At 52.3% G+C, this 57,671-nt stretch carries 54 protein-coding genes and 2 tRNA genes (1 of these 56 running past the window's edge); 16 read left to right on the forward strand and 40 right to left on the reverse strand.

What is annotated here, in order from left to right; translation table 11 throughout:
• On the forward strand, nucleotides 1–232 hold a 232-nt coding region (locus B5D39_RS13325; protein ID WP_139366770.1), incomplete at its 5' end, for a transposase.
• Nucleotides 233–417: 185 nt separating this feature from the next.
• Here B5D39_RS13325 and B5D39_RS13330 read toward each other — a convergent pair.
• The 4 genes from B5D39_RS13330 to B5D39_RS13345 form a co-directional block, all read right to left on the reverse strand.
• A complete protein-coding gene (locus B5D39_RS13330) occupies nucleotides 418–957 on the reverse strand; it encodes a ComEA family DNA-binding protein (protein WP_161947509.1) in 540 nt (179 codons plus the stop codon).
• Nucleotides 958–979: 22 nt separating this feature from the next.
• Entirely contained in the window at nucleotides 980–2,554 is a 1,575-nt protein-coding gene (gene cimA / locus B5D39_RS13335; RefSeq protein ID WP_078790955.1) for a citramalate synthase, read from the reverse strand.
• Between the two features lie 96 nt (nucleotides 2,555–2,650).
• Nucleotides 2,651–3,838 (reverse strand): HD-GYP domain-containing protein, encoded by a 1,188-nt coding sequence (locus B5D39_RS13340; protein ID WP_078790956.1) that lies wholly within the window; start codon nucleotides 3,836–3,838, stop codon nucleotides 2,651–2,653.
• Nucleotides 3,835–6,078 carry a HEAT repeat domain-containing protein gene (locus tag B5D39_RS13345; RefSeq protein ID WP_078790957.1) on the reverse strand — a complete coding sequence of 748 codons (2,244 nt, stop codon included), beginning with the start codon at nucleotides 6,076–6,078 and terminating at the stop codon, nucleotides 3,835–3,837. Before B5D39_RS13345 ends, B5D39_RS13340 begins: the two co-directional genes overlap by 4 nt.
• An 86-nt stretch (nucleotides 6,079–6,164) precedes the next feature.
• Between B5D39_RS13345 and malQ the strand changes: the two genes are divergently transcribed.
• On the forward strand, nucleotides 6,165–7,646 hold the full coding sequence (gene malQ / locus B5D39_RS13350) for a 4-alpha-glucanotransferase (RefSeq protein ID WP_078790958.1): 1,482 nt from the start codon (nucleotides 6,165–6,167) through the stop codon (nucleotides 7,644–7,646).
• Nucleotides 7,647–7,652: 6 nt separating this feature from the next.
• Here the strand turns inward: malQ and B5D39_RS13355 are convergent, their stop codons facing one another.
• From B5D39_RS13355 to B5D39_RS13375, 5 genes are all read right to left on the reverse strand, one after another.
• Nucleotides 7,653–9,590, reverse strand: a complete 1,938-nt coding sequence (locus B5D39_RS13355; RefSeq protein WP_078790959.1) for a transglutaminase TgpA family protein — start codon at nucleotides 9,588–9,590, stop codon at nucleotides 7,653–7,655.
• Entirely contained in the window at nucleotides 9,577–10,338 is a 762-nt protein-coding gene (locus B5D39_RS13360; protein ID WP_078790960.1) for a DUF58 domain-containing protein, read from the reverse strand. The genes B5D39_RS13355 and B5D39_RS13360 overlap by 14 nt, the downstream gene beginning before the upstream one ends.
• A 101-nt stretch (nucleotides 10,339–10,439) precedes the next feature.
• Complete coding sequence (locus B5D39_RS13365) at nucleotides 10,440–11,381, reverse strand: AAA family ATPase (protein ID WP_078791001.1); 942 nt, start codon at nucleotides 11,379–11,381, stop codon at nucleotides 10,440–10,442.
• Nucleotides 11,382–11,490: 109 nt separating this feature from the next.
• Nucleotides 11,491–11,567 (reverse strand) — tRNA-Pro (locus B5D39_RS13370).
• 109 nt (nucleotides 11,568–11,676) lie between these two features.
• A complete protein-coding gene (locus B5D39_RS13375; protein ID WP_078790961.1) occupies nucleotides 11,677–12,798 on the reverse strand; it encodes a GAF and HD-GYP domain-containing protein in 1,122 nt (373 codons plus the stop codon).
• A 102-nt stretch (nucleotides 12,799–12,900) separates the two neighbouring features.
• Between B5D39_RS13375 and mazG the strand changes: the two genes are divergently transcribed.
• Complete coding sequence (gene mazG, locus B5D39_RS13380; protein ID WP_078790962.1) at nucleotides 12,901–13,692, forward strand: nucleoside triphosphate pyrophosphohydrolase; 792 nt, start codon at nucleotides 12,901–12,903, stop codon at nucleotides 13,690–13,692.
• Nucleotides 13,693–13,986: 294 nt separating this feature from the next.
• On the opposite strand, the gene B5D39_RS13385 is transcribed toward mazG, so the two are convergent.
• From B5D39_RS13385 to B5D39_RS13425, 9 genes are all read right to left on the reverse strand, one after another.
• On the reverse strand, nucleotides 13,987–14,493 hold the full coding sequence (locus B5D39_RS13385; RefSeq protein WP_078790963.1) for a methylated-DNA--[protein]-cysteine S-methyltransferase: 507 nt from the start codon (nucleotides 14,491–14,493) through the stop codon (nucleotides 13,987–13,989).
• A gap of 6 nt (nucleotides 14,494–14,499) precedes the next feature.
• A complete protein-coding gene (murJ, locus tag B5D39_RS13390) occupies nucleotides 14,500–16,065 on the reverse strand; it encodes a murein biosynthesis integral membrane protein MurJ (protein WP_078790964.1) in 1,566 nt (521 codons plus the stop codon).
• A gap of 26 nt (nucleotides 16,066–16,091) precedes the next feature.
• Nucleotides 16,092–16,616, reverse strand: a complete 525-nt coding sequence (locus B5D39_RS13395; protein WP_139366771.1) for an outer membrane protein assembly factor BamD — start codon at nucleotides 16,614–16,616, stop codon at nucleotides 16,092–16,094.
• Entirely contained in the window at nucleotides 16,597–17,925 is a 1,329-nt protein-coding gene (locus B5D39_RS13400; RefSeq protein ID WP_244161416.1) for a GGDEF domain-containing protein, read from the reverse strand. Before B5D39_RS13400 ends, B5D39_RS13395 begins: the two co-directional genes overlap by 20 nt.
• Before the next feature lie 12 nt (nucleotides 17,926–17,937).
• On the reverse strand, nucleotides 17,938–19,260 hold the full coding sequence (locus B5D39_RS13405; RefSeq protein ID WP_078790966.1) for a DNA recombination protein RmuC: 1,323 nt from the start codon (nucleotides 19,258–19,260) through the stop codon (nucleotides 17,938–17,940).
• Nucleotides 19,261–19,360: 100 nt separating this feature from the next.
• A complete protein-coding gene (locus B5D39_RS13410; RefSeq protein ID WP_078790967.1) occupies nucleotides 19,361–19,819 on the reverse strand; it encodes a HyaD/HybD family hydrogenase maturation endopeptidase in 459 nt (152 codons plus the stop codon).
• A gap of 51 nt (nucleotides 19,820–19,870) precedes the next feature.
• Nucleotides 19,871–20,581 (reverse strand): Ni/Fe-hydrogenase, b-type cytochrome subunit, encoded by a 711-nt coding sequence (gene cybH / locus B5D39_RS13415; protein WP_078790968.1) that lies wholly within the window; start codon nucleotides 20,579–20,581, stop codon nucleotides 19,871–19,873.
• 159 nt (nucleotides 20,582–20,740) lie between these two features.
• Nucleotides 20,741–22,441, reverse strand: coding sequence for a nickel-dependent hydrogenase large subunit (locus B5D39_RS13420; protein WP_078790969.1), 1,701 nt, complete (start codon nucleotides 22,439–22,441; stop codon nucleotides 20,741–20,743).
• Between the two features lie 3 nt (nucleotides 22,442–22,444).
• Entirely contained in the window at nucleotides 22,445–23,569 is a 1,125-nt protein-coding gene (locus B5D39_RS13425) for a hydrogenase small subunit (protein ID WP_139366772.1), read from the reverse strand.
• 257 nt (nucleotides 23,570–23,826) lie between these two features.
• Between B5D39_RS13425 and B5D39_RS17040 the strand changes: the two genes are divergently transcribed.
• The 11 genes from B5D39_RS17040 (at nucleotide 23,827) to B5D39_RS13470 (ending at nucleotide 32,099) form a co-directional block, all read left to right on the forward strand.
• Complete coding sequence (locus B5D39_RS17040) at nucleotides 23,827–24,159, forward strand: hypothetical protein (RefSeq protein ID WP_078790970.1); 333 nt, start codon at nucleotides 23,827–23,829, stop codon at nucleotides 24,157–24,159.
• Between the two features lie 89 nt (nucleotides 24,160–24,248).
• Entirely contained in the window at nucleotides 24,249–24,659 is a 411-nt protein-coding gene (locus B5D39_RS13435; RefSeq protein WP_078790971.1) for a rhodanese-like domain-containing protein, read from the forward strand.
• 138 nt (nucleotides 24,660–24,797) lie between these two features.
• Nucleotides 24,798–25,415, forward strand: coding sequence for a rhodanese-like domain-containing protein (locus B5D39_RS13440; protein WP_279627312.1), 618 nt, complete (start codon nucleotides 24,798–24,800; stop codon nucleotides 25,413–25,415).
• Nucleotides 25,416–25,909: 494 nt separating this feature from the next.
• Nucleotides 25,910–26,227 carry a hypothetical protein gene (locus tag B5D39_RS13445; RefSeq protein ID WP_078790973.1) on the forward strand — a complete coding sequence of 106 codons (318 nt, stop codon included), beginning with the start codon at nucleotides 25,910–25,912 and terminating at the stop codon, nucleotides 26,225–26,227.
• A gap of 40 nt (nucleotides 26,228–26,267) precedes the next feature.
• Entirely contained in the window at nucleotides 26,268–26,420 is a 153-nt protein-coding gene (locus tag B5D39_RS17140) for a hypothetical protein (RefSeq protein ID WP_167370396.1), read from the forward strand.
• Between the two features lie 32 nt (nucleotides 26,421–26,452).
• Complete coding sequence (locus B5D39_RS17145; protein ID WP_012470116.1) at nucleotides 26,453–26,599, forward strand: hypothetical protein; 147 nt, start codon at nucleotides 26,453–26,455, stop codon at nucleotides 26,597–26,599.
• A gap of 264 nt (nucleotides 26,600–26,863) precedes the next feature.
• Nucleotides 26,864–27,409 (forward strand): hypothetical protein, encoded by a 546-nt coding sequence (locus B5D39_RS13450; RefSeq protein ID WP_139366773.1) that lies wholly within the window; start codon nucleotides 26,864–26,866, stop codon nucleotides 27,407–27,409.
• 27 nt (nucleotides 27,410–27,436) lie between these two features.
• Nucleotides 27,437–29,284, forward strand: coding sequence for a cytochrome c3 family protein (locus B5D39_RS13455; protein ID WP_078790975.1), 1,848 nt, complete (start codon nucleotides 27,437–27,439; stop codon nucleotides 29,282–29,284).
• Nucleotides 29,285–29,345: 61 nt separating this feature from the next.
• Nucleotides 29,346–29,600, forward strand: a complete 255-nt coding sequence (locus B5D39_RS13460; RefSeq protein ID WP_078790976.1) for a hypothetical protein — start codon at nucleotides 29,346–29,348, stop codon at nucleotides 29,598–29,600.
• Nucleotides 29,601–29,636: 36 nt separating this feature from the next.
• Nucleotides 29,637–31,310, forward strand: a complete 1,674-nt coding sequence (locus tag B5D39_RS13465; RefSeq protein WP_078790977.1) for a sigma-54 interaction domain-containing protein — start codon at nucleotides 29,637–29,639, stop codon at nucleotides 31,308–31,310.
• 15 nt (nucleotides 31,311–31,325) lie between these two features.
• The gene (locus B5D39_RS13470; protein ID WP_078790978.1) at nucleotides 31,326–32,099 is read left to right on the forward strand and encodes a tetratricopeptide repeat protein; all 774 of its coding nucleotides are present in this window, start codon (nucleotides 31,326–31,328) and stop codon (nucleotides 32,097–32,099) included.
• 5 nt (nucleotides 32,100–32,104) lie between these two features.
• Here B5D39_RS13470 and B5D39_RS13475 read toward each other — a convergent pair whose 3' ends face one another.
• The gene (locus tag B5D39_RS13475; RefSeq protein WP_078790979.1) at nucleotides 32,105–32,374 is read right to left on the reverse strand and encodes a hypothetical protein; all 270 of its coding nucleotides are present in this window, start codon (nucleotides 32,372–32,374) and stop codon (nucleotides 32,105–32,107) included.
• A gap of 232 nt (nucleotides 32,375–32,606) precedes the next feature.
• Nucleotides 32,607–34,880 (reverse strand): polyphosphate kinase 1, encoded by a 2,274-nt coding sequence (gene ppk1 / locus B5D39_RS13480; RefSeq protein ID WP_139366774.1) that lies wholly within the window; start codon nucleotides 34,878–34,880, stop codon nucleotides 32,607–32,609.
• A gap of 122 nt (nucleotides 34,881–35,002) precedes the next feature.
• Here ppk1 and B5D39_RS13485 point away from each other — a divergent pair, with 122 nt between their 5' ends.
• Nucleotides 35,003–37,000 (forward strand): ATP-dependent helicase, encoded by a 1,998-nt coding sequence (locus B5D39_RS13485; RefSeq protein WP_078791004.1) that lies wholly within the window; start codon nucleotides 35,003–35,005, stop codon nucleotides 36,998–37,000.
• A 192-nt stretch (nucleotides 37,001–37,192) separates the two neighbouring features.
• On the opposite strand, the gene B5D39_RS13490 is transcribed toward B5D39_RS13485, so the two are convergent.
• The 13 genes from B5D39_RS13490 to rimP all read right to left on the reverse strand — a co-directional run bounded on the left by B5D39_RS13490 (nucleotide 37,193) and on the right by rimP (nucleotide 51,882).
• Nucleotides 37,193–37,269, reverse strand: a tRNA-Arg gene (locus tag B5D39_RS13490).
• Between the two features lie 66 nt (nucleotides 37,270–37,335).
• Nucleotides 37,336–38,490, reverse strand: a complete 1,155-nt coding sequence (gene nspC, locus B5D39_RS13495; RefSeq protein WP_078790980.1) for a carboxynorspermidine decarboxylase — start codon at nucleotides 38,488–38,490, stop codon at nucleotides 37,336–37,338.
• A gap of 137 nt (nucleotides 38,491–38,627) precedes the next feature.
• Nucleotides 38,628–39,824, reverse strand: coding sequence for a saccharopine dehydrogenase family protein (locus B5D39_RS13500; protein WP_078790981.1), 1,197 nt, complete (start codon nucleotides 39,822–39,824; stop codon nucleotides 38,628–38,630).
• Nucleotides 39,825–39,827: 3 nt separating this feature from the next.
• Nucleotides 39,828–41,735, reverse strand: coding sequence for an arginine decarboxylase (gene speA / locus B5D39_RS13505; protein WP_078790982.1), 1,908 nt, complete (start codon nucleotides 41,733–41,735; stop codon nucleotides 39,828–39,830).
• A 108-nt stretch (nucleotides 41,736–41,843) separates the two neighbouring features.
• Complete coding sequence (gene pnp, locus B5D39_RS13510) at nucleotides 41,844–43,955, reverse strand: polyribonucleotide nucleotidyltransferase (protein ID WP_078790983.1); 2,112 nt, start codon at nucleotides 43,953–43,955, stop codon at nucleotides 41,844–41,846.
• A gap of 180 nt (nucleotides 43,956–44,135) precedes the next feature.
• Complete coding sequence (gene rpsO, locus B5D39_RS13515; RefSeq protein WP_012469731.1) at nucleotides 44,136–44,402, reverse strand: 30S ribosomal protein S15; 267 nt, start codon at nucleotides 44,400–44,402, stop codon at nucleotides 44,136–44,138.
• 107 nt (nucleotides 44,403–44,509) lie between these two features.
• The gene (gene truB, locus B5D39_RS13520; RefSeq protein ID WP_078790984.1) at nucleotides 44,510–45,388 is read right to left on the reverse strand and encodes a tRNA pseudouridine(55) synthase TruB; all 879 of its coding nucleotides are present in this window, start codon (nucleotides 45,386–45,388) and stop codon (nucleotides 44,510–44,512) included.
• Nucleotides 45,382–46,347, reverse strand: coding sequence for a DHH family phosphoesterase (locus B5D39_RS13525; RefSeq protein WP_078790985.1), 966 nt, complete (start codon nucleotides 46,345–46,347; stop codon nucleotides 45,382–45,384). The genes truB and B5D39_RS13525 overlap by 7 nt, the downstream gene beginning before the upstream one ends.
• Nucleotides 46,319–46,690: a ribosome-binding factor A gene (locus B5D39_RS13530; protein WP_078790986.1), complete on the reverse strand. Its 372-nt coding sequence runs from the start codon at nucleotides 46,688–46,690 to the stop codon at nucleotides 46,319–46,321. Before B5D39_RS13530 ends, B5D39_RS13525 begins: the two co-directional genes overlap by 29 nt.
• Before the next feature lie 26 nt (nucleotides 46,691–46,716).
• Nucleotides 46,717–49,563, reverse strand: a complete 2,847-nt coding sequence (infB, locus tag B5D39_RS13535) for a translation initiation factor IF-2 (RefSeq protein WP_078790987.1) — start codon at nucleotides 49,561–49,563, stop codon at nucleotides 46,717–46,719.
• The gene (locus B5D39_RS13540; protein ID WP_078790988.1) at nucleotides 49,560–50,171 is read right to left on the reverse strand and encodes a DUF448 domain-containing protein; all 612 of its coding nucleotides are present in this window, start codon (nucleotides 50,169–50,171) and stop codon (nucleotides 49,560–49,562) included. Before B5D39_RS13540 ends, infB begins: the two co-directional genes overlap by 4 nt.
• 3 nt (nucleotides 50,172–50,174) lie before the next feature.
• Nucleotides 50,175–51,335: a transcription termination factor NusA gene (nusA, locus tag B5D39_RS13545; protein WP_078790989.1), complete on the reverse strand. Its 1,161-nt coding sequence runs from the start codon at nucleotides 51,333–51,335 to the stop codon at nucleotides 50,175–50,177.
• A gap of 67 nt (nucleotides 51,336–51,402) precedes the next feature.
• Complete coding sequence (gene rimP, locus B5D39_RS13550; protein ID WP_078790990.1) at nucleotides 51,403–51,882, reverse strand: ribosome maturation factor RimP; 480 nt, start codon at nucleotides 51,880–51,882, stop codon at nucleotides 51,403–51,405.
• A 200-nt stretch (nucleotides 51,883–52,082) separates the two neighbouring features.
• Between rimP and B5D39_RS13555 the strand changes: the two genes are divergently transcribed.
• The gene (locus B5D39_RS13555) at nucleotides 52,083–52,385 is read left to right on the forward strand and encodes an ArsR/SmtB family transcription factor (RefSeq protein WP_078790991.1); all 303 of its coding nucleotides are present in this window, start codon (nucleotides 52,083–52,085) and stop codon (nucleotides 52,383–52,385) included.
• Here B5D39_RS13555 and bioC read toward each other — a convergent pair.
• The 7 genes from bioC to rfbB form a co-directional block, all read right to left on the reverse strand.
• Nucleotides 52,364–53,179, reverse strand: coding sequence for a malonyl-ACP O-methyltransferase BioC (gene bioC / locus B5D39_RS13560; protein ID WP_078790992.1), 816 nt, complete (start codon nucleotides 53,177–53,179; stop codon nucleotides 52,364–52,366). The genes B5D39_RS13555 and bioC overlap by 22 nt on opposite strands.
• Entirely contained in the window at nucleotides 53,166–53,978 is an 813-nt protein-coding gene (locus B5D39_RS13565; RefSeq protein ID WP_078790993.1) for an alpha/beta fold hydrolase, read from the reverse strand. The genes bioC and B5D39_RS13565 overlap by 14 nt, the downstream gene beginning before the upstream one ends.
• Complete coding sequence (bioF, locus tag B5D39_RS13570) at nucleotides 53,978–55,153, reverse strand: 8-amino-7-oxononanoate synthase (protein ID WP_078790994.1); 1,176 nt, start codon at nucleotides 55,151–55,153, stop codon at nucleotides 53,978–53,980. Before bioF ends, B5D39_RS13565 begins: the two co-directional genes overlap by 1 nt.
• An 81-nt stretch (nucleotides 55,154–55,234) precedes the next feature.
• Nucleotides 55,235–56,311: a mannose-1-phosphate guanylyltransferase gene (locus tag B5D39_RS13575; RefSeq protein WP_078790995.1), complete on the reverse strand. Its 1,077-nt coding sequence runs from the start codon at nucleotides 56,309–56,311 to the stop codon at nucleotides 55,235–55,237.
• A 9-nt stretch (nucleotides 56,312–56,320) separates the two neighbouring features.
• Nucleotides 56,321–56,674 (reverse strand): cupin domain-containing protein, encoded by a 354-nt coding sequence (locus tag B5D39_RS13580; RefSeq protein ID WP_078790996.1) that lies wholly within the window; start codon nucleotides 56,672–56,674, stop codon nucleotides 56,321–56,323.
• Nucleotides 56,675–56,676: 2 nt separating this feature from the next.
• Nucleotides 56,677–57,510, reverse strand: coding sequence for a dTDP-4-dehydrorhamnose reductase (gene rfbD / locus B5D39_RS13585; RefSeq protein WP_078790997.1), 834 nt, complete (start codon nucleotides 57,508–57,510; stop codon nucleotides 56,677–56,679).
• A protein-coding gene (rfbB, locus tag B5D39_RS13590; protein ID WP_078790998.1) for a dTDP-glucose 4,6-dehydratase crosses the window boundary here: on the reverse strand, nucleotides 57,507–57,671 show its 3' end. It continues 915 nt past the right edge of the window; only the last 165 of its 1,080 coding nucleotides appear in the window; its start codon lies off the right edge, out of view — the gene reads right to left on this strand; its stop codon occupies nucleotides 57,507–57,509. The genes rfbD and rfbB overlap by 4 nt, the downstream gene beginning before the upstream one ends.

The raw sequence follows: 57,671 nt of genomic DNA on the forward strand, positions 1-57,671 counted from the left end.
CATCCCGATGAAGAAGATTGCCAAGATGCTGCGCTCGCATCGGGAGCTGTTACTCAACTGGTTTCGGACCAAAGGGCAGGTTGCCTTGGGGGCCGTAGAAGGATTCAACAACAAGGCTAAAGTGACGTCACGTAAAGCATACGGTTTCAGAAACTTTGAAGTGATGAAAATCGCCTTGTATCATACACTTGGCAACCTGCCAGAACCTGAGGCTACCCACAGATTCTGCTGAAGAGCCATATTTTTCTGCAAACATACGGCCCTGGCAACGCGGACATCTCATGGCATACCCTCCTTCAATGAAAAGGTGACAGTTCAAGTGCGGTCAAGTGAGAGCTATCTATTCACCTTGCGTGCCAACAGGAGTACATACGTCCTTTTCATATCGACACAAAATTAATTTATTAAACATTTAAGCTATTTAAAATAACTCGAAAGTTGTTTAAGCTTTTTTTCGCCTATCCCTTCCACCTGCAGAAGCTCGTTCACACTCCCAAAATAGCCATTTTTTTGACGGAATTCTGTAATCCGACGGGCCAAAGTTGGTCCTATTCCAGGAAGCAGCTCAAGGTCAGCTTCAGTTACCAGATTTAAATCAAGCGGCAGGCCAAGAGTCAGGAGCTGACTGGATTTCATGGTGCCATACTGTATTATAGCCCTGTTATCAGGGCCTTTACAAAAAAGGTGAAGCGTCTTTCCTGTCTGTACGGGGGCTGATAACAGCTCAGACTGCTTTGCAAGATCTCCAGAGCACAAAGGACTAGCCATATATATGACGCCATTCGTCAAATTAGTGTCGACAGCCATATAAACGCCAGGATGGGCAACATCTCCAGATATTTGAATGACCCCGCGTGAGGCTGGAGGAACAGAAAGGGCCGTCAATCCTGCTGGCTTAGCAGGTTGACGGCCCTTTACAATCAGAATAAGCGTTACTGCCAATGCGACAGTAACCATAACAATCCGCTGAGACAGCAAGCTACTGGACCAACTCCTCATGGTGCAGCTTAAAGTCTATACCATCGATCAAGGCTTGGTATGAGGCATCAATAATGTTATCAGACACCCCGACCGTGCCCCAGCGACTTGTTTTATCACCCAGTTCAATCAGAACCCGGATAGCCGAAGCAGTACCCTGACCGGCAGGCAATACCCGCACCTTGTAATCATGCAGCTTAACCTCTTTCAGCTTGGGATAAAACTTTTCCAAGGCCTTGCGCAGCGCGTTATCCAGGGCATTAACCGGGCCATGGCCTTCAGCTGCCGTGTGCTCGATCGTGCCCCCCACCTTGATCATAACCGTTGCTTCAGAGGTTGGTTTCTGATCGTCAGTGCGCTTCTCATCAATCACCCTGAACCCCATGACCTGGAAAAATTTCTTGTGGGTGCCCAGTGCCTTTTTCATCATCAACTCAAAGGAAGCCTCTGCACCTTCAAACTGGAAGCCACGATTTTCCATCTCTTTGATCTCTTCAAGAATATCCTGGGTAACCGGATCCTTGCTATCGAGATTGATCTGAAACTCTTCAGCCTTTGCCAGGATATTGGACTTGCCGGACAGATCAGACACCAGCACACGGGTGCTGTTACCAACCAGCTCAGGACGGATATGCTCATAGGTTTCAGGATGGCGCTGGATAGCGCTGACATGCACCCCACCTTTATGGGCAAAGGCAGATTTACCAACATAGGCCAGGTGTTTGTCTGGAGAAAGGTTAGCCAGTTCAAAGATATAGTTTGAAACTTCACGCAGATGACGCAGTTGGTCATCACTGATACAATCCTTTTTCAGCTTCAACTTGATGGCAGGGATAATGGAACAGAGGTTGGCATTACCACAACGCTCGCCAAAGCCGTTAATGGTCCCCTGTACCTGAACAATCCCCTGATTAACCGCAACAATGGTGTTTGCAACAGCACACTCACCATCATTATGGGTATGAATCCCCAGCGGTATGGTGATCTGTTTTTTAAGCTCACCAATGATTTCAGCCACCTCATAGGGCATGGTGCCACCATTGGTATCACAGAGAATGATGCAGTCCACCTTGGCATCCTGGGCTGCCAGCAGGGTCTTGATGGCATACTCGGGGTTGGCCTTGTATCCGTCAAAGAAATGCTCGGCATCATAAAACACCTCTCCCACGTTCTGCTTTAAGAACACCAGAGAGTCATTGATCAGCTCCAGGTTTTCTTCCAGTGATATGCGCAAGGCTTCACGCACATGGAAGTCCCAGGTCTTACCGAAGATAGTGATGACATCCGGCTCAGCTGCAATCAAGGTCTTGATGTTATGATCTTTGTCAGGAGTAGTCTTTGCGCGGCGGGTTGAACCAAAGGCGGCAATCTTGGCCTGCTGCAGCTTTTCTTTCTTGATATCCTTAAAGAACGCAACATCCTTGGGATTACTGCCAGGCCAGCCACCTTCAATATAATGAATTCCCAACTCATCCAATTTATGGGCAATTCGGATTTTATCCTCAACCAGAAACGAAATATCCTCAGCCTGCGTTCCATCACGCAGCGTTGTATCGTACAGTTTAACCAGGCTCATCAGTCTGCCTCCCCTTTCATTGAATCCTGCTTTATAACGATGTTAGAAGAAAATCAGTAACCCATAGCCAACACAGTGTCAAGCCTCTTCTAACCTCTAAATTTTCTTGATGCGCTTGAGGATTAACAACATATTTTTGACCAGCAGTGGATTAAATTCTGTTCCTGAGCCCTGTAACAGTGCAGTGGCAATTAGCTCGGGAGAACGAGGTTCCTGATACGGTCTACGGGTACGCATGGCATCAAAACAGTCCGCAATAGCCGTCATTTGACTGACCACATTCTGCTGCCAGCCAACCGGCACCACCGGATAGCCTGACTGGTCATAGCGCAGGTGATGTTCGAAGGCGACAATGGCTGCCAGGCGCGGTACACCGGCAGCTTCCATCAAATACCGTGACCCGAGTACCGGATGAGCTTTCATCTGTTCCAACTCGTCATCACACAATTTTTCCGGTTTAGTAAGGATCTCTTCCGGTATAAACATCTTCCCAATATCATGCAACATGGCGGCAATACCAATATCATTAAGCATTTGTCCAGAAATTCCCAGAGACATTGCCTGCGCCAAAGTTAAAATGCAGACATTGGCAGCATGGGTAAAGGTATACTCATCCTGTTCTCTCAGGGCAGCCAGTATCAGCAGCGCATCCCCTTCACGGCGGAACGCCTCAACCAGTTCAGTCACCGTTTCGGCAATCCCGCTCGGTTTCAGACGTTCTTTACGCTTGATAGCCTCATAAACATCACTGAGTCGTGCCAGCTCTATAGCAGGTATCTCGCCAAGACTGGTGGTTCGTGCAGCAGTACCAGTACCACCACCTGCTGTTCCAGAAGAACCACCACCGGCATTTGAAGCTCCTTCAGCGCCAGTTTGTCCCTGTCCAGGCATTTCAACTCTGCCAAGTCTGATATGCTCACTGGAGCCGATCTCTGTCCGTTCAGACTGGCGCGCCAGCTGTGCAATCAGCTGATCGACTTCAGTCCTTGAAGCCCCGGCCAGAAAACGCAGATGACCGATACCCTGTTCGTGCATGATCTGGACAAAGCGATCAAGCACAAGTGAGAATGGCTGCGGTTCACCATCAATAACCAGCTCACCCTCAATCTCAAGTAATGCAATATCAGGCCGTTCTGAAAGAGCGCTGGCAAGACTCGTGTGGGCAGCTTGAGCCAATCGATGCACCTGCGGATGATTGGCTGTATACAGAGCAGCACCGGCAATTGCTGAAAGCAGATGCCTGATAAACTCATTGATATCATGCAGTGCATTTACGTTGCTCATACGGCCTTGCTCCGCACAACCCGTAACGATTCTGCTGCCTGACGCGCCACATCGTCGCTGCCATCGGAAAGCCGCTCCAAAAGTGGCAAAACCGTCTGTGCCGGATAGCGTTCAAGGGAACGGATGATATCGACCTTAAGCCTGTTTAACGCCTTAAACGCCAACAAACTTCGGCTGGCAAGCACTTTCACCAGTTCCGGTAGTATTTCTGGTCTGCCGATTTCACCCAATGCCTGCACCGCAGCTGCCTTCAGCTCACATTCCACGGCTGTATAGCCGCCACTTGCCACCAGCGCCATCAGCTTGCGAGCCATATCCGGTGGACTGTTATGATCAGCCAGGCTGATGGCAATCAGCTGAGTTTCCCGATCAGTTGATTCAAGATCACGTAACATCTGACGCTGGGCAATCGGATCACTAGCCTGCAATAATGTTTTTAACGCCTCGATACGTACCTTTGGGTTGGCGTGCCGCAAAAAAGGCCGTAGCTGTTCAGCTTCCTGCGTAGGGCCAAGAGTACGCAGCATAATAATAATGTTGCGCAGAACGTACCAGCGCTGGTCAGATAATCTGGCAAGCAGATACGGACGGGCTGCCTCACCAAAGGTCTGAACTCGATCTATCATAAACCGGCGCAACGACATATTCTCTTCTTCTGCCATCCGATCCAGCAGAGGCTCTATAAAGGCACGCCCCAGCACCTGAATGAGCAACGTTACTTGATCGTATTTAGGCTTACCCCAGATGGTAAGACCACTTAAAATTTCATCAAGAAACTCTCGACGGCAGAAGGCATCACGCATGACCATTCGGAGAGGTTGCGGCAAGCGAGGATCAGCTGCCTGGCTGAGAATCTTCAACACCTGGCCGTAATCTCCCAGCTCCAAAAAGTGACCGCACAGATCCGACAGATTTTTAATCAGTTCCTGAGCTGCTTCGCCGGTGGGGTCTGCTATCACCAACTGCAGGATGATCTCGCTTCCCCGGCTGTCAATCGCCTGCGGATTCAAACTGGCAAGCAGTTTGGCAACATCACCTGCATCAAGTTGTTCAAATTTGCCAGAGTTTAGTACATCAAGCAGCCCCTGCATGTACTCATCCGGCATATAGACTTCATGCTGATGTTCCTGCAGCAGGGTATGCATCCTGTTATGCATTTCATCATCAGAGGTAGTCCTGTCATAGGTATCAATCATATGGGGCAGCAGACGTCTAAGTATCTCCTGCAACAGTTGAGGCGCTTCAGCATACTCCTCTGCTGAAGCATAGGTTTCCTGCAATACAGCAGATCCCAAATAGCGAAACAGATCAGCGGCCGTTGATTCATCGCCAGCTGATGTTTCACAGAAACCATGCAGGATCTGACGTCGCAAAAGAGGATCAAGGGCAACAATAAAGGCTGCCAGATCCGCCTTGATTGCTGACGCCTGCACAACATCCAGCTCAGACCATCCGGCAACGCCTGAATCACCATCACCGATTCCTGAACCGGAACCGATGCTACCGACATGCCCACCACTGCCGGCTGAAGCTGAAACAACCTGCTGTATGAGTGTTGAAACAGCTTTCAGGGTCGTGCCGGAAAGCCCCCCTCCCGATCCACTACGTCGGGCAAAATGGGCATTCAAGCTGGCTGCAAGCTGCTCTGGGCTGGTATCACCACCTGCAACCCCCACCTCTCCCTTGGTCAGCAGTAGCGCAAACTGCTCCCAAAGCGAGCCCTGAGTCTGACCATCATCCTTATCGTTGCCAAGCTGTTCTTCCTCTGTGCCACTAAACCGGTCATAACGGATGGCGCGCACTTCCAGCGCTGTAATGCCAGCCTCCTGCCAGAGCTTTTCTATTCCTCCCTGCGCAAAGATTTCTTCACGCTTCAGTGCCAGAAGCTTGAGCAAGGCCAAGAGCTCTTCACGGGTTGGCGGATGGGATACCAGCAAGGCTCCTACGCCACGTTCAAAAAAAGCAGCAGCCACACTTCTGCAAAGCTGGTTGTTTTTTTCAACGTACTCGTCTCCCAACAGCAAACCTTCGCGGGTAATACCGAGCTGGACACCACCACCATCACCGCAAAGCGACTGAAATGATACGAGAAGTTTCTGAATGGAAGATTCAACTAAAGGGTGGCCGGACGGATAGGCGTTCCAGTTGCGACGGGCGATATTGAGATCGCCAGCAACGGCAGCTACTGCCTTTGCCCGGAGAAGGGGGGCGGCAAGATCAGTAATAACAGATTCGAGCACGGAACTCCCTGCAGTTGGAATGGTTTGACTATAGCGTACAAATTAGGTAATTCAAGCAGAAACTATCTGTCTTAATGAGGTGAATGATGACAGCCAAAAGACGAGCAGGCGTATTGCTACATCCAACATCACTCCCCGGAACAGATGGCATAGGCTCTTTTGGCACTGAGCTACTCAGATTTCTTGATTTCCTTGCCCAGTCACAATTCTCTTTATGGCAGGTTCTGCCTCTGACACCGCCAGCAGCAGGAAATTCACCCTACTCTGCCTACTCTGCCTTTGCCGGCAACCACCTGTTAATTGATCTGCAGCAACTGGTTGATGAAGGTGACCTGTTACCACAGGCAATCCAGAACAATTTCCCCCAAGAGCACGTTGATTTTGATCAGGTTACTCCCTGGAAGGAAGCACTGCTGCACAAGGCTGCCGAAAACTTCTTTAACCAGGGCCAAACGCCGCGTCTGCAGGAGTTCTGGCATTTTTGCGATACTACCTACTGGCTGCATGATTATGCCCTGTTTAAAGCGCTGAAACAACACTACCACAACAAACCCTGGCACCGTTGGCCCAACGAACTGGCTTTTCGTAAACCTGCGGCTCTTGAGCAGGCTTCAGTAAAACTTGGCCCGGAAATCGGCGTACAAAAATATCTGCAATGGCAGTTTTATCGGCAGTGGCATCAGGTTAGAGGTGCTGCAAAAGAACGGGGCATAGCCATCATCGGTGATCTGCCGATCTTTGTTGCCCATGATTCAGCGGATGTCTGGTGTAATCAGGACCTGTTTCTTTTGGATGACAAGGGCAAGCCAACCGTTGTTGCCGGTGTTCCACCGGATTATTTCAGTGCAACCGGCCAGTTATGGGGTAATCCACTCTATGATTGGGAGGCAATGGCTCAGCAGGGCTATGTCTGGTGGATCGCCCGCTTCCGTCAGATGTTTGATCTGTTTGATCAGGTGCGGATCGACCATTTCCGTGGTTTTGAGGCTGCCTGGCATGTACCGGCAACCGCCAAAACTGCTGCCCACGGCAGGTGGGTGCCTGGTCCGGGAGCCGTTTTTTTTGATGCAGTAAAGGCATCGCTTGGCACGCTGTCATTTATTGCTGAAGACCTGGGGGTTATCACACCAGAGGTTGAGGCACTTCGGGACCGTTATAACCTGCCCGGCATGAAGATTCTGCAGTTTGCCTTTGATTCAGATGCTGCCAACCCGTACCTGCCCCACCATCACCTGCCAAACAGCGTGGTCTACACCGGCACACATGACAATGACACCACCAAGGGCTGGTTTAATGCACTGCCTGCCAAGACCATTAATCGCATGTACGATTATCTTGGACTGCCCGGTACAGAACCGGTCCAGGACCTGATCAGAACCGCGCTGATGTCAGTGGCGCAAACAGCCATCATACCATTGCAGGACCTGTTGGAGCTGCCGACTGAGGCACGCATGAACCAGCCAGGAGTTGCACTGGGCAACTGGAGCTGGCGTTATCAAACAGAGCAGTTAACACCCAAATTGGCTGATCAGTATGCAGGGGTAGTCAAACTCTACGGTCGGAATTAGCAGGAACTAACGGCTGATAACAGCAGTGTCATCTGACGCAGACAACTCATCCAGCAGCTTGCGCAACTGCCTGATCTCATCCTGGCCAAGCGGTTTATCCTGATAGATGGCGGCAGCATAGATGGCAACAAACTGCTTCACCTGTTCATCATTGGTTGCTGCTGCCAACTCAAACAGACCTTTGTTCTCAGTTGCAAGTCCTGGCCCGTATTTTGTTTTCAGCACCTGCCTGAAACGTTTGAGCAGCCGATATTCCTGATTATGGCGGAACCGCTGCAGACGCAGTTTAAACAAGACCAACAGCACAATTACGCCAGAAAAAACAATCAACAATCCTTTCCAGCGCGCCTTGATCATCTGCTCCAGAGCCTGCAACTTGTTGCCTGCACTGCGCAGCTGGCTGACCTGACTTTCAAAATCATAGGTCACAATGCTGCGGTTCCAGCGGTAATCAAGGGCATCAACCAGCAACCTCAATCGTGCAGCCAGGCTTCGTTTCTGATCTGTGTTCCAGACAGCACCGGCATTTGTTGCAAAGCGGCTTGGATCAGTCCGGACCCAGCCTTTGCCTGCAATGTATGCCTCAACCCAGACATGGGCCATATCCTGACTGACCAGGTAATAGCCACCCACCTCGTTATATTCGCCGCCAAGATAGCCGCCAACAAGCCGCGCTGGAACACCTGAGGCACGCAGCAAAAGGGCAAATGATGAGGCAAAAAACTCGCAATGCCCCTGTTTTGAAACAAACAAAAACTGATGGATCGCATCCCTGCCTGTGGGAAGCCCTATCCGACTGTAGCGATAGCCGCCATTCAGAAAATGCTGTTCAACCAGCTCAAGCCGCTTTTGATCAGTAGCTCCTGTCCTTTTAATCCCCTCAGCCAGTTGACGGATCAATGGTGAGGTCCCTTCTGGCACCTTCAGATAAAAATTCCGGTTGATCGCTTTTGAAGTACGCAACAAGCCATCAGCGCCTGACCTGACAACATACCCCATCCGTCTGCCAAGGCCCCGTTGATAGTCAAAAACCAGATCCGGCGACATCCGCACAAACGGCAGGCGTATCTCTGCTGGTGCATCAAAACCGATCAGGATTTTGGATGACGATGGTTCAGGATAGATCGTCTGAATAACCGGCCTTCCAGCAGGAACACTGGTTTCACTGGGCACCGTAGCAGTACGGGTCCATCTGCTACCATGGATTGTATTAAAAACCGTTCCACGCCAGTAGGGAGGTGTTAACTGTTGCGCCATCTCTGCCCTGAAAACCAGAACCCGTGCTTCTGCTACGCTGGAGACCGTTCCTGGCTCAACTTTGTCACTCATACCGGTAGAACCGGCAACAGTGGGATTGAGGAATGTCCAGAGCGGAAAGGCGGTTCTTGGCAGGATCGGAAACAGCAGGGCCATGGTAGGCACAGTCAGCAGGGTTATCAACAGCGCCGTCAAAACTACCCTATTCACTTCCTTGCGGGTGAAGCTCATGGCACTGTCCTGGGCATGAAAGGTCAACACCACCAGAGAAACAGGCACAAGCAAAAGTAACAGGGCCAGCCAGACCAGAAATAGCGGATTCAGCTCAAAAAGTGATCTGGAGGCAAGACAGAAAAGTGCCAGCAGGTTGATCTGCATCAGATTCCGGATGCTTTTCTCACCACACAGCCTCGCAGCAAGCATGATCACCAGCACACTCACCACCGGCTGAATCGGGTTGCGGTTGCTGTACTGCAGGGCATACCAGATAAAAACCGGTACAAGGGTCAGGTTAAACTGCCAGTTTTTAAGGTGCCAACGCCCCTTAAACTCTTGCAGAATACCGATTATCAGCCCTGCAGCAAACACCAGGCGTGGAAAGGTCTCAAGCCAGGCAAAGATCGGGATACCCCCGGCAAGGGCGATCAGAAAGCAGAGGATTGCGGCGAGACGGCTACTGCTGACCATACAGAGCCAATTCTGTCAGTAGACGGGTGCCATGCTGACGGCCAGTGGCAGGCTGTATGATCTGTCCATCAAGATCCAGCCCCACCGGCTGCTCCATGACCCGATGTTTGATAAGCCAGGCAGCATATGACAGCTTTTCCTCAACCCCTGTTCCAGGAAGACGGTCAAACCTGATCACCAGAGGAGGTACTGATTGATTGCCGAACTCTTTAACCAGCAGATCATCGCCACGGGCTGATAACTTCCAGTGAATCGAGCGTAACGGTTCTGCACCGGAATACTCCCTGATCCGTTCCAGCTCACCATCCTGCCCCCGACCATGGTGAACTGTGGTGCCTGACTGCCGGGAATCCTCAGACGCCATGGCAGAAGCGATCGGAACAAGACGGGGATAGACGATACAAGGGGTGTCAAGCTGGAAACTCCAGTAGCGGGTGAAAAAGTTTACCGGAAAAGGAGAACTGACCCTGATCTGTCCGACAGGATGTCTGCCACGTTCAGGAAAGGTGAGAGTAAGGGTGGTTTCCAGGTTCTGTCCGCCTCCAATCAGCGGGATCAGGACCGTGCCATAGTCAGATGCTGCAAGCTGCAACAGGAAAGAGGGAATATGCTTTTTTTCATTGCACAGCAGCACCTTGAAGCGGGCCGGAGTTCCGGCAAACAGCTCTTCAGGAGGCAGCAGCACCGGAATAATCCCCTTGATATTGGTCATACCAGCATAGCCGGTAACGGTCATAAACCCCAGCATACCTGCCACCACCAGAAACAGCAGGTTATTGCCGGTGTTTACCGCAGAAAAGCCAAGCAGGATGGTAATGACAATATACAGGGCTCCAGCCTTGCTGATCCTTAAACCAAAGGAAGTGGTATGCTGCTGATGATCTCCCGTAGCAGTTCTCCTCTGTTAGTAGCCTGCCCTGCCCGTGTCACCAATCGGTGGGCACAGACCGCGCTGGCAATCCCTTTTACATCATCAGGCGCAACATAGCTGCGACCTGCCAGAAATGCCGCTGCACGGGCTGCCTGGGCCAGACTTATGGCCGCCCTGGTGGAAAGCCCGATCTGGACCAACGGATGGGTACGGGTGGCCTTGACCAGGGCATGGATATACCCGACAACTTTGTCAGACAGATAGATCTCCTGTGAGACAGCCCGGCGGGCAGCCAGAATCTCGTTGACTGACACCAACGGTGTAATGCCGGCGATCTGTTCCCTGATCCCGCCGCTTGAGATAATCGAACGTTCCAGCGCCTCAGGCGGATAGCCGATGCCAGTGCAGATCAGAAAACGGTCAAGCTGCGATTCCGGCAGTAGAAAGGTGCCGCTCTGGTCAGAAGGGTTCTGGGTGGCAAAGACCATAAATGGGTCAGGCAGCTGATGGGTGGTGCCTTCAACCGTTACCCGGCGTTCCTCCATCGCCTCCAGCATAGCGCTCTGGGTACGGGGCATAGCCCGGTTGATCTCATCCAGCAACACAATATTGTTAAAAATCGGGCCAGGAATAAAGCTGAAATGCCCATCCCCCCGATTAAATACCGACAACCCGGTAATGTCAGTGGGCAGCAGATCACTGGTACATTGCACCCTGCCAAAGGATAGGCCGGTGGCCCCGGCAAGGGCGAGGGCAATGGTTGTCTTTCCCAGGCCAGGCAGATCCTCAATCAGGATATGGCCACCGGAAAGCATGGCGATCACCGCCAGACGAACCACCTCGTCTTTTCCCTGAAGATGATCGGTACACAACGTATCAACCAGCAGAGAAATTGGCTTAACAGCATGAGAAATATCCACAGCAACCTCAATTTTCTGAACGGATCCCAATGTATAACCAGCAGGGTGCTACAGTGTACCTCAAACAAAAACAGGGACTCAACCAATTTGGCTAAGTCCCTGTTTTTTATGGTCGGTGCGAAAGGATTCGAACCTTCGACCCCTAGACCCCCAGTCTAGTGCGCTACCAGGCTGCGCTACGCACCGAAATCATAGTTTGATTTCGTATGTACATCCAACCAGACTCTTCAAAAGCGTGCGAAGAGTTTTTCTATCTAGCACAAGAGCCTAGCAGCCGTCAATCTATTATCAGTTGCTACTCATCAATCACAGGCGATTGCAACTCTCCTTCAAGCCATGCTTGTTTAAAGATCTCAACCAGCTGCGGGTCAAACTGTTGTCCAGCACAGCGCTCAAGCTCAGCAAAAGCAGCCTCAAAACCAAGTGCCTTGCGGTAGGGACGATCTGAGGTCATGGCATCAAAGGCATCAGCCACGGCAATGATTCTGGCGTGCAACGGGATATCCTCTGCTTGTCGCTTATGGGGATATCCATTCCCATCGTACTGTTCATGGTGGTACAAAACACCCGGCACCACCCGTGTTAACTGGGGCAAATGCTCAATAATATCAACTCCTGCTTCAGGGTGGCGACACATCTCACGAAACTCTTCTTCATTTAAGCGCCCTGGTTTACGCAAGACCTGATCAGAGACACCTATTTTACCGATGTCATGCATAATGGCAGCCAACCGCAAAGTGTCGATTTCATCCTGTGGCAAGCCAAGATGGCTGGCAATCAGAACTGAATATTCATGTACCCGCCGGGTATGACCGCCGGTGTAGGGGTCTCGCTGTTCCAACGCCTCTGCCAGGGCGGTGGTAACCCCCAGCAACGTCAGGCGCATTTCCTGATACATGGAGGCATTTTCAATGGCAATGGCCACCTGATCAGCCAGCGCCTGCACCAGCTCAAGATCATCATCAGTAAATTCACCGGTCAGCTTATTTAAGACCTGTAGCACGCCCCACACTTTTTCCTTGGTTGCCACCGGTGCCACAATCATATTTCTGGTTTCATAGCCGGTAAAACGATCAACATCTGCTGCAAAACGATGATCCGACTTCACATCATCCACAATCACCGCACCGCCTTTACGGGCAACCCAACCGGCAATCCCCTCCCCTGGCCTTAACCGGACCTCTTTCAGACACTGCCCCTTCACACCGCTTGCTGCCTCAAAATACAGTTCACCGGTTTCACCATCCAACAACAGTAAACTTGCAGCATCAGCACCCACACAGCGCGGTACCGCCTCAACAGCCAGACGCCGAACTTCAGCAGGGTCAAGTGAGGAGTTAACCAAAGAAGCAAGCTCCATGAGCGAGCGCAGGGAGGTAACGGTTAATGATTCTGGTTTTTGACTGATTGGAGCCATGGACCTGTACCTTTTAAAATCAACCATGATAGTGTACGTATTCATTTCTACCATTATCACCCAACCTGTCAAGCTGAGAACAGGGAACAGGAGCTTATACAAATGACTACAGACTCAGAGCATTTCCAGCAGATCATGACCATTATGCGGCGCCTACGCGCCCCGGGCGGATGTCCGTGGGATGCGGAACAAACCCATGAAAGCCTGAAGCGCTACCTGCTGGAGGAATCCTATGAGGTATTGGAGGCGATTGACAACGGGTCTGATGAGCTGTTGAAGGAAGAACTGGGAGACCTGTTGCTGCAACCGGTCTTCCATGCTGCCATTGCAGAAGAGCGTGGTGCCTTTACCATGGACGACGTATTGGCAACCCTGGCTGACAAGCTGATCCGGCGACACCCACACGTCTTTGGTGATCAGGAGATTAAAGACAGTGAAGCCCAGATCGCAAACTGGGAAAAGATCAAAAAAGAGGAAAAAGGTGATGAGCGCCGCTCAGCCCTGTCCGGTATCCCCCCGCATCTGCCAGCGCTTATGAAGGCCCATAAAATATCTGAAAAGGCATCCAGGGTTGGTTTTGACTGGGAACATGTGGATCAGGTGATGGCCAAGGTCATTGAAGAACTGCACGAATTTGAAGAGGCCATGGAACAGGGACGTCAGGACCGTATGGAAGCCGAGCTTGGCGACCTGTTGTTTGCCATTGTCAACCTGGGACGCTTCCTTTCGCTGGACCCGGAAGAAGCGCTTCGCAAGACCATTGCACGCTTCCAGAACCGGTTCAGCCATATTGAAGATCGCCTGCATGCCACCGGACGGCACCTTCAGGATGCAAGCCTGGATGAGATGGAAGCGTTATGGATTGAGGCAAAAACAAGGGAGAATGCACAGTAAACTACTGGTGATAACCGACCGTATGGAAGGATTTCAGCAGCTTGAATCCTTATCCGAATCCTTATCAACACAATCTGTGGATAAACTGTGGATAGTGCTGTTGATGACACATAAAAGTAATATTCTTACAAGCGATTTTTGCCAAATGCCTATTTTTTGATCATTATGTTTACAATGTATTTTCAATAACTTAACTTATTTTGCGAGTCAGACTGTCGATATCTCAACGTTTTTTGGTGTCAAGAGAAATAAAACATTTTTTTCTAAAAAATTGCTGTTTATAACTGTCAAAAATCAGACTTTTTTGAATGCCCTAAAATCAGCACCTTCCAGAGTTAATAAGTTTTCTTTCATCAAAATTCCACCTGCCCCGCTGAATCCGGTCAAGGCTCCATTTGATGCCAACACCCGATGGCAGGGAATAATGATCGGTATTGGATTGGCACCCAAGGCACCACCAACTGCGCGGGCTGCTTTGGGTGATCCTGCCTTTTTTGCAAGCTCTCCATAGGTGGTATAACTGCCGTAGGGAATCTGCATGGTCAATTGCAGCACTTGCTGTCTAAATGACGTAAGCAGTGAAATATCAACAGGCAGATCAAACTGTTGCAAACAGCCCTGAAAGTACTGCTCCAACTGATTAGCCGCCTTTCTGGCAAGTTCAGACTCACCGGAGGCTATCTTGTCAATGTCAGACAGATCATCACCCGGCAACCAGACACGGCAAACGCCCCGTTCAGTTACAGCCACTGCACCAGGTCCCAGATTTGTAACATAGCGCACAACACAGCAGACAGGCATGACAAGCTACCTCCGCAGCTTTTTTTTCACCAACCCCAGAAATTCGCTGGCCTCTTCTGAACGAAACAGCCGGCTGAATAGACCGTATGTCAGCAATGCAGACAGCACCACACCGCTTAATCCAGCCGCTTTAAGCAGCTTCTGGCCAGGTAGGGACCAGTTTATGAGACCTGCCATCCACCAGGCAACCAGTCCCATTGGCAGTGAGGCGGCGGTTGCTGACAGGGCAGTACGCAGCATCCTTCTACCTCCCAGCAAGCCGGTCTTGCGACGCAGCAGCCAGAACAGAAGCAGCATATTACCCAAAGCAGACAAAGAGGAAGCCAGGGCCAGACCACCATGCTTAAGCGGCCCCATCAGCCAGAGACTGAAACCAAGATTCAACACAAAAGAGATAAAGGCGGTAATAACTGGCGTTTTGGTATCTTTCAGGGCATAGAAAGCAGGAGCCAGTACCCGCACCAGAGCGACACAGGAAAGTCCAACCGAGTAATAGACCAACGCCCGCGCCGATTGTTGCGCCATGGTGTAGTCAAATTTTCCTCCCATGAACAACAGGGTCATGAGCGGTTCTGCACAGACCATAAGCCCAACCAGGGCCGGGATGGTCACAAACAGGGTCAGCCGCACCCCGTAATTGAGAGAATCCTTCATTGCCTCAAGATTACCCTCGGCTGCCTGACGGCTCATGGCAGGCAAAACCGCTTGGGCAACCGATACGGTGAAGACCCCCTGGGGAAATTCAAACAGGCGCTGGGCATAGTACAGGTAGGAGACAGATCCCTGCGGCAACAGGGATGCCAAGATATTTCCAACTGTAATATTAAGATAATAGACCCCAACCCCTAAGGTAGCAGGTACCATCAGCAGGGCTATCTTCCTGACTTTTGGGTCGTTAAATTCAAATTGTGGGCGGATTGGAAACCCTTTGCTCCAGAGCACCGGCAGTTGCAACAGCAACTGGATCAGTCCGCCGATCAACACCCCCACTGCCAGGGCGGTAATCGGGTACTGGAAAAAGGGACGCAGCAGCAAGGCTGCCAAAATCATGGCGATATTCAGGAATACAGTGGAAATGGCCGGGGTAAAAAAATGGCGCACCGTATTAAGAATCCCCATACAGAGCGCCACCAGCGAGATAAAGAAAAGGTAGGGAAACATGACCCGGTTCAAGAGCACGGTCAGCTCAAACTTGCCCGGTACCGCCATAAAACCAGGAAACATCAGCTTGATAATCAAAGGAGAAAACAGGATTCCCAACAGCGTAATCAATGAAACCACGATGGTCAGCAGGGTGAAGCAGAGATTTGCCAGTTCCCGTGCCCTCTCCTCCCCCTCCTGCACCAATGTCTCGGAAAAAGTCGGCACAAAGGCAGCAGTCAACGCACCCTCAGCAAAAAATCTCCGCAGCATATTGGGGATCTGATAGGCAGCAAAAAAGGCGTCGGTTGCCATACCTGCGCCAAACAGCCGTGCCACCACCATATCCCGCACCATCCCCATAATGCGGGACAATATGGTAGCACTGCCCAATACACCGGCAGCCTTGAGGATGCCTTTCTTTTCAGACATATCGTGTTATTCCTCTCAAAAACAACTTAACGCCTGTTCTTCAGATCCAGCTCAAGGTCAAGTTTTTTTAACTTTTCAATATTCAAACGGAGTTCCTTGTTTTCCCGGCTGAGATAAAGATTAAGCTCCCGCACTGTCCTGGTTTCACGCTGTTTCTCAAATAGTTTTTGGGTTGACGAAAGATAACGGGTTAATGCTGCTGACTGGTGGGTCCAGATGCTGTCAGGATATTCTTTTGCCAACCTGGCCAACAGACTGTAGCCCTCCTGCCCCCCCTTTTCACCCCCGTCACGCAACTTCAGCAAGGCAAGCCTGAAAAGCGCATCATCCGTCACCCCCGCAAGGCCGGGAGCCACAACGACCTGTTCCAACAGCTCCCGCGCCCCCTGTTCATTACCCTGACGCAGAAACTGCAGGGCAGTGGCAAACTGCCGCTCAAGGGAGGGCACAGGGGCGTCCGCATCGCTATGGTGACGGTTAAACAGCATACAACCACTACAAAGCTGCAAGACACAGAGTGCCAGCAACCACCTATTCAAGAACAGTCTCATCACCTGCTCCCCTTCTGACAATGCAGTAGTTACTGCCCGTCTCCTTTTTGACCTGATCCTTCAGTTGGGCAGCAGCTGTAGCAATCTCGGCAGCACTGCCACAACTGCCGGGAGTGCAGACCAGCGCAGAGATTGAAATAGAAATCAAGGGAAAGACCCGCTGCACGCCGTAGCGATCAATCCCTTCAATGGCACCCTTAAGCCGGTCTTCTGCCGAATAAAAATCAGGTATCAGTGCATCAATGGCATGAATGATGGCTTGGCACGCAGCATCAGCCTTGCCGTCAGAGATGATGACCACAAAATCATCGCCGCCGATATGTCCCACAAATGCCTGGGGCTCTTGCAGTCCATGCACGGCATCGTAGATCACCCTGCCCGCTTCTCTGATCAGATCACTGGCCTTGATATACCCATAGCGGTCATTGTACGATTTGAAATTATCCAGATCCAGATAGCAGACTGCAAAAGGTGTCGTACCAGCCAGGCGCTGATGTATGGCCCGTTCAATGGCAATATTACCCGGCAAGCGGGTCAATGGGCTGGCATCCAGGCTGATCTGTTCCAGTTCCTTCAACCGCAGTGCCATACGACTGAAATCCTTGGCTAGCGTACCGATTTCATCCCCCGGCGGGATCTCCGGGTCGTAATCAAACTCTCCTTCAGCAATGCGATGGGTAGCCTTCTGCAGCTTGCCGATTGATCGTGCAAAGGAGTAAATCAGCAAGACAGCAATCAGCGATGAAAGTACCACACCGAATGATGCGAGAAAAATCGAACGGCTGACGGTCTTGGTTTCCTGTTCATCAGTTGTTTTAAGCTTGTACACCAGGCTTTCCTGTTGCTCGTCCCGGATCTCGGCAATGATTTTCTCAATACGCTCTGCCGATTGTTTCATCGCAGGGACAACCGCAGAATTACCTGCAAAGATTTTCTGGCTGGCCTGATGATAGGCCCGGTAGGAGCTCTCCAGCTCCCTCAGCTTGTTTCCCTGATAAATCTGTTTAAATGAAAACAACGTACTATTGAACTGCTGGACATTCCTATCAAAGACATCCCTGAAAACCTGTTCATTGAGAATCAGATATTTGCCCAGTGCGCGTTCCTGGGCCAGAATTGCATCACGCAATCCTATGGTCATAGTGACCGCTTTCAGATCTTTACGGGCAAATTCCTCCTCCACGCGATGCATGGCATCAAGACCTGCCAAGGCATAGACAAGAGCAGCTGTCAGACAAACACCACTGACAGCAAAACTCAAAATCATTTTTTGAACCAAGGTCAAACGGAAGCGAAAGGACAGCATCATGTTGTAGCTCCTTTAGCTTTCATCAAGCACAGCATCAACACCCAATAACGACTGCGCCTCACTACTTGGCAACGCCTGCACATTCTTCAACTTACGCTCCATCTGGCGGGTACGGGTAGCAGCTGCCTCGATATGGTTGCCCGCCTCCTGCAGCTTTTTGCTGGTCTTGTCCAGCATCTCGCCAAACTTGCCAAATTCTGTCCGTACTGCACCCAGCAGGTTCCAGACCTCGGCAGAACGTTTTTCAATGGCCAGGGTACGGAACCCCATCTGCAGAGAGTTGAGCAGGGCTGCCAGGGTGGTGGGGCCAGCCACCAGTACCTTTAAATCGCGCTGCAGTGCATCAGCAAGTGCTGGACGACGCAGTACCTCGGCATACAGCCCTTCCGTGGGCAGAAACATGATCCCGAAATCAGTGGTCTGGGGCGGATCAAGGTATTTGTCACGGATGTCTGTTGCAGCCAGACGGATAGCTCGCTCCAGCAGTTTGCCCGCCTCTTCTGCAGCAACAACATCAGCCCGTTCCTGGGCCTCAACCAGCCGCAGGTAATCTTCCTGAGGAAATTTGGCATCCAAGGGCAGGTGGACAATACTCCCCTCAGTGCCATCACGACCTGGCAGGCGCAGGGCAAATTCAACCCGTTGGCCACTGCCTTTGCGGGTCTCCACATTGGCAGCGTATTGGCCCGGAGCCAGCACCTGTTCCAACAAAGCCCCCAGCTGTACCTCACCAAAGGTGCCACGGGTCTTGACATTGGTCAGCACCCGCTTCAGATCCCCTACCCCGTTGGCCAGGGTCTGCATCTCACCCAATCCTTTTTGAACCTGCTCAAGGCGATCACTGACCAGTTTAAACGATTCACCCAACCTTTTTTCAAGGGTATCATGCAGCTTTTCATCAACCGTAACCCGCATCTGTTCCAGCTGCTTGGCGTTATCCTCTTGAATGGCCTGCAGCCTGTTCTGCAGGGTTTCCCGCAGCTTTTCCATCCGGCTGTCATTGGTATCGGTCAGATTCTTTAGCTGATCAGCAAAGATATCCAGCTGACCCTTCTGCAGGCCGGCCAGCTCGCTCATCCGCTTCAAAAGGCCGTCCCCCAGGGTCTGCACTGCACCAATACTTTCCTCCCGTCCCTGCCGCCCCAGAGTCTGGGCCTCTTCCCGTCCCCTGGCCAGCTCTTCACGCAAGGTACGCTCATTGCGTTCAAGCATCCGCTCAAGGGAGGCAAGACGTGGTTCAAGGCTTTGCCCCCCCAGCCGGGAGACCTTGATCAACAGAATAATGGTGATAACCAGGAGTAAAACAATCAGGGCAGGTAACAACAGTTCAGGCATGGCAGCTGGTTCCTTATGGTTCTTTGATAGTCATAAGGTTATACCAGAGCAGACAGATGGGTAACAAGCGGAAACCAGTATAGTTCTGACAGGAACTGTCTCAGTTGCCAGCTAATTCGGCCTGGACCATGGCAAGCAAGGTTGGTATGGCCCCGGCAACCAGCGGGGTCAGCTCGGTATCCATTTCAAGGCATGCGGGCTGTACGCCGATCAGCACAATCTCTTCCGGCAACTGCCCCATCAGGCGAGCCACCGCAAGCAGATCCTTCATCCCCATCTGATGGGGTGACAACTTGGTCTCAAGGGCCATGGGAACATCATCACCTGCCAGACGCACACAGGTTCCAGCAGATTTGCCAATATTAACCGCATCAACAATAATCAGACGCTGTATCCCTTCCAAAAATGGCAACAGATCCAGCCCCAGGGTACCGCCATCCAGTAATGTTACACCATCCGGCAGACAGTCACCCTGCTGCAACTGCTCAATCACCTTGGGGCCGATACCATCATCCGACATGATGGTATTGCCAAGTCCCAGTACTAATGTTGTTGTCATGGGCTACCTTTCAAAGAAAACGGGGTGGTTGCCCACCCCGTTCCAACCGTATTATTTCTTTTTCTTCCAGGGAAAGAAATCCCAGTGTCTGCTCTTGCAGACCGCATAGGGGCTGGTGGTAAACTTGTAGCCGCTAAACATACTGGAGATTTCCCCACCCTTTTCTTTAATATCCATCAGCCAGGCACTATAGACATGATTGATCACAAAGCCAAAGATCAGCCACATGGCCAAATGGTGATAGAGGTGCATCTGCTGGGTGGTAAAGATAACATAGACCGGTTTCAGCAGGCTGTGCATGGTGCCACCCGGCGCATGCTCGGCATACATGGCAAAGCCGGTCAGGATCATGAACCAGTAGACCAGAAACAGCACAAAATAGGCGGTGGCAGCCATGGGGTTGTGCCCGGTGGTCTCAGGAGGATGCTTGCTACGGAAGGTGTAATAGTCAAACACCTCCTTCATCTCTTTCCGGCCAGCTGCCCCCATGAACGGAAAGTATTCCCGCCAACCAGCATAACAGTTGCCCCGGAAGGTCCAGATCATCCGGGTAATGACGCTGACAGCAAAGGCATAGGCAAACACAAAATGGATAAATCTGATCCAGCCCATCAGATAGGCATCGGTTGAACTGCCGATAAAGACCGGATTACCAATCAGGATGCCGGTGGCAGCCAGCACCACAATGGAAAGCACATTGACCCAGTGGCACCAGCGGACCGGCAGTTCCCAGATATACTGTTTAAACTTCTTCTCACTCATGGCAGCCCCCTTTCCTAGGAGGTTGTTGAAAACGTTATGAGGAAGCACGGCTACAAGGCGCACGGAGCGCAGCGACTGAGACATAACGTTATAGTTAGGCGAAGGAGCGAGCACCGCGCAACGCAGTAGACGGGCTCCGCAGTAGTTTTTAACAGCCTCCTAGGAGACCTTAACCCGCACCAGCTCGTTGCCGGTGGCATCAGTAACATGCACGGCGCAGGCCAGGCAGGGGTCAAAGGAGTGGATAGTGCGCAGGATCTCCAACGGCTGATCAGGCTTGGCAACCGGTGTACCCACCAGGGCAGATTCATAGGGGCCGCGCTGTCCCTTGGCATCACGGGGCGAGGCGTTCCAGGTGGATGGCACCACGGCCTGATAATTGTAGATCTTCTGATCCTTGATCTTGATCCAATGCCCCAGAGCACCACGGGGGGCCTCATGCCAGCCATAACCGCTGGCCTCGGCAGGCCATGTCTTGGGATCCCACATCTCATTGGCGTGAATGCGATAGTCGCCCTTGCCGATATTGGCAATCAGGGCGTCCAGCCAGACCGGTGTCTGGCGGGCGATCAGCAGGGCATCAATCCCTCGGGCGGCAGTGCGGCCCAGTGTTGAAAACAGGGCTGCCGGACCAACACCAAGCTTACCCAGCACCATATCAACGGCTGCCTTGCTTTCTTTATGACCAGCCACATAGGCCACCAAAATCCGGGCCAGCGGACCGACCTCCATGGGTGCCTCATCATAGCGGGGTGCCTTGACCCAGGAATATTTTTTATCCGTATCCAGAAACTCATAGGGCGGTTTGGGGCCGGTGTACTTGGCCTCTGATTCACCTTTCCAGGGATGCAACCCCTTGCCCTGTCCATCCTGATATTCATACCAGGAGTGATCAACATACTCGGTCACCTTCTGCTGATCCAGGGGCAGCACCTTGGAGATATCCTTGTTCATGATCGCACCGGGCGGAAACCAGAGATTACCACTAATTGGATCAGGGAACTCGCCATAGGAAAGGAAGTTGCCCACCCCGCCACCAATGGCAGCCCAATCCTTGTAGAACGAGGCAATGGCCAGCAGATCAGGGATGTAGACCTTTTCCACAAAATCCTGGGCCTTGGCCAAAAGGCGTTTGATGGTAATCAGCTTGTCAGCATTCAGGGCGTTTTGGGAATCAGGATCAACCGGGATCGACATCCCCCCCACCAGGAAGGTCTGGGGATGGGGGTTTTTACTGCCCAGAATGGCGTGGATCTTGATAACTTCCTTCTGCCATTCCAGGGCCTCAAGATAATGGGCCGTTGCCATCAGGTTGGCCTCAGGCGGCAGCTTGTAGGCGGGATGTCCCCAATAGGCGTTGCTGAACGGGCCTAAGCGTCCGGTGCCCACAAAGGCCTTCAGCTTCTCCTGCACAGCCTTGAAGTGGGTGGCCGAGTTGTTGGGCCAATCAGAGATGGAGGCAGCCAGACTGGCGGTCTTGACCGGATCAGCCTTAAGGGCCGAGGTGATATCCACCCAATCCAGGGCATGCAGATGGTAGAAGTGGATCACGTGATCCTGCACCCCCTGGATACCGATGATGATATTGCGGATCAATTGAGCATTGGGAGGGATCTTGATTTTGAGCGCATCCTCAACCGCCCGGATTGAGGCGATGGAGTGGACGGTGGTGCAGACCCCGCAAAAACGCTGGGTCCAGTACCAGGCATCACGTGGATCGCGGCCTTTCAGGATCTTTTCAATACCGCGAAACATGGTGCTGGAGCTCCAGGCATCCTTGATTTTGCCGTCTGCGATCTCGGCCTCAATCCGCAGATGCCCCTCAATTCTGGTAATCGGATCAACGACTATCTTGGCCATATCCTATTCCCCCCCTTCCTTGGTCTCTTCGTCAGCAGCCGGCTCCTTATCCTTGCGCAGGGCATTCATGGCACCATGAATGGCAAAGGCGCCACCCACACCAGCAGCAAAGGCAAGCCCGATCTTGTCGGCATTCTGTTCAATGCCAAAGCCCGGCACGTTGGGCAGACGACGATAGAGCGGCGAGGTATCCCAGAACTGGGGTTCGGAACAACCGACACAACCATGGCCGGCAGCTACCGGCCAGCTGACTTTCTCGTTAAAACGCTGGGTTGGACAGTTATGGAAGGTTGCCGGGCCTTTACAGCCCATTTTGTAGAGGCAGTGCCCTTTACGGTGGGCATCATCGCCCCAATGCTCAACATACTGGCCAGCATCAAAGTGGGGACGACGTTCACAGTTGTCATGAATCCGCTTGCCATAGGCAAACAGGGGACGGCCATGGCTATCAAGGGCAGGAAGTTTGCCAAAGGTAAGGAAGTGGACCACTACTGCGGTCAGGTTGTCGGCATTGCAGGGGCAGCCGGGCAGGTTGATCACGGTTGCGCCGGGCACCGCCTCTTTAACCCCAACCGCACCAGTGGGGTTGGGGGCAGCAGCAGCAATGCCGCCGTAGCTGGCACAGGTACCCACCGCAATGGTGGCAGCAGCAGAACCGCAGACCTGTTTGGCCCGGGCTAAATGGGACTTGCCGCCAACACAGCCATAGGCCCCACCTTCTTTCATCGGGATGGAACCCTCAACCACGCAGAGGTACTTGCCCTGGAACTCCTTGACCGTCTTTTCAAGGTTGGCCTCAGCCTGATGACCAGCAGCAGCCATGATGGTTTCGTGGTAATCAACCGAAAGGATATCCAGCACCAACTCACCCACGGTTGGGTTGGCAGAACGAAGCAGCGCCTCTGTATCACCTGCACAATCCTGGAATTCAAGCCAGACCAGAGGTGGTCGTTGAACTTTGTCCAAAGCCTGGGCTACCTTGGGTGCCATGGTGGCGGGTAATGCCATGGCAGCGGTGACAGTAGAACAGAATTTCAGGAAATCACGCCGCGAGACTCCCCGTTCTTCAAGCATCCTGGCAACTGAGAAACCTTCCTGTTTCTTTCCCGCACAATCATCTCTGTCCATAGACACCTCCTCTGGCGGTAGCTGCACAACAAACACCTGTTATCGATACTCCTCACTTAAAGCGTCAACGGTTAATACAAACAATGTTATTATAGCGCCGAAAAAGTTTTTAGCAAGCGTCAAGGGAATATTTGTAAAGGGGATATTGAGACCAAGCGCAGCAAACCACAACAGACTCACCATCGCATTCAAATATACAAATATTTATTTTTCTGCATAAAATTGACCTTTTACAAAGGTCGATGTATACACACCCCATGATTTTCCTGAGACAGCATATTTTTCTGATCATGCTCGTTACTGTAGTACTGCTTTTCAGTATGACAGCCAGTCATTGTGCCTGGATTGCCCAGGTGCTGGATACCCCCTCTTCGTCCTCCCTACTTTTCAGTCAGAACGAGCTTGCCGAAGACAGCCAGGAAGGCACGCACACGTCCACCCCTTCATTTCTCCCCTCAGATGCCCTCGTTACCAATTTAACGGCATCTCGTCCTGTACTGCTTTCTGTGCAACGAGCACCAGACGACCAAGCCTTTCACCTCCCCCAGATCTACTTTGACATCTTTGTCCCGCCTCAAAAACTCAGTTAAACACGTAAGCCGCATAGCCACAGAAATGTCATTTTCCTGATTATTCCTTGCTGTTTCAGACAGCAGGACACTACCGAAAGGAGCTATTCATGAGTATCCGCACCAGACTTGCAGCTAGTTTTGCCACTCTCTTTGCTGTCGCCATGCTGGCCGGTTGTGAAACCGGACCAGAAGTTAAAAGCGAAGCAGCAGCACCTCAAACTGTAGCAGCAACCCCGAAACAGGAAGTAAAAAAACCGGCAGGCCCGGTCATGCCCAAAGGGGTTACCGTCATCAGTACTGAAGCCCTAAAGGCACTTGTAGACAAAGGATCAGAAGCAGGCAACTACTTATTGTTTGACAGCCGACCGGCTGGACGCTTCAACGCTGCAACCATCCCGACATCACAGCACCTGACAGATGCTGAAATGGAGAAACTTGATAAGGAAGGCAAGGTTGCATCACGCCTAGGAGCTGACAAGAACAAACTGGCCATCTTCTGGTGCGGAGGCCCCACCTGACCGTTCTCCATCAAAGCTGCCGGTCTGGCAGCAAAAAATGGCTACACCAATGTTAAAGTATATTCAGGTGGCGACCCTGCCTGGGCAAAAGCAGAGCTGCCTTTTGTATCTTCTCCCAAGTTTGTAAAAGAAGGCAATATCCTCTTGCTTGACCTGCGTGCTGCCGACAAGTTTGCCGCTGGCCACATACCTCGTGCCATGAGCCTGCCTGTTACCAGCCTTGAAAAGTATCAGGAAGCCAATTGGCCCTCCTTTAAAGGGGCTGCAATTGTCTTCTACAGCGACAATCAGGCCGATATAGACAAGGCTCTGGAGCTGATGCGTGATTATGGTCTGTCCAAGGCAACCTACTTCCCCGGTGGCCTGGCCAGATGGCAAAAACTGGGCACCCCTGTTGAGGCAGGCCCCAAACCGGCACCGGCAAACCTGACCTTTGTGCGGAAGCTTGAAGCACAGGATATTACCATTCCTGATTTTATCAAGGCTTTGGACAATGCGAATATTGTAATTTTGGATGTCCGCAATGACGCCGAAAGAAAGACAGGTCAATTCAAAGGAGCCATCCATATCCCCTCTGATCAGATTGGGTCACGCTACAAGGAAGTGCCTAAGGACAAGCTGGTTATCGTCCATTGTGCAACCGGTATTCGAGCCGGAATCGCCTACGAAACTCTCAAGGCAAAAGGTTTTACCAACCTTAAAGTGCTGAATGCAAATGTTGCCTTTACCGGTGATAAGTACAAAATTACTGAATAAATTCTGTCTATATCGATCCAAACAAACAGGGGCGGAATTATCCGTCCCTGTTTGTTTCAGTTGCAATCATTTTGCTTTATCTGCAACACTCCCCACTCGTGATCAGCAAACCACATTTCACACCTTTACAACAACACAACCATCTATTATCAAATAGTTATATTTAAAATCCAATACTTTCAGCTTGGCTTTTAGCTATTAAAACAACTCAGCTGATGTTGCACACGCAAATGCAACATCAGTTCTTTTGCGCAACACCAGAATAAAGCTGCAAATAAAGCAAGTTACACATAATCAGGCACTATCAATGTTGCAAATGCAACACCATATATACAACGTTATTTACAACTTCAGCAACCCAGCCATTTGAAATCAATCAAATAATATCGGTTACTTAAGACACAAATAACTTTAATTACCGGCACTTGGCACAATACTTGGATTAAGAAAGATGCAACAAACTGTTGTTGCACATGAATGAAACGAGGCACGCCATGACCACCGGAAAGATCGCCATACCCTACTACGGAACCCTGAGCCACCCCAACAGCGGGTTTGAACGGGTTTTCTTTATCCTTGAGCATGATGAGCATAGCCAAACCAAACACAATCAGGTCAGCATGGGCATCTGGGATGCAACACAGACACCGCTACTGCCAGCATGGCTCCACCAGAATGGCATCAAACAAGTTGTCTGCAGTTCTGCTCCAGACCGTTCGCTGATGGAAACCATGTTAAAAGCTGGCATTAGAGTGTTTGGCGAAAGTAGCGAAAAGGCCCGTAAAATACTTAAAAGCCTTTGCCTTATTTAAAAATATCGACGCTATTCACATTGTGTGAGAGGAGACGACCATGAAAGCAAAAAGTAATTTTTCAACTCTGGTAGCAGAAACCACCGCAAAGGGTAGTTTAGCTCTCTTTGCAGGTATTGGCGTATTTTTGGCTGGTTTCATTACCTGGTCTGCAGCCGGAGCTGTCAGCGCACTAATCGACCTTTTCAGTTAATTTCATATACCACACCCCTAAAGGAGGAAGCCATGAAGGCAAAACAGAATTTTTCAGATTTAGATGATCGTAAGTACATTGGCAGAGTGCTGGCAGTAGCAGGTGTATTCTTTACCGGTGCAGCTACAGCTGTAGCCTGGCCAGGCCTGAGCCATATTGCTCATAAACTGATTGGCTAACCGTTCATGAACATGGGCAGGATGTATTCCTGCCCATTTTTGTGCTCTGACGCCAACTACCCCATGCAGATGAACCAAACATTGCAACATGCCGAAATTCGTAGTACTCTGCAGTGCCCTACCTGCTCGACCAGCCGCCTGTATCAGCTGGCAGATGGCAGGTTCAAGTGTTCACTCTGCAGAAAAATTTTCAGTGCAACAGCCAATCGTCAAAACCGTTTGGCGCCAATCGTACGGGAAGGTCTTGCAACAGCTTTCTGGAACATGGATGGTACTGCTGACACTGCCAATGCCCTGGATCTGAATATAAAAACCGTCCAGAAATATTTTGGATTGTTGCGTGAACATTTGGCTAAATTATCACGTCAGACCATACTGCAACAGTTTGAAAGTGATACCCTGCCAGCATCCTGGTTTCAGTCATTTCCGCAGCAACAAAGCTGCGGCCAAACTGCTAACCCGATTGCAGCAATTGTAAAATCTGGAGATGCAATCAACTTTTTGTTCGCAGCACCAGTGTCATCACAACCTAGATTTCAGGAAACTGCGATCCTGGGCTGGCTCTTTGCGCAGGATGATGAAAGCCTGCAGCGACTTAATCTGGATCGGATGCATTGCCAATCCAGAGACAGCGACAGTATTACCCTTGCTACACCATTCTGGAGATTCATTAAACAAGGGCTGATCCATTATCAAGGTGGATTCAGACATCATTTTTTTCAGTATTTGCGAGAAATGGAGTTCCGTTACAACGACCGTCAAAAACAGCGCGGACCGGATATCTGTCTGCACGTTCTAGCTGCCGAGTAACACATTTTATTTTCAGGAGAGAGCACCATGCGCCGAACACCAGTAACACTCGTTGTACTCGTTTTTTCAATGCTGTTCATGCTGCCAGGCATGCTCCACGCTGCAGTGGACAAAATGGCCTACGACCCGGAGAACTGTCTTGGTTGCCACGGCGGCAAGATCAGTCTCGACAGTTTTGCAGCCTCCCCCCACGGTAAAAACGGCTGTACCAGCTGTCACTTACAAAGTGCCGACCTGAAAAAGCACATGACCGGCAACACAAAACTGGACAAGGTCAACTGCTCCCGTTGCCACGGTAATGAGGCAAAAGAGTTTGAAAAGAGCGTCCATGCCAAAAACGGCCTGACCTGCGTATCCTGCCACTCTGACATCCACGGATTTAGTTCCAAAAAGGGTGATAAGAAGGCAGCTACCCTGGCCTGTATCAAGTGCCACGACAAACAGAAGGCACACCTGAACTCAGTCCATGGTGTATCCCTGATGAAAGGCAACCCCGATGCGCCGGGTTGTGCTGATTGTCACGGTCTGCACGGCATCAAAAAAGTTCAGCCTGCAACTACGGTTGAAGGACGTATGTTCCATGTTGATGCCTGTATCAAGTGTCATAGTGATGAAAAAATGATGCACCGTAACCATGTCAACGGGCATGCTGTTGAAACCTATCTGGATAGCTACCACGGCAAAGGCTATCGTCTGGGTATGCTGCAGAAGGCTGCTGGCTGTTCTGACTGCCACACGGCACACAACGTCTTGAAAAAAGACAATCCTGCATCTTCAGTACACCCCAATAATGCCGCAAAATCCTGCGCCCAGTGTCACACCAAGGCAACCGCACTGTTTGCCAAATTCTATTCACACGGCAGCCACCACGACCGTGAAAACTATCCCCTGATGTACTGGACCTTCAAGGCCATGGTTGGTCTGCTGGTGGGTACCTTTGCGGTATTCTGGGTTCACACCCTGCTCTGGATGTTCCGTGGTTTTGTTGAAAACCGTGAAAAGCAGAAGGCCCTGATTGAAGGCCATGTACACCACATTGATGAGCCGCACAAACTGTACTACCGCTTCAAGAAGCGTCACATCTTCCTGCACTTCACCGTTATCGTCAGCTTCCTGGGGCTCTCCCTGACCGGTCTGCCACTTAAGTTCAGTGATCAGGCCTGGGCACAGACCATGATGTCCTTCTTTGGCGGCGTTGAGTACGCTGGTCTGATCCACCGCGGTTGTGCCGTACTGACCTTCTACTACTTCATGGGCGCACTCTGGATGAGTATTGACTTCCTGCTGCTCCGTAAGGATGTAAAAGGGAATATCCTGCAGCGGATGTTCGGACCAGACTCCCTGATGCCTAACTTCCGCGACATCAGCGACGTCATCGGTATGGTCAAATGGTTCCTGTTCAAAGGTCCCAAGCCAACCTTTGAGCGCTGGACATACTGGGAAAAATTCGACTTTATCGCAGTCTTCTGGGGTATGTTTGCCATCGGCGGTTCCGGCCTGATGCTTTGGTTCCCCGAGTTCTTCGGCCAATTCCTGCCCGGCTGGGCCTTTAACCTGGCAACCATCGTCCACTCTGACGAGGCATTGCTGGCAACCGGCTTCATCTTCACGGTTCACTTCTTCAACACCCATGGTCGCCCGGAGAAGTTCCCGATGGACTTTGTTATCTTCAACGGTCAGATGGCTAAAGAAGAGTTCATTGAAGAGCGTGGAGACCAGTGGAAGCGTTATGAAGAGCAAGGCATCCTGGAGCATTTTGAAGTTGAGAAGCCCAGTGGTGTAGTTTATGACTTCATCTTCAAAACCTTCGGCTTTATCGCAGTATTCACCGGCCTTGCCCTTGTGGTGGCCATGATGTGGGCCTTCCTGGCCTGATAACCAGATCAGGGGGCAGCGCTTTTGCTGCCCCCTGACTCTCTAAGAGGAGTTAAAACGTATGAAAAAGGATCTATCTCTGATACTTTCCATACTTGCCTTTATCATGTATATCGTTGGTGGACTGAGTATTTTTAGTGGTCTTTTTATGGTGCTGGTACTTAAATCCAAAGACCTGTTCGGTCTGGGCACCGCAGGAACCCTTGGCTATCTGTTCCTTTGCGTTGGTGGCTGCCTATCTGTAGCTGGCGTCCTGACCCTTCGTATCATTCGTAACCGTACCAATCAGAAACTGTATCAGGCAGCTACCTGCTGAATGTAAGCTTAGTTCCCGGAGGGAACCTTCACTACCATGGCTGACAAAGAAAATTGCGAACAACTTAAATATTTCAGTCATATTATGGACTCTGTGGCAGATGGCGTCTTCACGGTTGACCGTGATATGCACGTGATTGCCTTTAACCGTGCTGCAGAACTGATGACCGGTATTAAGAGAGTAGATGCGGTTGGGCGTCCCTGTCATGAGATATTCCGTACTTCGGTCTGCGACAACGGTTGCCCGGTACGGGAGGCCATGAAAAAAGGAAAGCCGGTTACCAACCGCGAAGTAACCATTAAAAATGCTGAAGATCAGTTGATTCCAGTTTCTGTCAGCGCCTCAATTCTGTACGATGACGAAGGCAATCCTATTGGCGGGGTTGAAACCCTGCGTAGTATGAAGCGTATCTACGCGATTATGGACAGCGTTGCCGATGGCCTGTTTACTGTTGATGAAGGGATGCACATCACCCACTTTAACAAGGCAGCAGAAGAAATTACCGGGGTTTCCGCCCTGGAGGCGATCGGCAGACCCTGCTATGAAATCTTTAAATCAGAAGCCTGCACCGGTGCCTGCCCAATGGTTGAAGCAATTGCCACCGGACAATCTATCCAACGTGAAGTAGAAATAAGTGATCGCAAAGGCCGTAAAAAACTGATCTCCGTCAGTGCATCAACTCTCTATGATGCAGCCGGAAATGTTATGGGCGGTGTTGAAACCGTCCGCGACCTGACCCCCATTACGGCAATTAAAGAAGAAATTCGCGAAAAGTACTCGTTCCGCAGCCTGGTGAGCCGTAATCCTGCCATGCGTCGTTTGTTTGATGTCATGGAAGATATCGCTGCCAGCAACGCAACGGTCTTTCTGAATGGCGAAAGTGGAACCGGTAAAGAGCTGTTTGCCAGGGCCATCCACGACTTGAGTCCCCGCCGTGAAGGTCCGATGGTGATTGTCAACTGCGGTGCCCTGCCGGAAACCCTGCTTGAGTCAGAGATATTCGGTGTCCGCAAAGGCGCCTTTACCGGTGCTACCGAGAACCGTCCCGGACGGCTTGAGCTGTGTAACGGCGGCACATTCTTTCTGGACGAAATCGGCGACCTGCCGCTTCCCTTACAGGTAAAACTGCTGCGTGTTTTGGAAAACCATGAGTTCCAACCTCTGGGTGCCCGCTCACCCATCAAGGCCGATGTCCGCTTTATCACCGCAACCCACCGTAATCTTGAAGAGATGGTGGCGGAAGGAACGTTCCGTCAGGACCTCTACTTCAGAATCAACATTGTCACCCTCAACATCCCCCCCCTGCGTGACCGTCGTGAGGATATCCCCCTGCTGGTGGATATGGCCCTGCAACGGTTCAATCTTACCTACAACAAAAAGGTTCGCTCGGTATCTCCTGAAGTTTTAAAACTGCTGCTTACCCACTCCTTTCCCGGCAATGTCAGAGAACTCTTGAATCTGATCGAACAGTCAGTCATACTCTGCCGCGGAACAGAGATCACTCCGGATCATCTGCCAACCAATTTTCTGGGTCAAACCCATGAACAGGCGCAAAACACGCGCCGTTCCGGCAAGATCCCAACCGCCGCAGACCTGAACGCACTGTTAAGCCGTTACAGTGGCAATCGGGCTGAAGTTGCACGGGAATTAAACATCGACCGTACAACCCTCTGGCGTTGGATGAAAAGGCTTGGTGTGAAGGAGGCTTAAAAGGGGGTACGCTGATTGACACGCGCAGACCTGCAGCAACAAGCACACACCATTGATACCCTGTTTGACCTTGGACGGATTGATGAAGGAAAGGCAGCAATCCAGGAAGCCCTGGAGGCTTCCAAGGATGATCCGGCCTACCATCACTATTTCCAGGCAGAGGCCGCTGGCTACCTGGAACACAACGGTAAGGAACAGGGCCGTCTGTTCACTGAAGCACTCAATCTGGCACCTGATGACCTGTTTCTGATGCGGGTGGTTGGGGTCTGGCAACTGATGAATGGCAAGGTCTGGTCAGCAGTCCGTACCTTTGACCGTGTACTGGCGATTGAGCCGAATGATGGCGATACCCTGCGTTGCATGGGGATTGCCCATTCCCGTCTTGATCGTGATCGTAAAGCCATAAAATTCTACGAGCAAGCCTTGTCAGTCAGCAAAACAGACAGTGATGCAATGCGCCAGATCGGTGTTTCTCTTTCAAAACTGGGGGAGGACAAAGAATCACTGGACTGGTTCCGCAAGGCGCTGGCGCTGAACGAACAGGATTACGATTCTATGCGGCAACTGGGGATCTCACTGGCTATGCTGGCTGATTACGAAGGGGCCCTGCAGTGGTTACGCCTTGCTCAGACCGTGAACCCGCAGGATTATGAGACACGGCTGAACATGGCATTGGTGTTGAAGAAAATGCGGGGAGAAGAAACCTGGCTTGAGCGGGTTTCAATCAAACTCGGACGCTGGATGAGCCGCGTATGGGGTAAGCTACTGGATCGGTTTAACCTACGCTAACGGTTTCAGGCAGTCTCACAGCCGATTGACAGAGCCTCATCTGCAGCTTCATCTTGCTTGGCTCCGGTTCCATGCACCGCATCAAGACGTTGCAGGGCAATCTTCAGTGCCTCTTTCATGGCAAGCCGCGCATCCTGCTCCTGACCTGCGTCAAAAAGGACATCAGACTGTTTGAGCAGCGCATCACCACCGGCGAATGACATCACATTGGCTACATCAGTGTGACCAATGGAAACGATTCCGGTTATTGCGCTGTAATTTGTTTTTGCTTTCATTATATGCCTCCTGCAACATAGCAGATTGTTTTATGACTAAGACACAGCACAAAGCGTGCCATACAATTTAATTGTTTTATTTCATCATGTTACACATCAAACAAGACGCACCACAAATGATGCAGTTGCAACACATCATTACCACACATTCAAACTACGTGTGTAATATCAACAAATTGGGCGTTGCATAAACATGCAACGCCCAATTCAGCTAACGCAACTGTCTCAACAATCAATTACTTAACAACTTGGTTACACGCCGCTTTAAACGCTGTGCTTCCCGCGCTGACTGACTGGCCTGAGCGATCAGAAGCTGATGCAACCCGCTCTGCTCCTGTCCATTGGCCGGTTTACGCTGCAGATAGCTGCCATCCGGCTGCATATCCCAGGCATAGCGCTGGTCAGTTGCATGAGCATCCAATAACTCCCGCAACTGCTGTTGCAATGCTGGTGACTCAACCGGAACCAGAATCTCGACCCGCGATTCAAGGTTCCGCTTCATGGCATCAGCAGAACCGATAAAATACTCTTCCTGGCCATTGTTCCTGAAATAGTAGAGACGACTGTGCTCTAAAAACCGACCAACAATACTGACTACTTTGGCCGTATCAGAAAGCCCCGGCACCCCTGGCCTGAACCGGCATGAATCCCGCACATACAGATCCACCCGGACACCGGCCTGACAGGCCCGATACAGACTTTTCACAATATCCCCATCATCAAGGGCGTTCATCTTAAACTGAATCAGCCCCCCGCCCTTTTCCTTATGCACAGCGATCTCCCGCTCAATCTTTTCAAGCAGCGACCGTTTCAACAGCTTGGGAGCTGGCAGCAATTTTTTATAGGTCCGCTTGGGAGAAAAACCTGTGGTCAGATAGTTAAACAGCTCGGTCAGGTCCTGACCTATGGCATCATCACTGGTGAACAGACCAAGGTCACTATAGAGACGAGCCGTGTCGGTGTGGTAGTTGCCGGTGCCGATATGCACATAGCGCCGGATGCCGTTGTAATCTCGCCGCACCACCAGAATCACCTTGCAGTGGGTCTTGAGCCCAACTACGCCATAGGTAACATGGATACCGGCCTCCTCCATCCGCTCGGCAATCCTTAAGTTGGCCGCCTCATCAAAACGGGCCTTCAGCTCCACCACCACCGCCACCTGCTTGCCATTTTCTGCTGCACGCACCAATGACTCAATCAACCGTCCCTCCTTTGAGGTACGATAGAGGGTCATCTTGATGGCACAGACCTTGGGATCATCGGCAGCCTCGTTAATAAACCGCTCAACGGAACTGGCAAAGGACTGGTACGGGTGTTTCACTAAAAAATCACCGCTGTTACGGATAATATGGAAGATGTTGCGGGATGACATCAACTGGGGATGATCTTCAGGGTGGTGTGGCGGATCATGGAGCTTGGGGTAGTTCAGACGGGCAATCTCAAACAGATCACGCATCCCCAGCATCTCTGACACTTCAAACACATCACTGGCCTCATCAAGGTCCAGCTCTGCTGCCAGACGGCCTTTATGCACCGGGTCCATGCCAGACACCACTTCAAGCCGTACAATCGGGGCAAAGCGACGTTCCTGCAGCTCTGATTCGATCATAGCCACCAGGTCATCCGCCTTTTCTTCATCCTTCTCGGTATTGGCATTGCGGGTTACCCGGAAAAACTCGCAGGAAACCACCTTCATGCCTGGAAACAACATATCCAGATTTGCTGCCATCACCTCTTCAAGCGGCACAAACCGATCACCTTTTCCCACCCGCATAAAACGGGCTACACCGGAACCAAGCGGCACCTTGACCCGCGCCAGCGAAACATCTTTTTCACGAAGATAACGGACCGTTACCAGCAGGTTCAGCGAAAGATTGGAGACAAAGGGAAAAGGATGGGCCGGATCAATGGATTGAGGGGTCAGGAGCGGATAGATGTCACGGGCATACAGTTCACGCAACCCCTTTTGTTCGCGACTGGTAAGATCTTTCCACCCCACCACCTCAATACCCTTATCATCCAGCAGTTTCATCAACTGCCTGAACAGGGCGGCCTTATCAGTCACCAGGGTACGCACATGGGTGTGACATTCCTGCAACTGCTGGCGGGGAGTACGTCCGTCAATGGTCAGCTCCTGCACACCTGCTGCAAGCTGCTGTTTCAGACCGCCAATCCGCTTCATAAAAAATTCATCCAGATTGGCGCCGACTATGGCCAAAAATTTAATCCGTTCCAAAAGAGGTGTTCGGGTATCAGACGCCTCGCTCATTACTCGCCGGTTAAAGGCCAGCCAGGTCAGCTCACGGTTTAGATACCATTGGCTATCATCCAGATCAAAGTCTGGAGTTTCCGGCAACTTCTGCAGTTCCTTTTCTGCCTGTGGTACTGTTTTTATTGTTCGACGTCGTGATGAGACAGCCTTTTTAACTGGAGCTGCTTCAGCACCCTGTTGCACTTGATCCATCTTTTTCCCCTTATGTTTATCAAGCTTGCGAGCAGCAGTCACATGCCACCTCCAGATTGTTATACGCTGATTTGATTCTACACTACTGTTACAATCATGCAACAAACAGCGGTTGTTTTGAAGCGGTTGATCAGGCCGGTCATCTGTGGTACACCACCTATCCCATGTCACAACTCAACCCAGAACAATTTATAGCCGTCCACCATACCGAAGGCCCCCTGCTGGTGCTGGCTGGAGCCGGATCAGGCAAGACCCAGGTCATTACCAGCCGGATTGTCCACCTGCTGGCAAAACTTAAAATTCCTGCAGACCAGATCCTTGCTGTCACCTTTACCAACAAGGCAGCCAAAGAGATGCAGGAACGGGTCAAACGGGCAGCAGGCTCCAAGGCTGAAGGAATTCTGATCAGCACCTTTCACTCGCTGGGGGTGCGCATCCTGCGCCGTGATATCCGCAGACTGGGCTACAAACCAAACTTCACCATCTATAGTGATAGTGATCAAGCCGGCGTGGTACGCCAGGCCTTATCCGACCTGAACATCGACACCAAACAGTTTCAGCCGGATATGGTGCGCTGGCAGATCTCTTCTGCCAAGAACCGACTGATTGCCCCTGAACAATACCCAAAACTGTCAACCAACCCGCTTGAGCAGGTTACAGCAGCGGTCTATCCCCGCTATCAGCACCTGCTGCGGGCCTACAATGCCATTGATTTTGACGACATCATCATGCTGACGGTACGGATGCTGGAGGAACTGCCTGAGGTCCGCCAACACTGGCAAGATCGCTTCCGTTACATCATGGTGGATGAATATCAGGACACCAATGCCGGTCAGTACAAGCTGATTTCATTGCTGGCACAGGGGCATGGCAATCTCTGTGTGGTGGGTGACGATGATCAGGCTATCTATGGCTGGCGCGGGGCAGATATCGCCAACATCCTCAACTTTTCTTCAGAGCGCACCAGTTGCAAGGTGGTCAAACTGGAGCAGAACTACCGCTCAACCGGTACCATCCTGAATGCAGCAAACACCGTCATCAAGAACAACAGCAAACGCAGTGACAAGGCGCTCTGGACCGCCTCAGGCACGGGTGAACTGATCAGCCTGCTGGTGGCTGACACCGATGACGAAGAGGCCCGTCAGGTGGTGGAGCAGCTCCAGCTGGCCCAATACCGTAACAAGCGCCCTTGGAAAGACTTTGCCATCCTCTACCGTTCCAATGCCCAGAGCCGGGCCTTTGAAGAGGCTCTACGGATGGAAGAGGTCCCGTATGTACTGGTTGGTGGTCAGAAGTTCTTTGAACGGAAAGAAGTCAAAGACTCCCTCTCCTACCTGGCCGTGCTGGCCAACCCCCGGGACGAGGCGGCCCTGGTCAGGACCATCAACTTTCCCAGACGGGGAATCGGCGGTACCAGCCTGCTACGCCTGCAACAATGGTCCCTGGAGCACAACCTGTCATTGTACGACACCCTGGGCATGGCTGATCAGATTGAAGGGCTCAGTGAGGCAACCCGTAAGGCGGTCAACGGCTTTCATAGCATGATCAGACAGGAACTTGCTGACTTTACCAGCAGTAACATGGCGCCCCAGGCAACAGCCCTATTCAAACGGTTGGGGATCAATCAGGAGCTGTACCGGACCATTGACAACCCGGTGCAGGCCCGTAAGCGGATCGAGAACATTGAACAGGTAATTAATGCCCTGGCCAGTTTTGAGGAACGAAACCCGACTGCAGGGCTGGCTGATTTTCTGGAACGGATCGCACTGTTGGAAGATAACCGGCGGGAGGCCGGTGATGACCAGCCACAGGATGCCGTCACCTTAATGTCGTTGCATGCCAGCAAAGGTTTGGAATTTCCACAGGTCTTTCTGGTTGGCCTGGAGGAAGGGCTGCTGCCCCACCACCGTTCCATTGATGAAGACCCTGAGGTGGCAGAAGAACGGCGGCTCTGTTACGTGGGGATCACCCGCGCCAGAGAGCGCCTGACGATCTCACGTTGCCTGAAGCGCCGCAAATATGGAACCTGGGAAGAACGCCAGCCCAGCAGGTTTCTAGCTGAAATTCCACCAGAACTGTTTGAGGGTGGTGATGCAGAACACAAAGAAGCAGAACCGGTTGATATGGGAATGGATTTTTTTGCAAGGATGCAGAACATGTAGCAATCTTCCATCTTTCCCTCCATTTGATTCCACTACATTTTTAAGGATATTACCACCAGAGAAATGAAATATAAGGCAGCACATAACAAAAAACCGGGAACCCATGACAGAGAACTGGTTTTTTATTACACCACCAACTACACCACAAAACAAAAAGGACTTAACCCATAAAGGCCAAGCCCCTGTTTTTATTGGCGTCCCCTGCAGGATTCGAACCTGCGACCTACGGCTTAGAAGGCCGTTGCTCTATCCAGCTGAGCTAAGGAGACGTAAAAGGTAGTTGTGTACTATACCCCACCGGAGATGGGTTTCGCAAGTAGCAGAGCAGATATTTTTTAGGAGAGTTTTGATTTAAAGTCAGGATAGCCAAAACTGCGCACCACCTGCAGCTGGCCGGTGTCCGGTTCAAAGGTGCAAATATGGGGGTGTTGAATACCGTTAAAGGTGGTTGTTTTGACCATCGTGTAGTGGGACATATCTTCAAACACCAGACGATCACCCGGCTTAAGCGGTTGTTCAAAGGACCAGTCACCGATCACATCACCAGCCAGACAGGAAGGGCCGCCCAGACGGTAGGTGTAGGGTTTCTCACCAGCATTGAATCCGCCGGTGATATCAGGTCGATAGGGCATTTCCAGGGTATCCGGCATATGACAGGTGGCTGAGACATCCAGAATAGCGATAGCCATCTGGTTATGCACCAGATCCAGCACTTCACTGACCAGAACACCGGTGCCGATGGCAATCGCCTCACCCGGCTCCAGATAGACCTCAAGTTTATACTTTTCTTTAAAATACGTTATCAGCTCCACCAGGCCGTCAATATCATAGCCTTCGCGGGTGATATGATGCCCACCACCCAGGTTCAACCACTTCATCCCCTGCAGATACTTGCCAAACTTTTCCTCAAATACCTTGGCAGTCCGTTCCAGTGGCTCAAACAACTGCTCACAGAGGGTATGGAAGTGCAGCCCCTCGACTCCAGCCAGAGAGCGTCCTTCAAATTCAGCAACCGGAATACCCAGCCTGGATGTGGGGGCACAGGGATCATAGATGGCAGTGTGCCCTTCAGAATGTTCCGGGTTGACCCGCAGACCAATAGAGACCCTGCCCTGCTCTTTTTCCCATAAGGGCCTGAAGCGCTCCAGCTGGTTGAAGGAGTTGAAAACCAGGTGGTTGGAGATACCCAGCAGCTCCACCACGTCGCTTTCCTTGAAGGCAGCAGCAAAGCTGTGTACTTCACGACCAAACTCTTCCCGCCCCAGCCGTGCTTCCCAGGGTGAACTGGCACAAACGCCCTGCAGGGTCTTGCTGATCAGCGGGAAGGTGCTCCACATGGAGAACGCCTTCAGCGCCATCAGGATCTTGGCGCCGCTGCGTTGCTGCACCTGATCAAGAATGGCCAAATTGTGGCGCAACCTGCCCAGGTCAACCACATAGGCGGGTGAAGGGGCCAGCTGAGCTATTTTTTCACAATCAATACCGGTCATAAATTAATCCGTTCAAGAAACGTCAGGTCTGCGATGATGACTGAGACGGCACCAAAGAGGCGATGAAGGCGTACAGAAAAGTACGCCAAAGAAGCCTCTGTAGGGGCTGAATCAGCCAGGGCGCAGAGATGGCGTTTCTACAGTTCCGGCCACTCGCCGCCATCTACCACGACTGTTGGCAATCCCATTGGCCCCAGCACCTCCAGGAACAGCTCTGGATCAAACTGTTCCATGTTCCAGACACCTGCTGCATGCCATTGCTTGGTCAGCATCATGATCGCCCCTACCACGGCAGGTACGCCGGTGGTGTAGCTGATGGCCTGGGACTGGACCTCTTTGTAGCAGGCCTCATGGTCGCAGATGTTGTAGATATAGACCTGCTTGCGCTTACCATCCTTCAGGCCACGTGCAATCACACCGATGCAGGTCTTGCCCTTGGTCAGCGGCCCCAATGAGCCCGGATCAGGCAGCAGTGCTTTCAGGAACTGGATCGGTACAATCTTCTGACCGTTAAACTCCACCTCATCAATGCGGGTCATGCCCACGTTCTGCAGCACCTCAAGGTGCTTGAGGTAGTTGTCGGAAAAGGTCATCCAGAACTGGGCCTTCTTGATGGTGGGGATATGCTTGACGATTGACTCCATCTCCTCATGGTAGAGGCGGTAGCAGTTCATCGGCCCGATCCCCTCGGGGAAGTCAAAGACCCGCTTTGTGGAGAGCGCCGGGCTTTCCACAAACTGGCCGTTTTCCCAGTGGCGGCAGGTGGCGGTTACTTCGCGGATATTGATCTCAGGATTGAAGTTGGTGGCAAAAGGCTGGCCATGGCTGCCTGCGTTGGCATCGATGATATCCAGCTCTTCAATCACATCCAGATACTTCTTGACTGCCAGGGCGGTGTAGACGTTAGTCACGCCTGGATCAAAACCAGAACCCAACAGCGCCATCAGACCAGCCTGCTTGAAGCGATCCTGATAGGCCCATTGCCAGGAATACTCAAACTTTGCCGTATCCAGCGGTTCATAGTTAGCGGTATCCAGATAATCCACCCCGGTCTCAAGGCAGGCATCCATGATAGTCAGATCCTGATACGGCAGGGCCACGTTGATCACCAGTTTGGGTTGCACCTGCTTGATCAGGGCCACCAGTTCAGGCACGTTATCAGCATCCACCTGGGCGGTCTTGATACTGCCCCCCAGTTGGGCGGCAATGGCATCGCACTTGGCTTTGGTACGGGAGGCAAGCGTGATCTCGGTAAAAACATCACGACGCTGGGCACATTTATGGGTCACAACCTGGCCAACACCACCAGCGCCGATAATAAGGACGTTGCTCATAGTTTATTCTCCTAGGTAGGTGTATCCCAACAGGGTTCTATCCAACAGTTCAATAAAGTGACTGCTCTCTTCAATTGAGACCTTCTTGATGGCAACCTGTTTTTCAAGGTTGTCCCGCACATGTTTCAGGATCTCTGGGCCTTTGTACTGAACGTACTTGAGGGTTTCCCAGGTGGCATCGCCGTTGATGACCGTATCAATCATGTAGCCGGTCTTTTTGTTAAAGGTGATATGCACGGCATTGGTGTCACCAAACAGGTTGTGCAGGTCGCCCAGGATCTCTTGATAGGCACCGATCAGGAAGAAGCCGATGTAGTAATCTTCATCCTTGCGTAGCTTATGCATCGGCAGGAACTTGCTGCGTCCGTTTTCCCCCACAAAGCTGGTGATCTCACCGTCTGAATCACAGGTGATATCGGCAATGGAGGCCATTACATCCGGCTTTTGTCCCAGACGCTGCAGCGGCATGATCGGGAAGAGCTGATCAATGGCCCAGGAGTCAGGAATGGACTGGAACAGTGAGAAGTTGGCAAAGTAGGTCTGGCGCAGGGCAAGCTGGAAGTTCTGCAGCTCCTCAGGGATCGGCTTGATCTTCTCCACAATGCTGTTAATCTTCTTGATGATCTTGGAATAGAGCCACTCAGCAATGGCCCGGTCCTGCAGGGTCAGATAGCCCAGATTGAACAGGCTGACCGCCTCATTGATCAGCTGCAGGGTGTCGTGGTAATCCTCCCGCAACGAATAACGGTCAATGCTCTTGTAGATATCCAGCAGTTTTTTAACCGTGGGGGCTGGCTTTTCCATCTCCTCAAGAATCTGCTCGTAATCCGGCATCAGGTTCTGGGTGTTGGTATTCAGGACGTTGGTAATCATTACTGAATAATGGGCAACCGTGGCCCGACCGGATTCTGAGATGATGTTGGGGCAGTCCACCCCGGCCTCGTCACAGATGTTCTTGATCTGGTAGATCACGTCATTGGCGTACTCTTCCACCGTGTAGTTGACGCTGGAGAAGTAGCTTGATTTGGAGCCATCATAATCAACCCCCAGACCGCCGCCGATATCCAGATACTGGATATTGACCCCCAGCTTGCGCATCTCGGAATAGATCCGGGCTGCCTCAATCAGGGCGGTCTTGATCTTGTCGATCTTAGTGACCTGGCTGCCGATATGGGAGTGCAGCAGGTTGACACAATCCAGCAGATCTGCCTCCTGCAGCATCTTGATGGCTGCCATGATCTCTGACATCCGCAGGCCGAACTTGGCATCTTCGCCACCGCTGGTGGCCCATTTGCCGGTCCCCTTGGAGGAGAGCTTAACCCGGATACCCAAGGTTGGCCTGATGCCGGTCTTCTTGGCAAGTTCAATGATCTTTTCCAGCTCAAACAGCTTCTCCACCACGATGGTGATGTTGTAGCCGACCCTGGTGGCAAACAGCACGGTCTCGATATACTCGGCATCCTTGTAGCCGTTGCAGATGATCGGCAGGCCATTACCGGTGGAGATGGCGATACCAGCCACCAGTTCCGGCTTTGAACCGACCTCAAGACCGATGTTGTAGCGCTTGCCGTAGCTGGCAATCGCCTCTACCACCTGGCGCTGCTGGTTTACCTTGATCGGGTAGAAGGTCTGATATTTGGCAGGATAGTCGTTTTCCGCAATGGCATTACGGAAGACTCTGTTGATGGAGGCGATCCGCCCCTGCAGCACATCCATGAAACGGAGCAGGATCGGCGGCTTGATCTTGCGCTTGATCAGGTCATCAACCAGGGCGCGCAGATCAATGGCGTTCTTTGAATTTGAGGAAGGGTGAACGCAGACATTGCCCTTTTTGTTGATTGAAAACAGGTCTGCCCCCCAGTTATCCAGGTTGTATACCTTGGCAGACTCATTGATTGACCAGCGCTCCATAGACAACCCTCCTCAATCGGGACTTATGCAGGATTTGAGTGTGTACCGTCAACAAAAAAGGGGGCGGGACCGCAGCCCCGTCCCCTTTGTAACTTACCTGTAACAGGATTAGTCTTTTTCTTCCAGCGACTGGCCAAGGGCGGCCTTGCGCGAAAGCTTGATCTTACCCTGTTTATCCACGCCAATACACTTGACCAGCACCTTGTCACCTTCGTTCAGGATATCGGTCACGTTTTTAACACGGGTCTCGTCCAGCTCAGAGATATGTACCAGACCATCAGTACCGGGCAGGACTTCAACAAAAGCACCAAACTCCATGATCTTCTTGACGGTACCCATGTACAGCTTGCCTTCTTCAACCTCATCAGTCAGGCCACGGATCATCTGGATTGCTGCATCACAGGCTGCCTTGTCGGAGCTGGCGATGTTGATCTTACCGCTGTTGTCGGAATCAATGTCAATCATGACGCCAGTTGCCTCGGTAATGCTGCGGATGGTCTTGCCGCCGGAACCGATAACGTCGCGGATACGGTCAGGCTTGATGAAGATAGTGGTGATCCGTGGTGCAAAGGAAGACATCTCTTCGCGAGGAGCTGTCAGACACTGGGCCATTTTACCCAGGATATGCAGACGGCCTTCCTTGGCCTGCTTCAGGGCCTGCTGCATGATCTCTTTGCTGACGCCACCGATCTTGATATCCATCTGCAGCGCGGTTACGCCATCTGCGGAACCGGCAACCTTGAAGTCCATATCCCCCAGGTGATCTTCATCACCCAGAATGTCAGTCAGAATGGCAACTTTATCGCCTTCCTTGATCAGGCCCATGGCAATACCAGCCACTGGTGCCTTGACCGGCACGCCGGCATCCATCAGGGAGAGACAGCCACCGCAGACCGTAGCCATGGAGGAGGAACCGTTACTTTCCAGGGTCTCTGCCACGATCCGAATGGTGTACGGGAAGTCATCATGGTTGGGCAGGATAGCGGAGATAGCCCGCTCTGCCAGCATACCGTGACCGATCTCACGACGGCCCGGAGCCAGACGGAAGCTGGTTTCACCAACCGAGAAGGGAGGAAAGTTATAGTGCAGCATGAATTTCTTGCGGTATTCGCCGTAGAGGGAATCCATACGTTGCTCATCCTGTGAAGTACCCAGCGTGGCTGCAGCCAGCACCTGGGTCTCACCACGGGTAAACAGGGTGGAACCATGTGCGCGGGGCAGCAGACCTGCCTCAATGGCGATCGGACGAACGGTAGTGGTGTTACGGCCATCAATACGGATGCCGGTTTCCAGTACATCGTTACGCATACGATCATATTCGATATCGCCGATAAAGCCTTTGATCTCTTTTCCACGGCCTTCATACTCATCAGCCAGGGCAGCAACGACCTCTTCCTTGATCAGCGCCACAGCAGCATAACGCTCCTGCTTGGCCTTGATCTTGAATGCCTGGGCAATACGGTCAAAAGCCAACTCCTTCACCTTTGCCTTCAACTCTTCATCAACAACCAGGGGAGCTACTTCACGCTTTGCAGTAGCAACCTGCTTGGCCAGTTCTTCCTGAGCAGCAAGAATTCCCTGCACAGCGTCCTTGGCAAAGAAAACTGCCTCTAACAGATCTTCTTCAGAAACAAAGTCAGCCTCACCCTCAACCATGAAGATGGCGTCCTTACCGGCAGCAACCACGATCTCCAGGTCACTCAGCTTCAGCTGCTCTGCACTGGGGTTAGCGATCAGTTTGCCATCAACACGGCCTACTTTAACGCCGGCAATCGGGCCTTCAAACGGGATATCAGAGATCATCAGGGCTGCGGATGCACCGATCATGGACAGAATTGCAGGATCATGGTCTTCTTCAGCTGAAATAACAGTTGCCATGACCTGGGTATCACACAGGTAGGATTCAGGGAACAGGGGGCGGATCGGACGGTCAATCAGACGGCAGATCAGGGTCTCGTCTTCTGAAGGGCGGCCTTCACGCTTGAAGAAACTGCCGGGAATCTTGCCGCCGGCATAGGTTTTCTCGGTGTAGTTAACGGTCAGGGGAAAGAAATCCTGGCCCGGCTTTGCTTCTTTGGTACCCACCACGGTAACCAGTACCATGGTATCACCACTTTGAATCACCACCGCACCGCTGGCCTGTTTGGCCATCTTGCCGGTGGAGATTTTTACGTTCATGTTTCCTACCTGAGCCTCTACGCACTTTTCGTTGAATGTCATGTTTTCTCCTCACATGAATGTGCGCTGGGGCCGTCGATGGAAACTCCCTGAAACCAGAGCTTTTCTATCCACGCCCCCAACACGGTTGACAAAAAATAAAAGGGCCTTAACAGCCCTTTTGCGAAACAATAAAAAGAGGCAGGCAGATCTCTCGGCTACGCCGGGATACCTGCCCGCTTCCTACCTACGGATGCCGAGTTGCTCGATCACTTTCTTGTAACGATCAAGATCACGGGACTTGAGATAGTCAAGCATGCGACGACGCTGGCCAACCAGCTTCAGCAGACCACGACGGCTGTGGTGATCCTTCTTGTGGATCTTGAAGTGATCAGTCAAATACACAATGCGTGCGGTCAGGATTGCAATCTGGACCTCTGGGGATCCGGTATCGCCTTCATGCTTCTTAAAGTTGTTAATGATTTCCTGCTTTTTTTCTGTAGCCAGCACCTGTGGGCTCCTCCTGTACAGCATGGGGATGTATGTGTCGAAACACTTTAAACACTAAAAGGGATATATCTCTATCACACCTTACCTGAACCTGTAAAGCATTTCCATCAGTTGAAGACCCTTTTCAGGCTGATAGCCTTCTCAGGGGTCTGTTCTGCAACCGCTATCACCTGCTGGCCATACATCAGACTGAACAGTCCCGGTTGCATCTCAAGCAGTCTGTCCCGGGGCGGAATGCCGTTTTTAAGCTTCAGAAAATCAGCTTCAGTCAGTTGCACCTGCCCCAGGTGGGAAAGAGCTGTCGGCAGATTCAGGCCATACTGTTGCGCGACACCTTCTTCAGCATAGTTGGCAAGCTGTTCCAGCGTCAGGGCATCAGCCAGCCGGAACGGGCCGCTCATGGTACGCCGCAACTGGATCAGACAGGCACCACAGCCAAGCAGTTTCCCCAGATCATCGGCCAGGGTCCGCACATAGGTACCACGGGAACAACGCACCCGAACCGTTGCCAGGGGTGATGAGAACTCAAGCAGATCAAAGCTGTGGATGGTGACCTGGCGGGATGGCCGTTCAACCTCAATCCCTTTGCGGGCCAACTTGTACAACGGCTGCCCGCCCTGCTTGATGGCAGAGTACATTGGCGGAACCTGGCTGATCTCGCCTGTCAGGGCAGCCATAGCGCTTGCCAGCTGTTCCTGCCCTACCCCGCTGGGATCATGTTCCTGCAAGACTGCACCGGTGATATCAAGGGTGTCGGTTGCAAGACCCAGCTGGATAACCGCCTCATAGGCCTTTTCACCTTCATCCAGAAACTGGATCGCCTTGGTGCCTTCCCCTACGGCAATCGGCAACACGCCGGTTGCAAAGGGATCAAGGGTGCCGGTATGGCCGACCTTCTTGGTACCAAGGATGCGCCGCACCCGATTGACCACGTCATGGGAACTGATGCCAGCAGGTTTATCAATGACCAGAAAGCCGTCTACCACTGTGCTGCTTCAACCGCTCCGTAGACGATCCGCTTAACCTCGTCCAGGCTTCCATCCACCGTGCCTCCGGCAGCGTTATGGTGACCGCCACCGCCAAAGGCCTGGGCCAGCAAGGCCACATTGACGGTCCCCTTTGAACGGAAGCCGACCTTATACTTTTGCGCATCAAGTTGACGGAAAAACACAGAGACCTCAACCCCGGCCACTGAACGGGGATAATTGACAAAACCATCGGTCAGTTCAGCCGTAGCACCTGTTGCAGCATACATATCCAATGTCACGGTAATTGAGGCCACCTGACCTTCTTTGACAAATTCCAAGGTGGGCAATGCAAGTGCCAGCAGCTCAATCCGCTTACGGGGCTGGCTCTCATACAGCTTTTCAGCCACATGCCAGGCATTCAAGCCCCCCTGCTGAACCAGCTCACCTGCTGCAGTAAAGGCTTCCTGATTGGAGTTTGAATAGCGGAACGATCCGGTATCTGTCAGCACCGCCACGTAGAGGCAGAGAGCAGTAGCATAATCAGCAGTAAAACCATAGGCCTTGGCCACCCGCCAGACCAACAGACCGGTTGCTGCTGCCTGCTCATCGATCAGGTTGAGGGTGCCAAAATTTTCACAGGTCAAGTGATGATCAAGGTTGATGATTTGACCGATCCGGGTAAAGGCACCAAACTGTTTGCCTGCGCGGCGAAACTCGCCAACATCCAGCACAAAGGCGAGATCAAAATCCTGATCTGGAATAGTGCTGCAAACCTGATCAGCACCGGGCAAAAAGCGATACAGCTCAGGCACAGGATCTGCCAGATGCACGGTCACCTGCTTACCGATCGCCTTTAAAAACGCAGCAAGCCCCAATGACGAGCCAATGGCATCACCATCAGGGCCTTCATGGCTGGTAATCAGCACGGTCCGGCTCTGCCGGATAGCACTAATTATCTTCTGTATCGTTTCCGTCATTGCTTGTTCCCACTTCCCGCAGCAAACAATCAATCCGCTGGCCATACTCCTGGGAATGGTCATACTTAAACAGAATATCCGGGGTATAGCGCATCTTCAGCACCTTGCCCAATTCGTGACGAATAAAACGGGCAGCACTATTCAGACCTGCCTCTGTACTCTTTTTAGCAGCCTCATCACCGATTACGGTAAAGAAGATCCGTGCCAGATGCAGGTCATCAGTCACCTCCACCTCGGTAATGGTGACAAATCCGATCCGGGGGTCATTCAACCCCCGGGACAGGATGGTGGAGATGGTGGTATGGATGGTCTCAGCGACCTTGTCCGAACGTTTGTGCTTCATAACAAATACCTTTTAACCTACCGAAACTACAGCTTGGCAGCTACCTTTTCCATCTCAAACGACTCGATGATATCGCCAACCTTGATGTCGTTGTAGTTCTCCAGCCCCATACCGCACTCATAGCCGGTTGCGACCTCTTTGACGTCATCCTTGAAGCGACGCAGGGTGCCCAGTTTTCCCTGGTAGACCACGACGTTGTCACGCAGCAGGCGGACCTGGGAATTACGCAGGATCTTGCCGTCCTGAATATAACAACCGGCAACGTTACCGACCTTGGGCACCGAGAATATCTCGCGGATCTCGGCACGGCCAAGATATTTCTCCTTGAAGACCGGCTCAAGCAGACCTTCCATTGCCTTGCGGACATCATCCACAGCGTCATAAATAACATTGTAGAGACGGATATCCACCCCTTCCTTCTCAGCCATGGCCTGGGCCTTGACTTCAGGACGGATACTGAAACCGATGATAATGGCATTGGAGGCAGTAGCCAGGTTGACGTCGGTCTCGGTAATGGCACCAACTGCGGTGTGGATAACATTCAGACGGACTGCGTCCGTAGAGAGCTTGCGCAGTGATTCTGCAACAGCCTCAACCGAGCCCTGAACGTCTGCCTTGACAATGACGTTAAGATCCTTGACTTCACCCTTCTGGATCTTCTCGTACAGCTGCTCAAGGGACATCTTGGCATGCTTGGCCAGCTCCAGCTCACGCTGCTTGATCTGACGCAGGGTCGCGATCTCTTTGGCCTGCTTCTCATCCTTCATGGCCACAAAGATATCACCGGCATCCGGCACACCTGGCAGACCAACGACTTCAACCGGCATGGCAGGACCAGCTGCAAGCACCCGCTCGCCACGGTCATTCTGCATGGCCCGTACACGACCGGAGTGAACACCAACCACACAGTAATCGCCGGTACGTAAGGTACCTTCCTGAACCAGCACGGTGGCAACCGGGCCACGGCCCTTATCCAGCTTACCTTCAACAATGGTACCTTTGGCAGCCTTATCGGGGTTGGCCTTCAGATCCATCAGGTCAGCCTGCAGCAGGATCATCTCCAGCAGTTCTTCCAGGTTCAAGCGCTTCTTGGCAGAAACTTCAACCATGGTGACATCACCACCCCACTCAGAGGAGACAATGCCATGCTCGGTCAGTTCCTGCTTGACCTTTTCAGGGCGGGCATCCGGCTTATCAATCTTGTTGATGGCAACAATGATCGGTACGCCAGCAGCCTTGGAGTGGTTGATCGCCTCCCTGGTCTGGGGCATGACACCGTCGTCAGCAGCCACCACCAGGATAACAATATCAGTTACCTTGGCACCACGGGCACGCATGGCAGTAAACGCCTCGTGACCTGGGGTATCCAGGAAGGTGATCTTGCGACCATGCAGCTCAACATCGTAGGCACCAATATGCTGGGTAATACCGCCAGCCTCACCTGAAATGACGTTGGCCTCGCGGATAGCATCCAGCAGTGAGGTCTTACCATGATCAACGTGACCCATGATGGTAACCACTGGCGGACGTTCCTGCAGCAGTTCAGGAGCATCCGGGGTAAACTCCAGAATCTCATCCAGATCCACTGCCACGTTTTCCACTTCATAGCCATAATCGGAAGCAAGCAGCACCGCAGCATCATGGTCAAGCACATGGTTGATGGTAACCATTGAACCCATCTTCATCATGGCCTTGATCAGGTCAGTTGCCTTGATACCCATCCGCTTGGCAAGTTCACCAATGGTGATGGTTTCGGATATCTTGATAATCCGCTTGATCGCCTTGGGGGTAGTCAGTTCTGTTCTACCCGGCTCCTCACGCTCTTTACCTTTTTTGCGGGACTTATGGAACGGATCAAACTGACGCTCTTCTCTCGAAAGCAAGGCCTGCTTGCTGAGTTGTTCACGTCCCTTACCCTTACCTGCTGCTGCAGTCTTTTTCGCTTTTTCTGCCGCAGTGTCCTTACCAGGTCCGCCCGGCTTCCGATTCGGGCCTGGGGCTTTACGGCGTTCATCTGACTGAAGCGGCATATCAACCTGCGTCAACTGGACGGGACGAGCGCCCCCCGGAGTACCGGCTGGACGGGGACCACGATTATCCTGACTTCCTGCAGGTCTTGGACCACGGTTGTCCTGGGCACCAGCCGGACGGGGACCACGATCACCACCAGGGACACCTGCTGGACGGGGACCGCGATTATCCGGGCCTCCTGCAGGTCTTGGACCACGGTTATCCTGACCACCAGCTGGACGGGGACCTCGATCGCCGCCCGGACCAGGACCACGGTTCGGCTCACGACGATAGGGGCGCGACTCTTGCGTTATCGGGATCTCAATCATCCCCAGAATACGGGCCTGGGTTGCACTGGCACGCTCTGGTTGTGGCGGAATGACCGGAGCAACCACAGCAGGCTTGGCAGGCTCTTGAGCAACAGTATCTACCGGAGCTGATACGCTCGGTTCAGGACGGGGCTCAACCACCTCGGCAGCGGGAGCAGGCTCACTCACCACCGGGGCAACAACCGCCTCAACTGCTTTTTTCACCACCGATACCCGCTCAGGAATAACAGGGGCAACTTTTTCAACCACCTTGACAGGAGGAGCGGCAACAGGCTCAACAACAACCGGAGCTTCAACCTCTGGCTCTGGTGTTGCTGAAGGTCTTGAGCGACGACGAACAATATTCGACGCAACGCGAACTTCTTCTGGACCTGCTTCCGCTGGCTTGAATGCCATTAGCTTGGCTGCCGCGTCATCTTCCACGGTGGAGGTTCCGGCCTTGACGTCGTATCCCAACGTCTTCAGCCTGGCAAGCACCTCCTTGGTGTCTATGCCCAGCTTTTCCGCAAGATTGCTTACCCGGGTCTTACTCATCGACCGCTCTCCTCCTCCAGGTAGTTCCTGTATCGCTCAATTTCCTTAACAAGTGACTGTGCAAAGCCGTCTGACATCACGGCTACAGCGCTTCGATCCGACTCTTTACCTACCAGTTGTCCTAAAACATCCTTGGACAACACCTTCACCACCGGCACCGCAGACCGTGCTGCGATACCTGCAAGCTTTTCTGCAATTGCCGGTGATATATCTGTTGCCAGCACCAACAGGCGCGGCAGTTTTGCCCCTTTCAGGGACCGTTCAATGGCTTCACCGCCGGACACCGTTGCTCCGGCCTTGTTTGCCAGTGCAAGATAGCCGCTGATCCGTTGTTCCATAATCTGCTGTAAAAGGGCTGTCAGTGCCGGGCCATCCACCTCTGCTGCCGCCCCTTTGAAGGTGCGACTGAATTGGCGTTTGGCAACCGCATCCTGCACACATCGCCGGGATTGGCAAAGATACGCGCCACGACCGGGCAGTTTTCCTTCCAGATCCGGGGTAACCGTGCCATCCGGGGCCAGCACAAAGCGTAGAAGCGTTCCTTTATCCCCGGTACGACGGCAGGCGATGCAGCTCCGTTGTGGCCCTGTCCCAACAAGAGGACTCATAGACTAGGCTGCCAGCTCCTCTTCAGGTTGTTGCGGTTCTGCCTCTGCTTCAGCAGACAGCTCTTCCGGTTCTTCTTCAACCTGGGTACCATCGAAGGAGGCAAATTCATCAACATCAGCTTCTTCGTCGGTTTTACCCTCACCCTTGATATCGATCCGACAACCGGTTAGACGGGCTGCCAGACTAACGTTCTGGCCGCGCTTGCCAATGGCAAGAGACAGCTGATCATCCGGTACAATAACTTCAAGGGTACGTTGTTCTTCATCCATAAAGACCTTGACAACTTGAGCCGGAGACAGCGCATTGCAGACAAAGCGGGCAACATCAACTGACCAGGGAATAATATCAATCTTTTCGCCCCGCAGTTCAGAAACCACATTCTGGACCCGTGAACCGCGCATGCCAACGCAGGCACCAACCGGATCAATATCACGATCATTGGAAGCAACCGCAATCTTGGCACGGCTGCCCGGATCGCGGACCACATTGACAATCTCAACCAGACCTTCGCTGATTTCAGGTACTTCAGCCTCAAACAGCTTAGCCAGCATCTGGGGATGGGTGCGGGACAGGATGATCTGTGGTCCCTTGGTGGTCATGGCGATGTCGGTAATAATGGCACGAATCCGGTCACCGGGACGGTACACTTCGCGGGGCATCTGCTCTTTGCCAGTTAAAATCGCCTCAGCACGACCAAGATCAATCAACAGGTCACCGCGCTCAAAACGACGCACCTGGCCAGTCACGATCTCCCACTGGCGATCTTTATACTCGTTAAAGACGGTCTCACGCTCAGCTTCACGCACCTTCTGGATAATAACCTGCTTGGCAGTCTGGGCAGCAATCCGGCCAAAATCGCCAGAATCGATCTTCTCACCCAGTTCATCACCAATTTCGCACTCAGGGTCCATCTCACGAGCTTCGTCCAGTGAAATCTCGGTATAGGAATCCACCACCTCTTCCACAACCACCACATACTCAAACAGCTCAACTTCACCGGTATCATTGTTGTAATGGGCTTCAAGGTTGCGAGTATTGCGATACTTTTTATTGGCAGCAGACAGCACGGCCTGTTCCATCGCCTCGATCACCACCTGACGGTCGATCCCCTTCTCTTTCACGATCTGCTCGATGGCCTGTTTGAGACTGACGATTGTATCCACGGCACGAATCTCCTTATGCGATCACGGATTAATAATTGCGTACGTACGAAAAACTAAACTCGACTATTTAAAATTCAAATTCAAGATGTGCCTTGGCGATCTTGTCCCAGGGGATACGGGCCTGTGGCCCTTCCTTCAGGCGGATAACAACCACACCATCTTCAACCCCTTCGATGGTGCCCAGGAATGTCTTGCGGGGACTTCCCTTTTCATCCTTCAGCAGCTCTGACGTCTTAACCATAGCAAGCCGTCCTGCATAACGGACAAAATCCTGTTCTTTTTTCAGGGGTCGATCAAGACCAGGTGACGAGACTTCCAGGGTATAGCGACTTGCAATACAGTCCTCAACATCAAGCTGTACAGACAGTTCGCGGCTGACTTCAGCGCAGTCATCCAGGTTTACGCCTTCTGGTTTATCAATAAAGATCTGCAGCAGGTAACCACGGCCAACCTTTTTAAATTCAAGTTCCACCAGCTCTAGCCCCATCGAATCCAGAATGGGGTGAAGCAGATTTTCAACCAGCTTTGCGGGATCAACACCGGCCATACATAAACTCCAGGCAATAAAAAAGTGGGCCTTGCGAGCCCACTTTGTCAGACAGAACAAAATGTAGTACAGGCAATACCATAGCGCCCCAATGGTTGCAAGCCTTTTATTGTCTTGAAATAATTGTTCTGATCGAATTGACAGGGGGAATATTTATATATATAGTTTTCACAAAATCGTCTACGAACAGGACCTGATCCATGGATTTTGACAAAAACATGATGTTTAGCAATGAGGCTGAAATTCTGAAGGTGCTTGGTCATCCGATCCGCTTGAAGATCGTTGCCGGACTCTGTTCACAGCAGTGTAACGTCAAGCATATCTGGGAATGCCTCAGCCTACCCCAGGCAACGGTTTCCCAGCATCTGGCCCTGTTGAAGAACAAAGGAATTATTGAAGGAAAACGGGACGGTGTTGAGGTTCACTACAGCGTTATCCATCCCCTGGCAAAGAAGCTTATTGCTGCACTGATGAGCCCAGATCAACGCCTTCCTGCTGCGTAAATCACAGAATAACTGACCGGCACACCATCTGGCGTGCCGAACCGCTCATAATAAATTGCTGCCATTTCATGCAGCACCCTGCGCCACCCCAGTCCACCGCCGGATAGCGGGCGTGAGGTCCCTGCCCCTATCCGCTTGATTGCCTGCAACAGATGCGGCACATCCGGATACCAGACCTGCTCCAGTTCAGACCAGACCGTTACATCCCTGAATCCCGTCAGTTCAAGTGCCTGCTGCACCTGATCACTACTATAAAAACGATGGGTGCCGTTGTTTTGTTCAGTCCTCTCCCGCCCGGTATTCAGCAAGGCCTGCTGCCACGACTCCCGCAACTCATAGAGTGTACCTTCACCAAATAGACTGAACACAAATCGTCCCTCTGGCTTAAGCACCCGCCTGGCCTCTCCAAAACAGCACTGCAGGGTATCAAGCCACTGAAAGGTGGAACTGGAAAGTACCATCTGAAAACTGCTGTCAGCAAAGGGAAGCTGTTCCGCATCGCCCTGAATCAACCGGGCCTTCCCCCCGAGACGGACAGCTGCCTGCTGCAGCATGTTGGGAGCCAGGTCAAGACCGGTCAGAACAGCATCAGGAAAACAGTGCCCCAGCAACTCTAACAAACGTCCGGTACCGCAACCAACATCCAGGACGGCTGCATTGGGGGCAAACGGATACTGACCAATCTGCTGCATCAGCTGTTGCAGCACCCGCTGCTGAACCGGGGTATGCTGATCATACGCTTCAGCTCCTTTATGAAAAGAGCTCTGCACCCGCTGTCGATCAATGCCTGTCATGCAGCGCTCCCACAAATTTCAGCAGATCATGGTTAAACTGCCGGGCACGGCTCAGAAACGGTGCATGCCCGCAACCGGCATAGAGCATGCGCTGGCTGTTCCGGATCGCCTGTGCCAACCAGGCAGATGCCTCAGGCAGGCAAACCCGGTCCTGATCGCCATGTAGCAACAGGGTGGGACAAGCAATCTGCAGGGCCTCCTCCATCAGCTCTTCCTCCATCAACGCCTCAAGCCCTGCAAGGGCAGCAGCAGGCTGAGGTAGAACAACCTGTCCCAACTGCTCTGCGACCTGTTGCGCAACAACAGGGTCATCAAGTTCATGTTCAACAAACAGGTTGCGATGAAAACCTTCCAGGGCCCGCTCAAGACTGCGACGCACCTTCAGGCGCATCCCTTCAGCCTCTTTCGGGGGCAACCCATAGGGAAAGTGGGGGGCTGCTGAAAAGCGTGGCGTTGCACCAACCAGCACCAACCCAACCAGACGCTCGTGCAGTCGAGGCCAGGCCTTGAGCAGGGCCTGCGCCCCCAGGGACCAGCCAACCGCAACCAGATTCTGAAGATCAAGTTGCTCAACAACCCTGACAACATCATCAGCATAGCCGCCAAAGCCTGTTTCTCCTGCATCTGGCAGCCCTGATTGACCATGCCCCCGCAGATCCAGCGTAATAATGCGATACTGTTCTGCCAAGAGATCCCGCTGCAGCCCCCAGATGGCTGATGACATGCACCAGCCATGCACAAACAGGATCGGTTGTCCCGCACCACACTCTTCATACCAGATCGGCCCTGTAAACGGCATCAGAGTACCCCCAATTCCCGGCCAACCCGGACAATGGCGGCAGCAGCCTGTTGGATCTGGTCCGGGCTGTGGCTGGCCATAACCGTACAACGCAGGCGACTGGTCCCTTTGGGTACCGTGGGGGGACGGATTCCCTGCACGAAGAGCCCTTCCTCCAGCAACCTGGCTGAAAAGCGTGTGGTGGTTTCAGCATCACCAACCAGAATCGGAATAATCGGTGTGGATCCGTCAGGCACCTTACAGCCTGCCTGCTGCAGGAGAGAACGCAGCAGCATACTGTTATCCGTAAGTTGCTGCCGTAATTGCTGCCCTTCTTCTGTCTGTACCAGATCAACTGCTGCTGCTGAGGCTGCCAACACTGCCGGTGGCAGGGAAGTCGAAAAGATCAATGAACGGGAACGGTTGATCAGATACTCCCGCACCAGCCTGGAGCAGGCAGCATAGGCGCCAAAGCTGCCCAGGGCCTTACCAAAGGTTCCCATCTGAATAGCCACCCGCCCTGCAATACCGCAGAAATCAACGCTGCCCCTGCCCTGTTGCCCCAGCACGCCCCCGGCATGGGCATCATCCACCATCAGCAGGGCCTGATGCTGCTCTGCCAGATCAGCAATCCCCTGTAATGGGGCGATATCGCCATCCATACTGAAGACTCCGTCAGTCACAATCAGCCTGAGACCGTCTCCCTGATGCTGTTCCAGCAGACGTGCCAGTGCCAGGGTGTCATTATGGGGGTAGCGGACCAGCCTGGCGCCAGAGAGCAGGGCACCATCAATAATGCTGGCGTGATTGAGCCGGTCCGAAAATATGATATCTCCCCGTCCTGCCAGGGCAGCAATGATGCCGGTGTTGGCAGCATAACCGCTGTTAAACAGCAGGGCTGTTTCCGCTCCTTTCCAGGCGGCCAGCTTTGCTTCGAGCATATCATGCAGTGGCTGGTTCCCCGACACCAGCCGCGAGGCAGCGCTGGAGGTGCCATACTGCAAGGCCGCATCAGCTGCGGCCTGCGCCAAGGCAGGATGTTCAGCCAAACCCAGGTAGTTATTGGAACAGAGCAACAGCGCCTGTTGACCTTCAACAGAGACCAGCGGTGTTGTCCGTTCAACCGACCGCAGGCTGCGGTAGAGACCGTCATGGTGAATTTTCTCAAGCCTTTGGGATAGAAGCTGCAACGGCATTGTTAACCTTCCAAACAAATCAAAGTTGACAAGCAGATCAAAAAAAAGGGGGGAGAAGACTATCCTCCCCCCTCTCCATTCCTATAAATAGTTCTCCAGCCCTTGAGCAGCCAGCTGTTCAACTACTTTCTTCACATCCTGGGCACGATCCTTGGGGCAGACCAGCACCGCATCGCCAGTGGCAACCACGATCAGATCACGTACCCCCACCGTAGCGACAACGTTACCATTGCCGGATACAATACAACCGCTGCTATCAATATTCACGTAGCTGCTGCAGTTGGCAACCACCGTACCCTGTGCGTCAAGCTCCGTGACCTCCGGCAAGGCTGACCAGCTGCCAACATCGCTCCAGCCAATATCTGCAGGGACCATCTGGACCCGTTCAGACTGCTCCATGACACCGTAATCAATGGATTGGCCGCCAATGGCAGCATAGATATCTGCTATCTGGCCTGACAGATCAGCCAGATCCCAGACATCACCAAAGGTCATCCGTTCCAGCTGGGCAGCAAGCTCCGGCATGTAGCACCCAATTTCAGCCAGGATCGTATCTGCCCGCCAGACAAACATGCCACTGTTCCAGAAATAGGTGCCCGCCTCCAGATAGGCAAGGGCCGTGGCGCGATCAGGTTTTTCCACAAAGCGGGTCACCGGGAAGGGACCAAGCCCACGCAGACTCATATCTGCCTCAAGATAGCCATAACCGGTCTCAGGGCTGGTGGGTACAATCCCCAGGGTCATCAGCCAACCATTACGGGCAGAGTTGGCCGCCAGTTGCAGACTCTGGCGCAGCCCCTGATCATCCCGGATATAATGGTCAGCAGGCAGCACTGCCATCACCCCTTCCAGATCATGGGCAGCAATGATGGTGGCAGCCAGTCCCACTGCCGGGGCAGTATTGCGCCCCACTGGCTCAGCAATCACATCTACCGGAACCGATGCACGATACCCTGCCAGCTGACGTTCTGTTTCCGCAGCCTGCAGCCGGTTGGTTATGACCAGAACCCGCTTGGGCTTCAACGGCAGGATACGTTCAACGGTCCGTTGCAGCATGGTGGGACCATCGGTCACACTGATCAGCTGCTTGGGACGAGCCGTACGGGAAACCGGCCAGAAACGGGTGCCTGAGCCTCCTGCCAGGATCACAACATACATAGCGCCTCCCTACTCCTCAGCCCGTTGGTAGTCATCCTGAAAACGGACAATGTCATCCTCACCCAGGTATTCACCACTCTGTACCTCAATGATCACCAGCGGTATCTTGCCGGGGTTCTGCAGGCGGTGCTGCTCACCGATCGGGATAAAGGTGGACTCGTTGACATTCACCATAAATTCACGTTCACCACAGGTCACCAGAGCGGTTCCCGAGACAACAATCCAGTGTTCACTGCGATGGTGGTGCTTCTGCAGAGACAGCCGTTGCCCCGGCAACACCTCGATCCGCTTGATCTTGTAGTGACTGTTCTCCTCAAGCACCGTATAGGTGCCCCAGGGCCGCTCTCCACGTTCCAGTGTCATGGTCAGGATTCCTTCCGCAGGGTTAGATACTGTTTAAGTGCTTCGTGCCATGATTGCGGCTCAAAGCCGGTATCGGCAACCAGCTTGCTGCAATCAAGGGTTGAGTAGAGCGGACGCCGGGCCGGGCGGTTCAACTGCTCGGTGGTCATCGGCAGCACCTGTACAGGTAAACCAGCCTCGTCAAAGATAGCTTTGGCAAAACCGTTCCAGGAGGTATGGCCGCTGTTGGCGCAGTGGTAGGTACCACAACAGTCCTTATTAATCAGGGCCAAGATCCCCCTGGCCAGATCCATGGTCCAGGTGGGGGAGCCGATCTGGTCATCCACCACAGTCAATTCCGTCTTTTCCTGTCCCAGTTTCAGCATGGTCTCCACAAAATTTTTGCCGTGCAGGCCATAGAGCCACTGGGTCCGCACCAGCAGGTTGTCAGGGTTGATATCCACATTCAGCTCACCGGCCAATTTGGATTCGCCATAGATGTTCAGCGGTTGCTGCAGGTCATCCTCACGATAGGGGCTGCCCTTGCTGCCATCAAAGACATAGTCGGTGCTGACCTGCACCAGCTTGGCCCCGATTGCGCGGGTCACCAACCCCAGAAAGGCCACCCCTTCACCATTGACCTGCATGGCAGTCTCCGTGTTGGTTTCACAGCCATCCACATCGGTATAGGCAGCGCAGTTGATCACCACCTTTGGTTTCAGGGCGGTCAGTACCTGTTGCACTGACACCATATCAGTAATATCAATATCCGGCAGGTCCACTCCCCTGCCCCGTTCACCCAGCAGGCTCATCAGATCCTGCCCCAACATCCCGTTTGCTCCCACCACCAGGATCATGCTGCACCTCCATACTGCTGCTGGTAGTAGTCACGATAGCTGCCACTGGTAACTTCAGTTACCCATTGTTGATTGGCCAGATACCAGTCAATGGTCTCAGCTATACCGGTTTCAAAGGTATAGGATGGAGACCAGCCCAGATCTTTTTTGAGTTTTGAGGC

This window comes from Trichlorobacter thiogenes (genome assembly GCF_900167465.1).
Lineage (GTDB): Bacteria > Desulfobacterota > Desulfuromonadia > Geobacterales > Pseudopelobacteraceae > Trichlorobacter > Trichlorobacter thiogenes.

What these genes read in the sequence shown, in the direction of transcription:
- bioF (WP_078790994.1), bottom strand. Translation starts at nt 55,153, where the DNA reads ATGCCGTTGCAGCTTCTATCCCAAAGGCTTGAGAAAATTCACCATGAC.
- B5D39_RS13385 (WP_078790963.1), bottom strand. Translation starts at nt 14,493, where the DNA reads ATGCCTGTCTGCTGTGTTGTGCGCTATGTTACAAATCTGGGACCTGGT.
- rimP (WP_078790990.1), bottom strand. Translation starts at nt 51,882, where the DNA reads ATGGCCGGTGTTGATCCCGCAAAGCTGGTTGAAAATCTGCTTCACCCC.
- B5D39_RS13410 (WP_078790967.1), bottom strand. Translation starts at nt 19,819, where the DNA reads ATGACAACAACATTAGTACTGGGACTTGGCAATACCATCATGTCGGAT.
- cybH (WP_078790968.1), bottom strand. Translation starts at nt 20,581, where the DNA reads ATGAGTGAGAAGAAGTTTAAACAGTATATCTGGGAACTGCCGGTCCGC.
- B5D39_RS13425 (WP_139366772.1), bottom strand. Translation starts at nt 23,569, where the DNA reads ATGGACAGAGATGATTGTGCGGGAAAGAAACAGGAAGGTTTCTCAGTT.
- bioC (WP_078790992.1), bottom strand. Translation starts at nt 53,179, where the DNA reads ATGACAGGCATTGATCGACAGCGGGTGCAGAGCTCTTTTCATAAAGGA.
- mazG (WP_078790962.1), top strand. Translation starts at nt 12,901, where the DNA reads ATGACTACAGACTCAGAGCATTTCCAGCAGATCATGACCATTATGCGG.
- B5D39_RS13405 (WP_078790966.1), bottom strand. Translation starts at nt 19,260, where the DNA reads ATGCCTGAACTGTTGTTACCTGCCCTGATTGTTTTACTCCTGGTTATC.
- B5D39_RS13565 (WP_078790993.1), bottom strand. Translation starts at nt 53,978, where the DNA reads ATGCCGTTTACAGGGCCGATCTGGTATGAAGAGTGTGGTGCGGGACAA.
- B5D39_RS17145 (WP_012470116.1), top strand. Translation starts at nt 26,453, where the DNA reads ATGAAGGCAAAACAGAATTTTTCAGATTTAGATGATCGTAAGTACATT.
- B5D39_RS13460 (WP_078790976.1), top strand. Translation starts at nt 29,346, where the DNA reads ATGAAAAAGGATCTATCTCTGATACTTTCCATACTTGCCTTTATCATG.
- B5D39_RS13420 (WP_078790969.1), bottom strand. Translation starts at nt 22,441, where the DNA reads ATGGCCAAGATAGTCGTTGATCCGATTACCAGAATTGAGGGGCATCTG.
- speA (WP_078790982.1), bottom strand. Translation starts at nt 41,735, where the DNA reads ATGGAGCGCTGGTCAATCAATGAGTCTGCCAAGGTATACAACCTGGAT.
- cimA (WP_078790955.1), bottom strand. Translation starts at nt 2,554, where the DNA reads ATGAGCCTGGTTAAACTGTACGATACAACGCTGCGTGATGGAACGCAG.
- B5D39_RS13375 (WP_078790961.1), bottom strand. Translation starts at nt 12,798, where the DNA reads ATGGCTCCAATCAGTCAAAAACCAGAATCATTAACCGTTACCTCCCTG.
- B5D39_RS13465 (WP_078790977.1), top strand. Translation starts at nt 29,637, where the DNA reads ATGGCTGACAAAGAAAATTGCGAACAACTTAAATATTTCAGTCATATT.
- B5D39_RS17140 (WP_167370396.1), top strand. Translation starts at nt 26,268, where the DNA reads ATGAAAGCAAAAAGTAATTTTTCAACTCTGGTAGCAGAAACCACCGCA.
- nspC (WP_078790980.1), bottom strand. Translation starts at nt 38,490, where the DNA reads ATGACCGGTATTGATTGTGAAAAAATAGCTCAGCTGGCCCCTTCACCC.
- B5D39_RS13500 (WP_078790981.1), bottom strand. Translation starts at nt 39,824, where the DNA reads ATGAGCAACGTCCTTATTATCGGCGCTGGTGGTGTTGGCCAGGTTGTG.
- B5D39_RS13455 (WP_078790975.1), top strand. Translation starts at nt 27,437, where the DNA reads ATGCGCCGAACACCAGTAACACTCGTTGTACTCGTTTTTTCAATGCTG.
- malQ (WP_078790958.1), top strand. Translation starts at nt 6,165, where the DNA reads ATGACAGCCAAAAGACGAGCAGGCGTATTGCTACATCCAACATCACTC.
- B5D39_RS13580 (WP_078790996.1), bottom strand. Translation starts at nt 56,674, where the DNA reads ATGACACTGGAACGTGGAGAGCGGCCCTGGGGCACCTATACGGTGCTT.
- B5D39_RS13540 (WP_078790988.1), bottom strand. Translation starts at nt 50,171, where the DNA reads ATGAGTCCTCTTGTTGGGACAGGGCCACAACGGAGCTGCATCGCCTGC.
- B5D39_RS13435 (WP_078790971.1), top strand. Translation starts at nt 24,249, where the DNA reads ATGAGTATCCGCACCAGACTTGCAGCTAGTTTTGCCACTCTCTTTGCT.
- B5D39_RS13450 (WP_139366773.1), top strand. Translation starts at nt 26,864, where the DNA reads ATGGATGGTACTGCTGACACTGCCAATGCCCTGGATCTGAATATAAAA.
- B5D39_RS13355 (WP_078790959.1), bottom strand. Translation starts at nt 9,590, where the DNA reads ATGGTCAGCAGTAGCCGTCTCGCCGCAATCCTCTGCTTTCTGATCGCC.
- infB (WP_078790987.1), bottom strand. Translation starts at nt 49,563, where the DNA reads ATGAGTAAGACCCGGGTAAGCAATCTTGCGGAAAAGCTGGGCATAGAC.
- B5D39_RS13485 (WP_078791004.1), top strand. Translation starts at nt 35,003, where the DNA reads ATGTCACAACTCAACCCAGAACAATTTATAGCCGTCCACCATACCGAA.
- rfbD (WP_078790997.1), bottom strand. Translation starts at nt 57,510, where the DNA reads ATGATCCTGGTGGTGGGAGCAAACGGGATGTTGGGGCAGGATCTGATG.
- pnp (WP_078790983.1), bottom strand. Translation starts at nt 43,955, where the DNA reads ATGACATTCAACGAAAAGTGCGTAGAGGCTCAGGTAGGAAACATGAAC.
- B5D39_RS13525 (WP_078790985.1), bottom strand. Translation starts at nt 46,347, where the DNA reads ATGACGGAAACGATACAGAAGATAATTAGTGCTATCCGGCAGAGCCGG.
- B5D39_RS13530 (WP_078790986.1), bottom strand. Translation starts at nt 46,690, where the DNA reads ATGAAGCACAAACGTTCGGACAAGGTCGCTGAGACCATCCATACCACC.
- B5D39_RS13360 (WP_078790960.1), bottom strand. Translation starts at nt 10,338, where the DNA reads ATGCTGGGGTTTATGACCGTTACCGGCTATGCTGGTATGACCAATATC.
- B5D39_RS13400 (WP_244161416.1), bottom strand. Translation starts at nt 17,925, where the DNA reads ATGATGCTGTCCTTTCGCTTCCGTTTGACCTTGGTTCAAAAAATGATT.
- B5D39_RS13475 (WP_078790979.1), bottom strand. Translation starts at nt 32,374, where the DNA reads ATGAAAGCAAAAACAAATTACAGCGCAATAACCGGAATCGTTTCCATT.
- murJ (WP_078790964.1), bottom strand. Translation starts at nt 16,065, where the DNA reads ATGTCTGAAAAGAAAGGCATCCTCAAGGCTGCCGGTGTATTGGGCAGT.
- B5D39_RS13555 (WP_078790991.1), top strand. Translation starts at nt 52,083, where the DNA reads ATGGATTTTGACAAAAACATGATGTTTAGCAATGAGGCTGAAATTCTG.
- B5D39_RS17040 (WP_078790970.1), top strand. Translation starts at nt 23,827, where the DNA reads ATGATTTTCCTGAGACAGCATATTTTTCTGATCATGCTCGTTACTGTA.
- B5D39_RS13330 (WP_161947509.1), bottom strand. Translation starts at nt 957, where the DNA reads ATGGTTACTGTCGCATTGGCAGTAACGCTTATTCTGATTGTAAAGGGC.
- B5D39_RS13395 (WP_139366771.1), bottom strand. Translation starts at nt 16,616, where the DNA reads ATGAGACTGTTCTTGAATAGGTGGTTGCTGGCACTCTGTGTCTTGCAG.
- B5D39_RS13445 (WP_078790973.1), top strand. Translation starts at nt 25,910, where the DNA reads ATGACCACCGGAAAGATCGCCATACCCTACTACGGAACCCTGAGCCAC.
- B5D39_RS13575 (WP_078790995.1), bottom strand. Translation starts at nt 56,311, where the DNA reads ATGTATGTTGTGATCCTGGCAGGAGGCTCAGGCACCCGTTTCTGGCCG.
- B5D39_RS13340 (WP_078790956.1), bottom strand. Translation starts at nt 3,838, where the DNA reads ATGAGCAACGTAAATGCACTGCATGATATCAATGAGTTTATCAGGCAT.